At 67.3% G+C, this 56,378-nt stretch carries 52 protein-coding genes (2 of these 52 only partly in view); 15 read left to right on the forward strand and 37 right to left on the reverse strand.

Annotation, left to right across the window (positions count from 1 at the left end; all coding sequences use genetic code 11):
• The 4 genes from G7045_RS09760 to G7045_RS09775 all read right to left on the reverse strand — a co-directional run.
• A protein-coding gene (locus G7045_RS09760) for an ABC transporter permease (protein WP_166159456.1) crosses the window boundary here: on the reverse strand, window positions 1-930 show its 5' portion. It extends 144 nt beyond the left edge of the window; 930 of the gene's 1,074 nt are visible here — the first part of the coding sequence; the start codon lies at window positions 928-930; its stop codon lies beyond the left edge, outside the window.
• The gene (locus tag G7045_RS09765; RefSeq protein WP_166159457.1) at window positions 917-2,527 is read right to left on the reverse strand and encodes an ABC transporter ATP-binding protein; all 1,611 of its coding nucleotides are present in this window, start codon (window positions 2,525-2,527) and stop codon (window positions 917-919) included. The genes G7045_RS09760 and G7045_RS09765 overlap by 14 nt, the downstream gene beginning before the upstream one ends.
• A gap of 119 nt (window positions 2,528-2,646) precedes the next feature.
• Entirely contained in the window at window positions 2,647-4,653 is a 2,007-nt protein-coding gene (locus G7045_RS09770) for a diguanylate cyclase domain-containing protein (RefSeq protein ID WP_240919203.1), read from the reverse strand.
• 150 nt (window positions 4,654-4,803) lie between these two features.
• On the reverse strand, window positions 4,804-5,427 hold the full coding sequence (locus G7045_RS09775; protein ID WP_166159458.1) for a Crp/Fnr family transcriptional regulator: 624 nt from the start codon (window positions 5,425-5,427) through the stop codon (window positions 4,804-4,806).
• A 134-nt stretch (window positions 5,428-5,561) separates the two neighbouring features.
• Between G7045_RS09775 and G7045_RS09780 the strand changes: the two genes are divergently transcribed.
• Window positions 5,562-6,038: a hypothetical protein gene (locus G7045_RS09780; protein WP_240919204.1), complete on the forward strand. Its 477-nt coding sequence runs from the start codon at window positions 5,562-5,564 to the stop codon at window positions 6,036-6,038.
• 5 nt (window positions 6,039-6,043) lie between these two features.
• Here G7045_RS09780 and G7045_RS09785 read toward each other — a convergent pair whose 3' ends face one another.
• The gene (locus G7045_RS09785) at window positions 6,044-6,595 is read right to left on the reverse strand and encodes a YggT family protein (RefSeq protein WP_166159459.1); all 552 of its coding nucleotides are present in this window, start codon (window positions 6,593-6,595) and stop codon (window positions 6,044-6,046) included.
• A 58-nt stretch (window positions 6,596-6,653) separates the two neighbouring features.
• On the opposite strand from G7045_RS09785, the gene G7045_RS09790 reads away from it, so the two are divergent.
• From G7045_RS09790 to G7045_RS09805, 4 genes are all read left to right on the forward strand, one after another.
• Window positions 6,654-7,286 carry an LON peptidase substrate-binding domain-containing protein gene (locus tag G7045_RS09790; protein WP_166159460.1) on the forward strand — a complete coding sequence of 211 codons (633 nt, stop codon included), beginning with the start codon at window positions 6,654-6,656 and terminating at the stop codon, window positions 7,284-7,286.
• Window positions 7,287-7,359: 73 nt separating this feature from the next.
• Window positions 7,360-8,895 carry a lysine--tRNA ligase gene (gene lysS / locus G7045_RS09795; protein WP_166159461.1) on the forward strand — a complete coding sequence of 512 codons (1,536 nt, stop codon included), beginning with the start codon at window positions 7,360-7,362 and terminating at the stop codon, window positions 8,893-8,895.
• A gap of 10 nt (window positions 8,896-8,905) precedes the next feature.
• Window positions 8,906-9,949: a diguanylate cyclase domain-containing protein gene (locus G7045_RS09800; RefSeq protein ID WP_166159462.1), complete on the forward strand. Its 1,044-nt coding sequence runs from the start codon at window positions 8,906-8,908 to the stop codon at window positions 9,947-9,949.
• Entirely contained in the window at window positions 9,949-10,608 is a 660-nt protein-coding gene (locus tag G7045_RS09805) for a mechanosensitive ion channel domain-containing protein (protein WP_166159463.1), read from the forward strand. Before G7045_RS09800 ends, G7045_RS09805 begins: the two co-directional genes overlap by 1 nt.
• Here G7045_RS09805 and nagZ read toward each other — a convergent pair.
• From nagZ to G7045_RS09910, 21 genes are all read right to left on the reverse strand, one after another.
• Complete coding sequence (gene nagZ / locus G7045_RS09810) at window positions 10,538-11,632, reverse strand: beta-N-acetylhexosaminidase (protein ID WP_166159464.1); 1,095 nt, start codon at window positions 11,630-11,632, stop codon at window positions 10,538-10,540. The genes G7045_RS09805 and nagZ overlap by 71 nt on opposite strands.
• 410 nt (window positions 11,633-12,042) lie before the next feature.
• Window positions 12,043-12,465: a holo-ACP synthase gene (acpS, locus tag G7045_RS09815; RefSeq protein ID WP_166159465.1), complete on the reverse strand. Its 423-nt coding sequence runs from the start codon at window positions 12,463-12,465 to the stop codon at window positions 12,043-12,045.
• Window positions 12,466-12,549: 84 nt separating this feature from the next.
• Window positions 12,550-13,323, reverse strand: coding sequence for a pyridoxine 5'-phosphate synthase (locus G7045_RS09820; protein ID WP_166159466.1), 774 nt, complete (start codon window positions 13,321-13,323; stop codon window positions 12,550-12,552).
• On the reverse strand, window positions 13,320-14,078 hold the full coding sequence (gene recO, locus G7045_RS09825; RefSeq protein WP_166159467.1) for a DNA repair protein RecO: 759 nt from the start codon (window positions 14,076-14,078) through the stop codon (window positions 13,320-13,322). The genes G7045_RS09820 and recO overlap by 4 nt, the downstream gene beginning before the upstream one ends.
• A 59-nt stretch (window positions 14,079-14,137) precedes the next feature.
• Entirely contained in the window at window positions 14,138-15,145 is a 1,008-nt protein-coding gene (gene era, locus G7045_RS09830) for a GTPase Era (protein ID WP_166159468.1), read from the reverse strand.
• Window positions 15,142-15,825 (reverse strand): ribonuclease III, encoded by a 684-nt coding sequence (rnc, locus tag G7045_RS09835; RefSeq protein ID WP_166159469.1) that lies wholly within the window; start codon window positions 15,823-15,825, stop codon window positions 15,142-15,144. The genes era and rnc overlap by 4 nt, the downstream gene beginning before the upstream one ends.
• Entirely contained in the window at window positions 15,826-16,197 is a 372-nt protein-coding gene (locus G7045_RS09840; protein ID WP_166159470.1) for a DUF4845 domain-containing protein, read from the reverse strand.
• A gap of 19 nt (window positions 16,198-16,216) precedes the next feature.
• A complete protein-coding gene (lepB, locus tag G7045_RS09845) occupies window positions 16,217-17,191 on the reverse strand; it encodes a signal peptidase I (protein WP_166160424.1) in 975 nt (324 codons plus the stop codon).
• A gap of 8 nt (window positions 17,192-17,199) precedes the next feature.
• A complete protein-coding gene (gene lepA, locus G7045_RS09850) occupies window positions 17,200-19,008 on the reverse strand; it encodes a translation elongation factor 4 (RefSeq protein ID WP_166159471.1) in 1,809 nt (602 codons plus the stop codon).
• A 132-nt stretch (window positions 19,009-19,140) separates the two neighbouring features.
• Window positions 19,141-20,592, reverse strand: a complete 1,452-nt coding sequence (locus G7045_RS09855) for a DegQ family serine endoprotease (protein ID WP_166159472.1) — start codon at window positions 20,590-20,592, stop codon at window positions 19,141-19,143.
• 77 nt (window positions 20,593-20,669) lie between these two features.
• Window positions 20,670-21,308: a sigma-E factor negative regulatory protein gene (locus G7045_RS09860; protein WP_166159473.1), complete on the reverse strand. Its 639-nt coding sequence runs from the start codon at window positions 21,306-21,308 to the stop codon at window positions 20,670-20,672.
• A 12-nt stretch (window positions 21,309-21,320) separates the two neighbouring features.
• Window positions 21,321-21,953: an RNA polymerase sigma factor RpoE gene (gene rpoE, locus G7045_RS09865; protein WP_166159474.1), complete on the reverse strand. Its 633-nt coding sequence runs from the start codon at window positions 21,951-21,953 to the stop codon at window positions 21,321-21,323.
• Window positions 21,954-21,965: 12 nt separating this feature from the next.
• The gene (locus G7045_RS09870) at window positions 21,966-22,454 is read right to left on the reverse strand and encodes a hypothetical protein (protein ID WP_166159475.1); all 489 of its coding nucleotides are present in this window, start codon (window positions 22,452-22,454) and stop codon (window positions 21,966-21,968) included.
• Window positions 22,455-22,469: 15 nt separating this feature from the next.
• Window positions 22,470-23,714, reverse strand: coding sequence for a beta-ketoacyl-ACP synthase II (fabF, locus tag G7045_RS09875; protein ID WP_166159476.1), 1,245 nt, complete (start codon window positions 23,712-23,714; stop codon window positions 22,470-22,472).
• A gap of 50 nt (window positions 23,715-23,764) precedes the next feature.
• Complete coding sequence (gene acpP, locus G7045_RS09880) at window positions 23,765-24,004, reverse strand: acyl carrier protein (RefSeq protein ID WP_166159477.1); 240 nt, start codon at window positions 24,002-24,004, stop codon at window positions 23,765-23,767.
• Window positions 24,005-24,110: 106 nt separating this feature from the next.
• Window positions 24,111-24,854: a 3-oxoacyl-ACP reductase FabG gene (gene fabG / locus G7045_RS09885; protein WP_166159478.1), complete on the reverse strand. Its 744-nt coding sequence runs from the start codon at window positions 24,852-24,854 to the stop codon at window positions 24,111-24,113.
• Window positions 24,851-25,801 carry an ACP S-malonyltransferase gene (fabD, locus tag G7045_RS09890; protein ID WP_166159479.1) on the reverse strand — a complete coding sequence of 317 codons (951 nt, stop codon included), beginning with the start codon at window positions 25,799-25,801 and terminating at the stop codon, window positions 24,851-24,853. The genes fabG and fabD overlap by 4 nt, the downstream gene beginning before the upstream one ends.
• Window positions 25,802-25,864: 63 nt before the next feature.
• Complete coding sequence (locus G7045_RS09895) at window positions 25,865-26,845, reverse strand: beta-ketoacyl-ACP synthase III (protein WP_166159480.1); 981 nt, start codon at window positions 26,843-26,845, stop codon at window positions 25,865-25,867.
• Window positions 26,842-27,894 (reverse strand): phosphate acyltransferase PlsX, encoded by a 1,053-nt coding sequence (gene plsX / locus G7045_RS09900; protein ID WP_166159481.1) that lies wholly within the window; start codon window positions 27,892-27,894, stop codon window positions 26,842-26,844. Before plsX ends, G7045_RS09895 begins: the two co-directional genes overlap by 4 nt.
• 93 nt (window positions 27,895-27,987) lie before the next feature.
• Window positions 27,988-28,170, reverse strand: coding sequence for a 50S ribosomal protein L32 (rpmF, locus tag G7045_RS09905; protein ID WP_011794326.1), 183 nt, complete (start codon window positions 28,168-28,170; stop codon window positions 27,988-27,990).
• A gap of 90 nt (window positions 28,171-28,260) precedes the next feature.
• Window positions 28,261-28,824, reverse strand: coding sequence for a DUF177 domain-containing protein (locus G7045_RS09910; protein ID WP_166159482.1), 564 nt, complete (start codon window positions 28,822-28,824; stop codon window positions 28,261-28,263).
• A gap of 26 nt (window positions 28,825-28,850) precedes the next feature.
• Between G7045_RS09910 and G7045_RS09915 the strand changes: the two genes are divergently transcribed.
• From G7045_RS09915 to G7045_RS09930, 4 genes are read left to right on the forward strand one after another with little or no spacing between them, the layout of a single operon-like run.
• Window positions 28,851-29,444, forward strand: coding sequence for a Maf family nucleotide pyrophosphatase (locus tag G7045_RS09915; protein WP_166159483.1), 594 nt, complete (start codon window positions 28,851-28,853; stop codon window positions 29,442-29,444).
• Window positions 29,441-30,220 (forward strand): SAM-dependent methyltransferase, encoded by a 780-nt coding sequence (locus tag G7045_RS09920; RefSeq protein WP_166159484.1) that lies wholly within the window; start codon window positions 29,441-29,443, stop codon window positions 30,218-30,220. Before G7045_RS09915 ends, G7045_RS09920 begins: the two co-directional genes overlap by 4 nt.
• Window positions 30,221-30,230: 10 nt before the next feature.
• The gene (pnuC, locus tag G7045_RS09925) at window positions 30,231-30,797 is read left to right on the forward strand and encodes a nicotinamide riboside transporter PnuC (protein WP_166159485.1); all 567 of its coding nucleotides are present in this window, start codon (window positions 30,231-30,233) and stop codon (window positions 30,795-30,797) included.
• Complete coding sequence (locus G7045_RS09930; RefSeq protein WP_166159486.1) at window positions 30,794-31,312, forward strand: AAA family ATPase; 519 nt, start codon at window positions 30,794-30,796, stop codon at window positions 31,310-31,312. The genes pnuC and G7045_RS09930 overlap by 4 nt, the downstream gene beginning before the upstream one ends.
• A gap of 63 nt (window positions 31,313-31,375) precedes the next feature.
• Here the strand turns inward: G7045_RS09930 and G7045_RS09935 are convergent, their stop codons facing one another.
• The 4 genes from G7045_RS09935 to G7045_RS09950 are packed head-to-tail and all read right to left on the reverse strand — an operon-like array spanning window position 31,376 to window position 34,377.
• Window positions 31,376-32,404 carry a S49 family peptidase gene (locus G7045_RS09935; RefSeq protein ID WP_166159487.1) on the reverse strand — a complete coding sequence of 343 codons (1,029 nt, stop codon included), beginning with the start codon at window positions 32,402-32,404 and terminating at the stop codon, window positions 31,376-31,378.
• 5 nt (window positions 32,405-32,409) lie between these two features.
• Window positions 32,410-32,790 carry a Rieske 2Fe-2S domain-containing protein gene (locus G7045_RS09940; RefSeq protein WP_240919205.1) on the reverse strand — a complete coding sequence of 127 codons (381 nt, stop codon included), beginning with the start codon at window positions 32,788-32,790 and terminating at the stop codon, window positions 32,410-32,412.
• Between the two features lie 22 nt (window positions 32,791-32,812).
• Window positions 32,813-33,475, reverse strand: coding sequence for an HAD-IA family hydrolase (locus tag G7045_RS09945; protein ID WP_166159489.1), 663 nt, complete (start codon window positions 33,473-33,475; stop codon window positions 32,813-32,815).
• 2 nt (window positions 33,476-33,477) lie between these two features.
• On the reverse strand, window positions 33,478-34,377 hold the full coding sequence (locus tag G7045_RS09950; protein WP_240919206.1) for an RluA family pseudouridine synthase: 900 nt from the start codon (window positions 34,375-34,377) through the stop codon (window positions 33,478-33,480).
• Here G7045_RS09950 and G7045_RS14780 point away from each other — a divergent pair.
• From G7045_RS14780 to queF, 6 genes are all read left to right on the forward strand, one after another.
• Complete coding sequence (locus G7045_RS14780) at window positions 34,369-34,503, forward strand: hypothetical protein (protein ID WP_255492036.1); 135 nt, start codon at window positions 34,369-34,371, stop codon at window positions 34,501-34,503. The two genes, G7045_RS09950 and G7045_RS14780, sit on opposite strands and share 9 nt — an antisense overlap.
• Before the next feature lie 536 nt (window positions 34,504-35,039).
• Window positions 35,040-38,009, forward strand: a complete 2,970-nt coding sequence (locus tag G7045_RS09955; protein ID WP_166159491.1) for an Rne/Rng family ribonuclease — start codon at window positions 35,040-35,042, stop codon at window positions 38,007-38,009.
• A gap of 160 nt (window positions 38,010-38,169) precedes the next feature.
• Window positions 38,170-38,955, forward strand: coding sequence for a peroxide stress protein YaaA (yaaA, locus tag G7045_RS09960; protein WP_166159492.1), 786 nt, complete (start codon window positions 38,170-38,172; stop codon window positions 38,953-38,955).
• 6 nt (window positions 38,956-38,961) lie between these two features.
• Complete coding sequence (locus G7045_RS09965) at window positions 38,962-39,798, forward strand: 2OG-Fe(II) oxygenase (protein ID WP_166159493.1); 837 nt, start codon at window positions 38,962-38,964, stop codon at window positions 39,796-39,798.
• Between the two features lie 9 nt (window positions 39,799-39,807).
• The gene (locus G7045_RS09970; RefSeq protein ID WP_166159494.1) at window positions 39,808-41,799 is read left to right on the forward strand and encodes an OPT family oligopeptide transporter; all 1,992 of its coding nucleotides are present in this window, start codon (window positions 39,808-39,810) and stop codon (window positions 41,797-41,799) included.
• A gap of 62 nt (window positions 41,800-41,861) precedes the next feature.
• Entirely contained in the window at window positions 41,862-42,713 is an 852-nt protein-coding gene (gene queF / locus G7045_RS09975) for an NADPH-dependent 7-cyano-7-deazaguanine reductase QueF (protein ID WP_166159495.1), read from the forward strand.
• Window positions 42,714-42,732: 19 nt separating this feature from the next.
• Here queF and G7045_RS09980 read toward each other — a convergent pair whose 3' ends face one another.
• From G7045_RS09980 to G7045_RS10015, 7 genes are all read right to left on the reverse strand, one after another.
• The gene (locus G7045_RS09980) at window positions 42,733-44,292 is read right to left on the reverse strand and encodes a PAS domain-containing methyl-accepting chemotaxis protein (RefSeq protein ID WP_166159496.1); all 1,560 of its coding nucleotides are present in this window, start codon (window positions 44,290-44,292) and stop codon (window positions 42,733-42,735) included.
• Between the two features lie 183 nt (window positions 44,293-44,475).
• Window positions 44,476-45,657, reverse strand: a complete 1,182-nt coding sequence (dinB, locus tag G7045_RS09985) for a DNA polymerase IV (RefSeq protein ID WP_166159497.1) — start codon at window positions 45,655-45,657, stop codon at window positions 44,476-44,478.
• Entirely contained in the window at window positions 45,654-47,864 is a 2,211-nt protein-coding gene (pbpC, locus tag G7045_RS09990; protein ID WP_166160425.1) for a penicillin-binding protein 1C, read from the reverse strand. Before pbpC ends, dinB begins: the two co-directional genes overlap by 4 nt.
• A complete protein-coding gene (locus G7045_RS09995) occupies window positions 47,864-48,739 on the reverse strand; it encodes a methylglyoxal synthase (RefSeq protein WP_166159498.1) in 876 nt (291 codons plus the stop codon). The genes pbpC and G7045_RS09995 overlap by 1 nt, the downstream gene beginning before the upstream one ends.
• A 323-nt stretch (window positions 48,740-49,062) precedes the next feature.
• Window positions 49,063-49,752, reverse strand: a complete 690-nt coding sequence (locus tag G7045_RS10005; protein ID WP_166160426.1) for a glutathione S-transferase family protein — start codon at window positions 49,750-49,752, stop codon at window positions 49,063-49,065.
• 40 nt (window positions 49,753-49,792) lie between these two features.
• Window positions 49,793-55,756, reverse strand: a complete 5,964-nt coding sequence (locus G7045_RS10010) for an alpha-2-macroglobulin (RefSeq protein WP_370521620.1) — start codon at window positions 55,754-55,756, stop codon at window positions 49,793-49,795.
• Between the two features lie 64 nt (window positions 55,757-55,820).
• Window positions 55,821-56,378, reverse strand: the 3' portion of a protein-coding gene (locus tag G7045_RS10015; protein ID WP_166159500.1) for a tripartite tricarboxylate transporter substrate-binding protein. Its footprint extends 402 nt past the window's final position; only the last 558 of its 960 coding nucleotides appear in the window; its start codon lies beyond the right edge, outside the window; it ends in the stop codon at window positions 55,821-55,823.

Genomic DNA, 56,378 nt, shown 5'->3' on the forward strand with positions numbered 1-56,378 from the left:
GCCGATATAAAACATGCTCATCAAGAGCGCCGACAGCACCATGCCCACCGGGTGCAGGCGCCCGACGAAGGCAACGATGATGGCGGCAAAACCGTAGCCCGCCGGCACGTAGGGCGTGAGCTGGCCAATGGGCCCGGCCACCTCCAGCGCCCCGGCCAGACCGGCGGCGCCGCCCGAGATCAAGAGCGCCACCCAGAGCGCGCGGCGCGAGGAAAAACCGGCGTAGCGCGCCGCTGCCGGCGCCAGCCCCCCGACCTGCAGCGCAAAGCCGGCACGGGTGCGGAACAGGAACACCCACAGCGCCGCCGCTGCCGCCAGCGCCAGCGGCAGGCCGATGGTGACGCGCGAGCCGGCAAACAACTTGGGCATCTGCGTCACGCGCTCGAACATCTTGGTCTGCGGAAAGTTGTAGCCCATCGGGTCCTTCCAGGGCCCGTACACCAGGTAGCTCAGCAGCAGCGTGGCCACGTACACCAGCATCAGACTGACCAAAATTTCGTTGGCGTTGAAACGGTCGCGCAGCAGCGCCGTGATGCCCGCCCAGGCCATGCCGCCGAGCACCCCAGCGCACAAAATTGCCGGCACGATCCAGGGCCCGGTGCCCTTGTCTGCCAGCAGGGCGACGCCGCCGGCGGCAATGGCGCCGAGGACGAACTGGCCCTCGGCGCCAATGTTCCAGACGTTGGAGCGAAAGCACACCGCCAGCCCCAGGGCGATGAGCAGCAGCGGCGTCGCCTTGACGGCCAGCTCCCCCAGGGCGTAAGGGGTTTTGATGGGTTCCCAGAAAAACACCTGCAGGCCGCGCAGCGGGTCTTTGCCCAGGGCCATGAACAACGCCACACCAATGACCACCGTGATCGCCAGCGCCAGCACTGGCGCGCCGTAGGACCACAGGCGCGAGGGCGCGGGCCGCGCTTCAAGCTTGAACATCGGCCGCCTCCTGCGCTTGCAGGGCGCCCAGGTGCGCCTGCACGTCGGCGTGCCACAGGCCGCTCATCCATTCGCCAATGCGCTCGACGCTGGCGTCGGCACGGGGTACGGAGGGCGAGAGGTGGCCCTTGGCCAGCACATACAGGCGGTCACTCATTTCAAACAATTCGTCCAATTCTTCACTGAGCACCAGCACCGCGCAGCCCTGGTCGCGCAGGGCCAGGATGGCGCCACGGATTTGTGCTGCCGCGCCCACGTCCACGCCCCAGGTCGGCTGGCTGACGATGAGCAGTTTCGGGCCGGCGTCGATTTCGCGGCCCATGATGAATTTCTGCAAGTTGCCGCCCGAGAGCGACTGCGCCGGCGCATCCGGCCCACCGGCCTTGACGCCAAAGCGCTCGATGATGCTGCGCGCCTGCGCCCGCAGCGCGCCCAGGCGAATCCAGCCGCCGGCGCCAAGCGCATCCTCGCGCGTGAGCAGCAGGTTGTGCGCCAGCCCCAGGCTGGGCACAGCGCCGCGCCCGAGGCGCTCCTCGGGCACGAAGTGCAGCCCCAGCGCACGCCGCTGGCCCGCACCCAGGCGCCCGGCAGCAACCATGCCCTGGGGGCCGCGAATTTGGACCATGGCGGGCGCCGCACGCCGGTCCTCGCCCGAGAGGGCGTACAGCAGCTCTTTTTGCCCATTGCCCGAGACACCGGCAATGCCCACCACCTCGCCGGCGCAGACCTGCAGCTGCAAATCGACCAGATCGACGCCAAAGGCATCGCCGCGCGCCAGGCTCAGGCCCTGCACGCTGAGCACGGGCGCGCCCGCCTGCGCTGCACGCGGCACATGCACCGGCGGCTCGGCACCGATCATCAGGCGCGAGAGCGAGGCGTTGCTCTCCTGGCGCGGGTCGCACACGCCCGTCACCTGGCCCGCGCGCACCACGGTGCAGGCGCTGCACAGGGTGCGGATTTCGTGCAGCTTGTGGCTGATGTAGAGAATGGAGCAGCCCTCGCGCGCGAGCTGCTGCAGCACGACAAAGAGCTTTTCCACCGCCTGCGGCGTGAGCACCGAGGTCGGCTCGTCCAGAATCAAAAGGCGCGGGTTGGTCAGCAAGGCGCGAATGATCTCCACGCGCTGCATCTCGCCCACCGAGAGTGTGTGCACCGGGCGCAGGGGGTCGATGTCCAGGCCGTATTCGCTGGCCTTGTCGGCAATGCGGCGCGTGACCTCGGGCAGGCTGTGCGTGCGGTCGAGCCCGAGCCAGACGTTCTCGGCCACGGTCAGGGTGTCAAACAGGCTGAAATGCTGAAACACCATGGCGATGCCCAGCGAGCGCGCCTCCTGCGGGTTGCGAATGTGCACCACGCGGCCATCAATGCGCACCTGGCCTTCATCGGGCTTGACGGCGCCGTAGATGATTTTCATCAGCGTCGATTTACCGGCCCCGTTCTCGCCCAGCACGGCGTGAATCTCCCCGGCGCGCACGGCCAGGTCGATGCCGTCGTTGGCCACCACGGCGGGGTAGCGCTTGGTAATGCCCGTCAACTGCAAGCGCAGCGCCGCTGGGGCTACGGCAGCGCCAGCGGCAGGGTGGTCAGAAAAATGCATGGCGCGGATTGTCTCTCAAAATCGCCAATCCCCAGGATTAAAAAGGGTGCTAGGGCTTATTCCACGCGCGCTAGCAGCTATTGTTTTAATAGCTGCAGAGGCACGCCTCTCCATCCTGTTCAGCCCTGCACGACACCGTTGCGCCCCGCACGCTTGGCGCTGTAGCAGGCCATGTCGGCTGCGTGCAACAGTTCGGCCACACTGGCAAAGCCAGCGTCCAGGCGCACCAGGCCAATGCTGGCGCTCAGCGTAAAGCTGCGCCCCTGGTAGCGCGGCTCCCAAGCCTGCAGCGCAGCGCACAGCTCCTCGGCCAGGGCCAGGCCGCGTGCGACCGTGCAGCCGGGCAGCACCAGGGCAAATTCGTCGCCTCCCAGGCGCGCTGCCCAGCCCAGGGCGCGCACCTGGGTTTGCAAAAAATGGGCCACCTGGCGCAGCAGGTCGTTGCCGGCCTCGTGCCCGGCTTCGTCGTTGATGACGGCAAAGTGATCCAGGTCGAGAAACAGCAACACCCCGCCCTCATCCTGCGGCCCGGGCTGGGCCTGGTACTGCGTCTGGTACGGCGCCAGCAAGGGCTGCAGGCGCTGCTCCAGCAGCTGGCGGTTGGGCAGCTGCGTCAGCGCGTCGTGCCCGGCCTGCCAGTCCTGCTGGCGCTGCGCCTGGCGCTCGGCCGTCAGGTCTTCGAGCAGCCACAACGAGCCTGCGCCCTCGTGCAGCGCCCCCAGCACATAAGCCTGCACCCGCACCCAGACGGCGCCGCCATCGCGGCGCAGCAGGCACATCTCCCCATGAAAAGCGCCATGGGCACGAAACGCCTGCCCCACCTGGCGCGTGATGCGTTCGTAATCGGTCACTGCCGCGTGCAGCACGCCCACATGCAAGCCCTGCAGCGCTTCACGCCGCGCCCCCAGCATCTGGCAGGCTTGGCGGTTGAGCAGCGCCAGCCGCCCGGCCCGGGTGATGATGATGCCCAGCGGCGCATGTTCGAGCACCGCCTGGAACTGGCCTTGCTGCTGCACCAGTTCAGCGCGCAAAACCGCCCGCTGCTCCCCCAGCTGCTGCAGCACCTGGGCCAGCACCCGCACCTCACCGCGCGCCTGGGGCCAAGGTGTCAGGGGCTCGGCATCGGCCTGCAAAAGCTGCGGTGCCCGCTGGCGCAGCAGCGCCAGCGGCTGCGCCAGCCAAGTCAGCAGCAACACCAAACCCAGGGCCAGCAACAACAGCCAGGCGGCCACCTGCCCCAACCCATCGCCTTGCTGCCACGCCAGCGGCGCGGGGCTCACGCGCGCCACCCACCATTGCGGCAAAGGCATTCCCGCAAGGCTGACGAGCAGACCCGACGCGCGCCAATGCCGCACGCCCTCGGTCACGGCTTGTGCAGACGCCATCTGCGCGCCCAGGCCAGGTTCATCGCGCGCGTCACCCAGCAGGCGCGCCGGATCGGGGTGGGTCAACAAAATGCCTTCGCGGGTGAACACCAGCAAGCGGGCATCGGTTTGCTGCGCCAGCGGTGGCGGCAGCAGGGCCGACAGGCGCAGGCTGGCGCCGAACACGGCGAACAAGCTGCCGTCTTCGCGCCGCAGCGGCATGGTCAGCAACAGGCGGGGCTCACCGCCGCTGCTGCCAGCGAGCGGGCCGCTGAGCAGGGGTTTGCCGTCGGCCAGGGCCTGACGCAGGCCGTCGCGCTCCGCCGGCTCCAGGCTGCCTGCCGGCTGCGGGCGGCCATGGCGCAGGTACAGGCTGACATCACCGTGGCTGCGCGCCAGCAGCAAACTGTCGAACCAACGCGCCGCCGGCACACCCTGCTCAAGCCAATGCTGCAGCTGGGCTGGGGATTCGAGCAAGGCCGGCGTGATGCCGCTGGCAGCCAAAGTCAGCAGGCGCTGGTTTTGCTCGATCTTGCCCGCCAACAGGCGCGCGAGCATTTCCACCTCGGCATCTTGCTGCGCCGCTTGGCGCTGCTCCTGCCCTGGCCCGAGGGCACGCGCCATCAGCCAAGCCGCGCCGGCGCCACCGAGCAACAGCGCCAGCACCGCCACCACCATCAGCGCCGCCACCAGCGGGCCAGGAGCCCACCAAAAGCCGCTATCACCAGCGGCTGCGGCAGCGCGCAAAGAGGGGCGCTTCACAGCAGCCCCTCGCAAATGGCGCAAAAACAAAAGGGAGACAACATGGCGGCGCGGCAAGCCTGAACGACGATGCCGGCCAATATACGCAGCGCCCGCGCGCCAGCCATTGGGGCGCACCCCTGCCACAGGAGGCAGGAAAACCCTAGCGACTTAACCGCCGGCGACGAGCTGCAGCGCGCGCGGTTGGGGCAGATTCAGTACGTTGCCGGTGCCGGCGATCAAGCCATGCTCGCGCAGCTGGCGCAGCACGCGCGAGAAGGTTTCGGGCGCAATGCCCAGCTGCGCGGCGATCATGCGCTTGCGCTGGTGCAAGGTGACGCGCAGCGCACCACTGCCGTCGTTTTGCGCGTGGCGCAGCAGCCACTGGGCGCAACGCGCTTCGGCGTCTTGTGCCAGGCGGCTCACGGCCAGCTCGGTCTGCTGGCAGTAACCAGCGGCCATGTCGCGCAACAGGCTCTGCACCGAATCGGGCAATACGGCAAAACCGCGCAGAAAAGTCTCGCGCGGCACGCGGCGAAAGTGCACCACGCCGTCGGCCACCATGTCCACGGCACAGGGCAGATCGAGCAGCGCCGGCGCCGCATCGAGCCAGGCCGGGCCTTCGACCACACCCAACTGGTGGCGCAGTTGCTCACCCTCGCGCACCCCCAGCAGCACACGGCCGCTGTCGAGATGCAGCACGGTGCTCGGGCGCTCGTTGCGGGCACGCAGCAGCCCGCCAGGCGCCAGCACTTCAGCCTGGGCAGAGGGATCGAAAGTCGGAGTCAAAAACATAGACTGCACTGTGCCGGCCTCTGGGCGGCACGGTTTTGAGGCATATCAATAAAATCCCTGCGCCGCCATCAAGAATAAAAAAGCGTTAGGAACACCGCTTTCCGCCATCCCCCCGCACCTGCCCTGCTTGCGCCATGCCATCCACCCGCCAATTTTTTCCCGTCCCCATTCGCACCCTGTTGGTCAGCCTGGGCTGCGCCTTGGCGCTGAGCGCCTGCCAGAGTGTGCCGCCAGCAACGCCTGCTGCCAGCGCCAGCACCCCGGCCCCGGCCCCGGCAAGCAAAACTTACCGCCAGGCAGCGGCGCAGCACCTGTACCAACGCTACCCCCAGCGCATCTACCACGGGCCGCTGCCGCCCACGCTCTACGCCGTGGGCGTGCTGGCGCTGGACATCGACCGCCAAGGCCAGGTGCAGCAGCTGCAGTGGCTGCGGGCACCAGAGCACGCGCCCGAGGTCGTGGCCGAGATAGAAACCCTGGCACGCGCCGCCGCGCCCTACCCGGCAGCGCCCGCTGGCGCCCGCTATACCGAGGTCTGGCTTTGGGACAAATCCGGGCACTTTCAGCTCGACACCCTGACCGAAGGCCAGCTGCCGGCGTCAGCGCAGTAGGGAATTTAAAAAGTCAGCAGCCCGGCCTGCACATGGCCGAGCACGATCATCGCCACCTGCAGCAGCACCAGCGCCAGCAGTGGCGACAGGTCTATGCCCCCTATGCGCGGCAGCAGACGGCGCAGCGGGCGCAGCAGCGGCTCGGCCAGGCGGGCGATGACATCGCTCAGCGGTGAACGCGCCGGCACCCAGGACAGCAGCGCATAAACCAGGAACAGCCCGGTCAGACCCGTCAAGGTCACGCGCACCAGGCCCAGCAGCGCCAGCAGCGGCACCCACAGCAGGGGCACGGCGCCCCCCAGCAACAGCCATAGCAGCAGGTATTGGAGCAGCTGCAGCAGCAGCGCGGCCACCAGGCTGGAGGTATCGAGCCGCCCCAGCGGCACGATCACGCGGCGCAGCGGCAGCACCAGCCAGTCCGACAGGGCAAACACCAGCTGCCCCAGCGGGTTGGCAAAGCCAATGCGCTGCTGCTGCATGTACAGACGCAACAGGCAGGCGCCGGTGAACAAGCCGCCGACCACGTCGAGCAAAAAGGTAAGGATTTGATAGAGCATGGACAAACGGCGCAAGGGGCAAATACAGCCGTGGGATGATAGCGGCCAGGTACTCTCCATGGCATTTCCTCTGACTCTCTCCTCCCTGCCGCTGTTTCCACTGCAGACGGTGCTCTTTCCTGGTGGCGTTTTGGCGCTGCGCGTGTTTGAGGTGCGCTACCTCGATATGGTGCGCAAATGCCAGCTGGCGGGCGCCCCCTTTGGCGTCGTCACCCTCACCAGCGGGCAAGAGGTGCGCCAGGCCGGCGCAGCCCCCGAGCAATTCGCCAGCACCGGCACGCTGGCGGGCATAGAGCAGCTGCAAGCGCCCCAGCCCGGCCTGCTGACGCTGCAGGTGCGCGGCGCCGAGCGCTTTCACATCCGCCAGCAAAGCCGCCTGGCGCATGGCCTGTGGATTGCCGACGTTGAGCAAATCGACGCCGACCTGCCCGTTGCCATTCCGGCATCGCTGCGCGCCATTGCCCTGGCGCTGGCCCAGGTGCTCGCTCGCCTGCACGACCAGGGCCGCACCCCGGGCCAGAACGCGCCCACGCCCGAGCAACTGGGCGACTGCGGCTGGGTGGCCAACCGCTGGTGCGAGCTGCTGCCCGCGCCGCTGACGCTCAAGCAGCAGCTCATGGCGCTGCAAAACCCGCTGCAGCGCCTGGAGCTGGTGGGCGACGTGCTCGATCGCACCGGCATTGCCACCTAAGGCAACGCCCTCATCCTTAAAATAGGCGGTTTTTCTGCCCCCAACCGGCCCGCACCCTGGGCCCCAAGCCTTTATGTCCGACCTCCAAAACGCCAGCCCCGCCCCCGCGCAAGACGACAACCAACTCATCGCCGAGCGCCGCGAGAAACTCAAGGCGTTGCGCGAGCAACAGGCACAAAGCGGGGGCGTGACCTTCCCCAACGACTTCAAGCCCGCGCACCGCGCTGCTGCCCTGCAGGCGCAGCACGAGGCGAGCAGCGCCGAAGCCCTCGAAACCACGCCCGTGCCGGTCAGCGTTGCCGGGCGCATGATGCTCAAGCGCGTCATGGGCAAGGCCAGCTTTGCCACGCTGCAAGACGCCACGGGCCGCATCCAGCTCTACGTCACGCGCGACGCGCTGGGCGAGGAGCTGTACGGCGCCTTCAAGCACTGGGACCTGGGCGACATCCTGGGCGCCGAAGGCACGCTGATGAAGACCAAGACCGGCGAGCTCTCCATCAAGGTGACCGCACTGCGCCTCTTGACCAAGAGCCTGCGCCCCATGCCCGACAAGTTCCACGGCATGGCGGACCAGGAGATGAAGTACCGCCAGCGCTACGTTGACTTGATGACCGACGACAGCACGCGCCAGCGCTTCGTGGCGCGCAGCAAGGCCGTCTCCAGCATCCGCGCCTTCATGGTCGAGCATGGCTTCTTGGAGGTGGAAACGCCCATGCTGCACCCCATTCCCGGCGGTGCCAACGCACGCCCGTTCATCACGCACCACAACGCGCTCGAACAAGACATGTACCTGCGCATTGCGCCCGAGCTGTACTTGAAGCGCCTCCTGGTGGGCGGCTTTGAGCGCGTGTTCGAGATCAACCGCAACTTCCGCAACGAAGGCATCTCGGTGCGCCACAACCCCGAGTTCACCATGATGGAGTTCTACGCCGCGTACTGGAACTACCAGGACTTGATGGGCTTTACCGAGCAGCTCATCCGCGACACCGCCATGAAGGCCGTGGGCACGCTGCAACTGAGCTACCAGGGCCGCGCCGTCGATCTGAGCCAGCCCTTTGCCCGCCTGACCATCCGCGAAGCCATCTACCAGTACACCGAGGCGGGCGCCCATGTGGACGACGCCGCCTGGCTCATCAGCGCACTGAAAAAGCTCGGCCTGAGCGAAGAAAAAGACCGCCTGTCCACGCGCAGCCTGGCCAGCCTGCAGGTGCTGTACTTTGAAGAAACGGTGGAAGACAAGCTCTGGCAGCCGACCTTCATCATGGAGCACCCGACCGAGATCAGCCCGCTCGCTCGCGCCAACGACAGCCGCCCCGAAGTGACCGAGCGCTTTGAGCTCTACATCACCGGGCGCGAATTTGGCAACGGCTTTAGCGAATTGAACGACGCCGAAGACCAGGCCGCACGCTTTCAGGCCCAGGTCAACGCCAAAGACAGCGGCGACGACGAAGCCATGTACTTCGACCAGGACTTTGTGCGCGCGCTCGAACACGGGATGCCACCGGCGGGCGGCTGCGGCATCGGCATCGACCGCTTCATGATGCTGCTGACCGACAGCCAGAGCATCCGCGACGTCATCCTGTTCCCCGCGCTGCGCCGCGAGAGTTGAGCCCCACACCATGACCGTGAATGCACCACCCGCCATTGAGCTGCCGTCCGTGCGCGCGCCCACGCCGGTGGTGCACTACCACTTCACGGTCCTGGTGGTGGACGACCAACGCTCGGTGCGCGCAGCCCTGGCAGCCGAGCTGCAGCACGCAGGCGTCTCGCGCATCCTCGAAGCTGCGAGCGCCGAAGAAGCCCTGGCGCAATTCAAGGCCCACCGCCCAGACCTGGTGCTGCTCGACATCCGCCTGCCCGGCCACGACGGCTACTGGGCGGCGCAGCAAATGCGCGAGGCCGAACCGGGCGAATGGACGCCCATCATCTTCCTCTCGGGCCTGGACAACGAGCTTGACGTCTGGCGCGGCATCGAAGTTGGCGGCGACGACTACCTGGTCAAACCCGTCAAACCCATCGTACTCACCGCCAAGCTGCGCGCCATGCGCCGCCTGCTGGACATGCGCCGGCGCCTGGTGCAACTGAGCGACGACCTGCACCAAGCCAACGAACGCCTGAACGCCCTGGTCGAAAGCGACAGCCTCACCGGGCTGGTGAACCGGCGCGGGCTCGACCGCATCTTGCACAACGAAATCCTCTCGGCCCGCCGCGAAGGCCAGCCGCTGACGCTGATGCTGTGCGACATCGACCACTTCAAACCCTACAACGACCACTGCGGCCACCTGCAGGGCGACGCCTGCCTGCGCGAAGTCGCCCAGCTGCTGCAGCGGGTATGTATGCGCCCGCGCGACGTCGCCACGCGCTACGGCGGCGAGGAATTTGCCCTCATCCTGCCCAACACCCCGCGCTCGGGCGCCATGACGTTTGCGCGCGCCCTGGGCCAGATGCTCAAGACGCAGGCCATTGCGCACCCGGCCTCGCCGCTGGGGCCGCATCTGACGATCTCGGGCGGCATCACCACCTGTCTGCCCGACGACAGCAGCAACGCCGAAAGTATGCTCATGCGCGCTGACCAGGCGCTGTACGCCGCCAAGGCGCAGGGGCGCAACCGTTTCTTCAGCTTCGAGATGCAGATGGACACCATCGAGCAGCGCCAGCCCTGATGAGCCGCCTCGACAAATGGAAAGGCCACCTGCCCGACTGGGCGCAGGACTGGCTCGACGTCATCATCCCCGGCGCGCAAATCCTGCTCATCCTGGCCATCGCCTGGCTGCTGCAGCGCCTGCTGCGCAAGCTCGTGGCGCGCGCGGCGGCGCGCTACGGCCTGCCGCACGCCATGTTGATGCCGATCAATGGCGCCATCCGCTGGATCATCTTCTCCAGCGCCCTGCTCCTGAGCCTGGAACGCCTGGGCGTCTCGGCCTCGGTGCTGTGGACGGCGTTCACCGGCTTTGCCACCGTCGGTGCAGTCGCCTTCTTTGCCGCCTGGAGCGTGCTCTCGAACCTGTTTTGCGCCCTGCTCATCCTCACCGTCGGCCCCTTTCGCCTGGGTGACACGATAGAGCTGCTCGACACCGCCGAAAAACCCGGCGCCAAGGGCCGTGTGGTGGACATCAACATGCTCTACACCACGCTCGAAGACAGCAGCGCACCCGAAGGGCCGCCGGTGCTGCTGCAAATCCCCAACGCCTTGATTTTCCAGCGCGTGCTGCGGCGCTGGCGCGCAGGAAACCCGCCCCCGGAAAGCGCCCTCAAAGACGCGCCAGCTGCTGACGCGCCCACTGGTACGCCCGCTGCTGCGGCAACGCCGCCCACGGCGTAGCCGGGCTGCGCGGCAGCAGTGCCTGGCGCCGCTCCTCGCTCGCGGCGCTCGGTTGCCAGCGCGCCTGCGCCTGCGCCTGCGCCAGGCCGTCGAGCAGACCGTCGAGCGCCTGGCCGTCGCCCAGGCTCTGGTTGCACAGCAGTGCCAGGTCGCAACCCGCCTGCAGCGCCGCCAGGGCGGCGTCGGTGTAGCTGATGCTCTGACCATCGAGGCGGCGCGCGCCCTCCATGCTCAGGTCGTCGCTGAAGATGGCGCCGTCAAAACCGAGCTGAGCGCGCAAAACATCTTGCAGCCAGATGCGGCTGAAGCCCGCCGGGCGGCTATCGACCTCGGGGTAGATGACGTGCGCCGGCATGACGCTCGCGAGCTGCGGCGCCAGCCAGCCGTAGGGCGCAGCGTCGTCCTGCAAGATGGCTGCCAGCGGGCGCGGATCGACCGGAATGTCGGTATGCGAATCGGCCTGCACAAAGCCATGGCCGGGAAAATGTTTGCCGCAATGCGCCATGCCCGCCTGCTGCAGCCCCTGCGCCAGGCTTTTGGCCAGGAGGGCGACCACGCCCGGGTCGCGCCCCAAAGAGCGATCCCCAATCACGCTGCTGCGCGAAGCGTCGTCCTGCGTCCAATCCAGATCGAGCACCGGGGTAAACGAAAAATCCACGCCACAGGCGCGCAGCTCGCTGCCGAGCACATAGCCGGCAGCGCTGGCCAGCTCCAGCGCCTGCAGCGCCTGGCGGCCATTGCCGTCTTGCGGCCAGCGCTGGCCCAGGGCGCGCATGGGCGGCAGGTGCGTGAAGCCATCGGTCTGAAAGCGCTGCACGCGCCCGCCTTCGTGATCGACGCAGATCAGCAGGTCGGCACGCACGGCCTTGATGGCGGCGCACAGCTGCTGCAGCTGCGCCCTGTCCTGCCAGTTGCGCTTGAACAAAATCATGCCGCCGACCAGCGGGTGCGCCAGGCGGCGGCGGTCAGCGGCCGTGAGTTCAAGGCCGGCAACGTCGATGATGAGGGGGCGGTGCAAGGTCATAACATGGTTCATTACACTATTATTTTGATAACTACTCACGCTGATTGGGGGCCGGTTTGCACTCCCTCCCCCACTGGGGGAGGGCGGGGGTGGGGGCCAGCGGCGCTTGCTTCATCAGCCTCTGTGCCCAATGCCAGCGGGCCCCCATCCCAGCCTTCCCCCAAAGGGGCTTGTGTATGCACACATCTTTTGACGGCTCCCATCCGCCTGGTCAAAGGGCGGTTTGTGCTCCCCTCCCCCCGCGCGGGGGAGGGGCCGGGGGAGAGGGGGCGCTGGCAGCACCTTGCCTATTCACCCCTCTCCCCAGCCTTCTCCCGCAAGGGGAGAGGGAGTGCAAACCAGCGCCAAACAAGCGTTGTGCGCTATCAAAAAAAGATGTGTGCATACATAAGCCCAGAGGGGGAAGGAGTCTAAGACATACCACTCATCAGGGAATTTTGTTCAAAAGTCTCGACGACGCAAAAACTCGCCGCGTAGTCGCTCTCGTCGCTCATGCTCAGGTGGCAGCGCAGGCCGCGCGCGGCAAACCAATCGCGCAACGCACCGTGCAGCACCACTGTCGGCTGGCCGCTTTCGAGGTTGGCAATCTCGCAGGCGCGCCAGGTCATGGGCATCACCATGCCCAGGCCAATGGCCTTGGAAAATGCCTCCTTGGCCGAAAAGCGCGTCGCCAGGTAGCGCACACCGCGCTCGGGCCAGCGTGCGCTGCGCGCCTGCCAGGTGGCCAGCTCTGGCGCGCACAGCACTTTTTCAGCAAAGCGCGGGCCGTGGCGCTCCAGGCTGGCGCGGATGCGGCGCACGTCGCAAATATCGGTGCCGATACCGTAGATCATGGTTTATGGGTCAAATCGGCCTCGAACCCTTACAGGGCAAGCGCGAGCAGCTATCAATTAATGAGTAAATTAATGAGTGATGCGCTACGCGTCGCGTTCGAGCATCCCCTGGTCGATGCAGCGCTGGTAGGCGCGCACCGTATCGGCGTAGCCGAGTTCGAGCGCGTCGGCGATCAGGGCGTGGCCGATGGAGACTTCCTGCACGCCGGGCACCTGGGCCAGGAAGTCGGCCAGGTTGTCGCGGTTGAGGTCGTGGCCGGCGTTCACGCCCAGGCCGACGGCGAGCGCGGCCTGGGCGGCGGCGCGGTAGCGTTCGAGCTGGGTGGCCTGCGCCGGCTGGCCCCAGGCGGCGGCGTAGGGTTCGGTGTACAGCTCGACGCGGTCGGCGCCCAGGCTGCGCGCTGCGGCCATTTGCCCGGGGATGGGGTCCATGAACAGGCTCACGCGCACGCCCAGGCTGCGGCATTCGTCGATCAGGGGTTTGAGGCGCTCGCCGTCCTGCGCCAGGTTCCAGCCGTGGTCGCTGGTGAATTGCTCCTGGCTGTCGGGCACGAAGGTGGCCTGGTGCGGGCGCACGCGGCGGATGAATTCCATCAGGTTGTGCGTGGGGTTGCCCTCGATGTTGAATTCCGCCTGCGGCCACTCGCGCAAGAGTTCGGCGAGCTGGTACACGTCGTGCGCGCGGATGTGGCGCTCGTCCGGGCGCGGGTGCACGGTGATGCCCTGCGCGCCGGCCTCCAGGCACAGCTGCGCCGCGCGCGTGACGCTGGGGATGCCCAGGTGGCGGGTGTTCCTCACCAGGGCGACTTTGTTGACGTTGACGGACAGGGCGGTGCGGGGCAGGTGGTGGGTGGTCATAGCGTTTGCAGGTCCATCATCAGCTGGCGGGTGCGCAGCAGCGGGCTGCCGCAATGGTATTGCAGCAGGGCGCGCAGTTGGGGTTTGAGCTCGCCGGCCCAGGGGGCGGCGGCGCGCAAGGTGGCAGGATAGTCCTGGCGCACGGCCAGGGCCTGCTGCAGCGCCTGCCAGCTGCTGGCGGCCAGGGCGGCGCGCTCGCCGGCGGCGGCGCGGCACAGGCCGGCCTCGGGCGTGAGCTGGTAGCGGGCGCCGGGCTGCAGGGGCGATTGGGTCTGGGTTTCGCTGTCGAGTTCGGGCAGCAGGCCGAGGTGGCGCAGCAGCAGCAGCTCGAAGGCGCGCAGCACGGGCTCCAGGGCTTCGCCATGTTCGCCGGCGAGCACGCGTACCACGCCGGCGTAGGTGTCGAACAGCGCCGGGTGCTCGTCGTCGCGCGCCAGCAGGCGCAGCAGCAGCTCGTTGAGGTACAGGCCGGCGAGCAGCGCGTCGCCCATGGGCATGACGTGGCCGCCCACCCATTCCGCGCCCTTGAGGGTGTGGATCTCGCCCTGCCCCGCCGTCTGGCTGTAGCCCAGGCGCAGCGGCTGCAGCGGCAGCAGCACGGGGCGGAAGTTGGAGCTGGGCTTTTTCGCCCCCTTGGCCACCAGGGCAACGCGGCCATGGCGGCGCGTGAAGACTTCGAGGATCAGGCTCGATTCGCTCCAGGGGTAGCTGTGCAGAACAAAGGCCGGCTCGTCGGTGATGCGGCGCACAGCCATTGTTTTGCTATCCCTTTAATAGCTGCTCGCGCTTGCCTGGCAAGCGCTAGAGGCCAAAATCATTCGTAACCGAAGGAGCGTACCCGGGCTTCGTCGTCGGCCCAGCCGGAGCGCACCTTGACCCAGACTTCCAGGAACACCTTGGCGTCCATGAGTTTTTCCAGCTCCTGGCGTGCCTCGGTGCTGATGCGCTTGAGCTTTTCGCCCTTCTCGCCGATCACCATGGCCTTGTGGCCGTCGCGCTCGACGACGATGGTGGCCGCGATGCGGATGAAGCGCTTGTACTGCTTGCTCTTTTCCTCATCGAACTTGTCAATCACCACGGTGGAGGTGTAGGGCAGCTCGTCGCCGGTGAAGCGAAAGAGTTTTTCGCGCACCGTTTCGCTGGCAAGGAATTTCTCGCTGCGGTCGGTGAGCTCGTCCTCGGCGTACATCCAGGGCTGCTCGGGCAGGTATTTTTCGCAAATGCCGAACAGACGCTCGATGTTGCCCTTGTTCTTGGCCGACATGGGCACGAATTCGGTGAACGCGTGCCGGTGCTGCATCTCTTGCAACCAGGGCGCAATCTCGGCACGGCGGTGGATGGTGTCGAGCTTGTTGGCAATGAGCAGCGTCGGGATGCCAGGCTTGAACAGGGAGAGCACCTTGGCGTCCGCCGGGGTGAAGCTGCCGGCTTCGACCACGAACAGGATCAGATCGACGTCGCCAATGGCGCCCATCACGGTCTTGTTCAGCGATTTGTTCAGCGCCGTGCTGTGCCGGGTTTGAAAGCCCGGCGTATCGACGAAGATGAACTGCGTCGCCCCCTGGGTGCGGATGCCCGTGATGCGGTGGCGCGTGGTTTGCGCCTTGCGGCTGGTGATGGAGATTTTTTGCCCCACCAGCGCATTCATGAGCGTGGACTTGCCGACGTTGGGCTTGCCGACGATGGCAATCAGGCCGCAGCGCTGACCCTCGGCACCGGCGCCTGCGGGGCGCGCGGCGGCGAGCATGGATTCAAGGTCATTTTGGCCGCCAGCGCCCTGTTCATCAGCGCTGGCAGCTACGTTTTCTGTAGCATTGGTCATCGGTGTTTGGCTTTCAAAGTGGTCAGCATGGCGGCGGCAGCAGCTTGCTCGCCCGCGCGGCGCGAGGCGCCGCTGCCGCGCTCGGCCAGGCCCAGGGCGGCAATCGCGCATTGCACCTCGAAGGTCTGGCGGTGCGCCTCGCCGGCCACGGCCAGCACCTGGTACTGGGGCAGTTTCATTTTGCGGCCCTGCAGCCACTCCTGCAACGCGGTTTTGGCGTCCTTGGAGGCAGCCTGCATCTGCGGGTTGATCTCGACACGCTCGAACAGGCGGTGCACCAGGGCTTCGGCGCAGGTGTAGCCAGCGTCGAGGTAGACGGCGCCAATCAGCGCTTCGAGGGCGTCGGCCAGGATGGAGGGGCGCTGCTTGCCGCCGGACTTGGATTCGCCCTCGCCCAGGCGCAGCACCTCGGGCAGCTGCAGGCGCAGCGCCAGCTGGTGCAGCGTGTCTTGCTTGACGAGGTTGGCGCGCACGCGCGAGAGATCGCCCTCGGGCAGGCGCGCCAGGCGCGCGTACAGCAGGCTGGAGACGGCCAGGTTCAGCACCGAGTCGCCCAGGAATTCCAGGCGCTCGTTGTGGTCGGCACAAAAACTGCGGTGGGTGACGGCCCGCTGCAGGAGCGCGGGGTCGGAGAAATCATGCTGCAGGCGTTGCTGCAGCGCTAAAAGACTGGGGAGCACCTATTTGGTCTGTTCGTTGAAGCGGTACACGAGATACGCCGGCCCGGCCAGGGCGATCTCGCGCGAGTATTGATAAGAGACGACGATTTTGTCGTTGCGCTTGGTGACTTCAAGGTCTGCGCCCTTGATCGACTTGATGTCGTCAATTTGCGCTGCCTTGTCGAAAATGGTGCGCACATCGGGCACCGAGCTGCCTTCGCGCGCGGCCTTGGCGGCGGCTTTGCGGATTGCCTGGTTTTCCAAAAAGATAGGGATGGACTGGCCACCAATGGCAAAGGCAGCGACGGCAAAAACGCCAACAAATACCAGGCCGAAGAACGACAGACCGCGCTGGTGAAAGCGGCTGCGGCGGTTCAAGCGATGCTCAGTCATGTGATATCCCCTCTTTGGTTTAATGGAAAGCGCCAATGCGCTTGAAATTACCGAAGTTCATCCAGACAAAAAATGCCTTGCCGACGATGTTCTGGTCTGGCACAAAACCCCAGTAACGCGAATCGAGCGAATTATCGCGGTTGTCACCCATCATGAAATAGTGGCCCGCAGGTACTTTGCAGACTACGCCCTCGACGCTGTAGCGGCAATGGTCACGGTCGTCAAAATTGCTCGTGCCTTGCACAAAGGCTGGCACTTCGGTGTTGATGATGAGGCGGTGCGGCTGCGCGCCCAGCTGCTCGTCAAACTGCTTGAAGTAGCGCATGGCGTCCTGGTCGAAGAAATCGGGCAGGGCGTTGGTGGCCACGGGCTGGCCGTTGACGCTCAGGCGCTTGTTCAGGTACGCCACCTCATCGCCGGGCAGGCCAACCACGCGCTTGATGTAGTCCATGCTCGGCTGCGGCGGGTAGCGAAACACCATCACGTCGCCGCGCTGCACCGGGTTGCCTTCGGTGATTTTTTTGTTGATGACCGGCAGGCGGATGCCGTAGGTGAATTTGTTCACCAAAATCAGGTCGCCCACGAGCAGCGTCGGGATCATGGAGCCCGAGGGAATTTTGAACGGCTCGAACAAAAACGAGCGCAGGAAAAACACCGCCGCAATCACCGGAAACAGCCCCGCCGTCCAGTCCAGCCACCAGGGTTGGGCCAGGATGCGGCTGCGCGCTTCGCTCACGTCGCCATCGACCTTCTGGATGCCCATGCGGCCCAGCTCAGCGCGCCGCTGCGCGTCGGCCTGCTCCAGCGCAGCGGCGGCGCGGCGGCGCTCGGGCAGAAAGTAAAAGCGCTCGGCCAGCCAGTACAGGCCGGTGACGAAGGTGGCCAGGAACAGCAGCAGGGCGAAATTGCCTTCGATAGCGCCCAGATACCAGGCGCCGATATAGCCGCCAAAGGCGGCGAGCACGGCGGCGGTGATGAATTGCATGGCTTGCAGCATGGCGCTCAATCCTCCACCTGCAAGATGGCGAGGAAGGCTTCTTGCGGCACTTCCACGGCCCCAATCTGCTTCATGCGTTTTTTACCGGCCTTTTGCTTTTCCAGCAGCTTGCGCTTGCGCGAGATATCACCGCCGTAGCACTTGGCCAGCACGTTCTTGCGCAGCGCCTTGATGGTCTCGCGGGCGATGATGTTGGCGCCAATGGCGGCCTGAATCGCCACATCGAACATCTGGCGCGAGATGATTTCACGCATCTTGGCCGCCACCGCCCGCCCCCGGTATTGCGCCTGCGTGCGGTGCACGATGATGGACAGGGCATCGACCTTCTCGCCGTTGAGCAGGATATCGACCTTGACCACGTCGGAGGCGCGGTACTCCTTGAACTCGTAGTCCATGGAGGCGTAGCCCCGGCTGACGGATTTGAGCTTGTCGAAGAAGTCGAGCACGATCTCACCCAGCGGCAGCTCATAGGTCAGCATGACCTGGCGGCCGTGGTACTGCATGTTCAGCTGCACGCCGCGCTTCTGGTTGGCCAGCGTCATCACCGGGCCGACGTAGTCTTGCGGCATGTACAGGTGCACGGTGACGATGGGCTCGCGCACCTCCTGGATGCGGCCCTGGTCGGGCATCTTGGAGGGGTTCTCCACCATGATGATTTCGCCGTCGCCCTTGACCACCTCGTACACCACGCTGGGCGCGGTGGTGATGAGGTCCTGATCGAACTCGCGCTCCAGGCGCTCTTGCACGATCTCCATGTGCAACAGGCCGAGGAAGCCGCAGCGAAAGCCGAAGCCCAGCGCCTGCGAGACTTCGGGCTCGAAGTGCAGCGAGGCGTCGTTGAGCTGGAGCTTTTCCAGTGCGTCGCGCAGTGCGTCGTACTGGTTGGCCTCGGTGGGGTAGAGCCCGGCGAACACCTGGGGCTGGATTTCCTTGAAACCGGGCAGCGCCTCGGCGGCCGGGCCGGCGTTGTTCGGCAGCTTTTTTTCCAGCGTGATGGTGTCGCCCACCTTGGCGGCCTTCAATTCCTTGATGCCGGCAATGATGAAACCGACCTCGCCCGCACGCAGCGCATCGCGCTGCACGGTGGCGGGGGTAAAAACGCCGAGCTGGTTGGCCTCGTAGGCAGCGCCGCTGGCCATCATCTTGAAGCGCTCGCCCTTCTTCAATTCGCCATCGACCACGCGCACCAGCATGACGACGCCGACGTAGCTGTCGAACCAGCTGTCGATGATCATGGCGCGCAGCGGGCCGTCGGGCTTGCCCTTGGGCGCGGGCACCTTGGCGACGATGGCTTCCAGAATTTCATCAATGCCCATGCCGGTTTTGGCCGAGCAGGGAATGGCGTCCGAGGCGTCGATGCCGATCACGTCCTCGATCTCGGCCTTGGCGTTGTCGGGGTCGGCTTGCGGCAAATCCATCTTGTTGAGCACCGCCGTGACTTCCACCCCCAGATCGAGCGCGGTGTAGCAGTTGGCCACGGTCTGCGCCTCCACGCCCTGGCTGGCATCCACAACCAAGAGCGCGCCCTCGCAGGCCGAGAGCGAGCGCGAGACTTCGTAGGAAAAGTCCACGTGACCGGGTGTGTCGATCAGGTTGAGGTTGTAAACCTGGCCATCCTTGGCTTTGTACGACAGCGCCGCCGTCTGTGCCTTGATGGTGATGCCGCGCTCTTTCTCGATGTCCATCGAGTCGAGCACCTGGGCCTCCATCTCGCGCTCGGCCAGGCCGCCGCAGCGCTGGATCAGGCGGTCGGCCAGGGTGGACTTGCCGTGGTCGATGTGCGCAATGATGGAAAAGTTACGGATGTGGTTCATCAAACAATTTTTTCTGGGTTCAACCGCAGCAGGGCGGACAAGAAAAAGGGCGCGTCCAACGACGACGCGCCCCGTTTTGGTTCTGCCACCTGCGGCAAAGGCGTGATTTTATCTGCAGCGCGCTGCGCCGCCTCAGCGCCCCGGACGGATCAGCACATACTGCGCCCATTCGCCCCGGCGCACCAGGACGTTGATGGGCCGGCTCTTGTCCACCTTGGCCAGCGTGGCCTCAAAGTCCTTGAGGGTTGGCGTCTCCACATTGGCCAGCGCCAGGATCACGTCGCCCTCTTGCAGCCCGGCACGCGCAGCCGCATCGCTGGCGGCAAGCACGCGCACGCCGCCGCGCAGGTGCAGCTCTTTTTTCTGCGCCGGCGTCAGTTCTGCCAGCACCAGGCCCAGCTGCTTGGCCGCCGCCGAAGGCTTGGCCTTGCCCGCGCTGCCCAGGGCGGCTTGCTTCTCGTCGGGCTCAACCTCGGCAATGGTGAGGCTCAGTTCGCGCAGGCTGCCCCGGCGCAGCACCGTCAGCTGGCTCTTGTGGCCAGGCTTGGTGTTGCCCACCAGGCGCGGCAGGTCCGAGACTTTGTCGATCGCCTTGCCGTCGAACTTGGTGATGACGTCACCGGCCTCGACACCGGCCTTTTCCGCCGGCGAGCCCGGCTCCACCGCCGACACCAGCGCCCCCTGGGGCTTGCCCAGGCCAATGGATTCGGCAATGTCCTTGGTCACGGGAGCGATTTGCACGCCAATGCGCCCACGCGTCACGCGCCCACTGGCGCGCAGCTGCTCGCTCACGCGCATGGCCTCATCCATCGGAATGGCAAACGAAATGCCCATGAAGCCGCCCGAGCGCGAATAAATCTGGCTGTTGATGCCGACGACCTCACCGCGCATATTGATCAGCGGCCCGCCGGAGTTACCAGGGTTGATGGCGACATCGGTCTGGATGAACGGCAGGTAGTCGCCCGTGTCGCGCTGCTTGGCACTGACGATGCCCGCCGTCACGCTGTTCTCCAGGCCAAAGGGCGAACCAATCGCCATCACCCATTCGCCCACCTTGAGGCGGCTGACATCGCCCACCTTGACCGCCGGCAGGCCGGTGGCGTCGATCTTGACGACGGCAACGTCGGTGCGCTTGTCGCTGCCCACCACCTTGGCCTTGAACTCGCGCTTATCGGTCAGTGTGACGATGAGCTCATCGGCGCCTTCGACCACGTGGGCGTTGGTCATGACGTAGCCATCGGCCGAAAGAATAAAACCCGAGCCAACACCGCGCGGCTGCTCGTCGTCGGGCAGGGGGCGCTGCTGGCGGGGCATATTGGGCAGCGGCAGGCCAAAGCGCTTGAAGAACTCTTGCATGTCCTCGTCCATGCCGGCCCCTGCGCCTTGGCGGCCCGCCGTTTTTTCCAGGGTACGGATATTGACCACCGAGGGCCCGACCTGCTCGACCAGCTCGGTGAAATCAGGCAGGCCACGCACCACCGTTTGCGCCTGCACCTGGGGCGCCGCCCCCGCCAGGCCCAGGCCCAGCACCAGGGCCGCCGAGAGAATACAAGACTGCAACAGTTTGCCGTCGAACGCACGCATTCGGAAATCCTTTCGTCAGGAAAACAAAAACACAGCCTGGCAGAAGGCGCAGGCCGCACGGAAAAAATGGACAGGGGTCAGCGCTGCGGGGCCGTCACCGGCGCGGCGAAGGTGGCATTGCGCAAGAACTCTGCCGGCACCTGCAGGTTGTTGGCCCCGTGGTACTGGTTGTGGGTCGCCATCAGCTCATCGAGCCGGGCGTCGCGCAGCATGAGCTGCGGGCCGTTGGGCAAGTCCGCCACGGCCAGTACCTGGTTCGGCGCAGCCGGCACAGACGCTGGCGCTGCTGCAGCCGGGGCCGCTGGAACGGCTGCCGCCAGCTGCACCCCGGTTTCACTGCGCAGCCCCAGGGCCACGTTCCAGCCAATGGCCGAGACAGCGGCGAGCGATGCAAAGCCCGCCACCATCTTCCAGCGCAGCAGCGCCACGTTGGCTGCTGGCTTGCGCGCCAGCTGCAGCACCTGCGCCTGGGCGGTGAACTGCGGGCGCTGCGGCTCCTGCGCAATTTGCGTGCGCAAGGCGGCCAGTAAATCCTGCCGACCGTGGTGCGCCAGCTCGGGCGAGCGCAACACGTCGCCCACCAGGTGGTACATGGCCCAGGTGGCCTGGCCTTCGGCGGTGGCCACATGGCCCATGGCCTGGGCGAATTCGTCGCCGTGCAGCTCACCATCGGCCAGGGCCGAGAGTTGCTCGCAGGGGTTGTGCGTTTCGTTCATGGCTTTACCTCATCACCAGCGCTTGCCCGTCTGGCGCTCCAGCAGGGGTTTGACGCGCTGCGAAATGGCCTCGCGGGCCCGAAAAATCCGCGAACGCACGGTACCGATCGGGCAGCCCATGGTGGATGCGATGTCCTCGTAGCTCAGGCCCTCGATTTCGCGCAGCGTCACCGCTATGCGCAATTCTTCGGGCAAAGCCTCCATGGCAGCGTTCACGGCTGCCGCAATTTCCTGGGCCGCCAGCACGGTTTCCGGCGTTTCGTCGCTGGTTAGTTCGATCCCAGGGCCAGAAGTTTCATCGTCTTCATCACCGCCGCTGCGCAGCGCGCTTTCGGTCAGCACCGGGTTGCGCTTCATCTCCAGCAGCGCCTTCTTGGCGGTGTTGACGGCGATCCGGTAGAGCCAGGTGTAGAACTGGGCCTCACCCCGGAACTGGTGCAGCGCGCGGTAGGCACGGATAAAGGTTTCCTGGGCGATGTCAGGCACCAGATCGACGTCGCGCACCATGCGGCCAATAAGGCGTTCAATGCGGCGCTGGTATTTGAGCACCAGCAGCTCAAAGGCACGCTGGTCGCCCGCCACCGTGCGTTCGACCAATTGCAGGTCGCCATTGGGCGGGGCGGGCTGGGGGGGGGAAGCTGTCATGCAGGCAGTGGGTCAGAAAGAGTCGGCAGCAGGCGCGCTGCGGCCCGCACCGCCGCCCAGTCTGGGGCGCGAATATACCGCACGGCGCAGAGCCAGCCAGTCTGCGGGCTGCATCGCGCGTTCGAGCCACAACCAGCGCACGCCCTCCCCTTGCTGCAGCTGCAGCAGCAAGCCCCACTGCAGATCGCGGCAAAGGTGCAGCTGCACTGTCTGCTCGGGCGCTCCGCCCGCTGGCGCCCACATCCACTGCGCGCCATCCCAGCGCAGCAAACCGCCGGCTTGGGCATCGAGCTGACGCAAGCACCGCAGGGCCCACCCGGCGCACAGCAGCCACAGACTGACAGCGGCGAGCAGCAGCGCCGCTCCTTTGGCGCCGCCCTGCAAGGCCCAGGCCAGCAAGCCTATGCCCCCCAGGCCCAGCATCATGGCCGTGAGGGTGGCCCAAAAACGACTACGCCCCACGCAAAAGCGCAGGGCGGGGGCGTTGTAGCGGGAGGGCACCTTGCGCGCGCGGGCTCAGATGCGTTTGAAAACCAGCGAGCCGTTGGTGCCGCCAAAGCCAAAGTTGTTCTTCAGCGCGATGTCAATCTTCATATCTCGGGCGGTGTTGGCGCAGTAGTCCAGATCGCACTCGGGGTCTTGGTGATCGAGGTTGATCGTCGGCGGCACTTTTTGGTGGTGCAGGGCGAGAACGGTGAACACGCTCTCGATGCCGCCCGCGCCGCCGAGCAAGTGGCCGGTCATGGACTTGGTGGAACTGACCACAGTACGCCGCGCCGCGTCGCCGAGCGCGGCCTTGATGGCGTTGCTCTCGTTGATGTCACCCAGCGGCGTGGAGGTGCCGTGGGCGTTGAGGTAGTCAATCTGATCGGGGTTGACGCCGGCGTTGCGCATGGCGGCGAGCATGGCGCGACGCGGACCGTCCATGTTCGGGGCGGTCATGTGCCCCGCGTCGGCGCTCATGCCGTAGCCCAGCAGCTCGGCGTAAATTTTGGCGCCGCGCGCTTTGGCGTGTTCGTATTCTTCGAGTACCAGCACACCGGCGCCCTCGCCGAGGACGAAACCGTCGCGGTCTTTGTCCCAGGGGCGCGAGGCGGCCTTGGGGTCGTCGTTGCGCGTGGACAGGGCGCGCATGGCCGCAAAACCACCCACACCCAGGGGCGAGACGGTGGCTTCGGTGCCACCGGCGACGACGATGTCGGCATCGCCATACTCGATCATGCGCCCGGCCTCACCGATGCAGTGCAGGCCGGTGGTGCAGGCCGTGACGACCGACAGGTTCGGGCCCTTGAAGCCAAAGCGCATGGAAACATGCCCCGCCACCATGTTGATGATGGAGGCCGGGACGAAGAACGGCGTGATGCGGCGCGGGCCGCGCGACGCCAGTTCTGCATGGGTGTTCTCGATCAGGGGCAAGCCCCCGATGCCCGAGCCGATCACGCAGCCAATGCGCGTCGCCAGCTCATCCGTCAGAGCCTCCCCAGTGGGCAGCCCCGCATCCTGCACCGCCTGCGCGGCCGCCGCGATGCCGAAATGAATGAACGTATCCATCGCGCGCGCATCTTTGGCGCTGAGGTACGACTCCAGATCGAATCCCTTGACCTCGCCCGCGATCTTGCAGGCAAAGTTCGTCGTATCGAACTTGGTGATGAGGTCAATACCGGACTGGCCGGCAAGGAGATTGGCCCAGGCATCTTGCACCGTGTTGCCCACAGGGCTGATGCAACCCAGGCCGGTCACGACAACGCGACGACGGCTCATGCGTTAAAACCTTCTGCTGATCGCTCGGGACTTGATATGGCTATGCCAGCTCAGCCCTTGTGGTGGGCGTTGGCGTAGTCGATGGCGTTTTGCACCGTGGTGATCTTCTCGGCGTCTTCGTCGGGAATTTCGATGCCGAATTCGTCTTCCAGGGCCATCACCAGCTCCACGGTGTCGAGAGAGTCAGCGCCCAGGTCGGCGACGAACGCCTTCTCGTTGGTCACTTGGGACTCTTCCACACCGAGTTGCTCGGCAATGATCTTTTTGACACGTGCTTCGATATCGCTCATTGGGTTTCCCTCTGGGGGTTGTGAATGAATCCGCGATTCTAGCCGTTTAAGAAAGACTCTCTACAACGGCCTGCCGGGCGGACGATCCGGCGCGAACTGACGCTAATTACATGTACATGCCGCCATTGACGTGCAACTCCTGCCCCGTCACATAACCGGCGCCGGCGCTGGCCAGGTAGGCAACGGCGTGCGCCACGTCGCTCGGATGGCCCATGTGACCCAGCGGAATCTGGGCGTTGAGGGCTTTTTGCTGCTCCTCGGGCAGGGCGGCGGTCATGTCGGTCTGGATGAAGCCCGGCGCCACGCAGTTGACGGTGATATTGCGGCTGCCGAGTTCGCGCGCGAGCGCGCGCGTCATGCCGGCCACGCCGGCCTTGGCGGCAGCGTAGTTGGCCTGGCCCGGGTTACCGGAAGCACCCACGACGCTGGTGATGCTGATGATGCGGCCAAAGCGCTGCTTCATCATCGGGCGGATGGCGGCGCGGCTGGTGCGAAACACCGCCTTGAGGTTGGTGTCGAGCACCGCATCCCAATCCTCGTCCTTGAGGCGCATGGCCAGCATGTCGCGGGTGATGCCGGCGTTGTTCACCAGCACGTGCAGGCCGCCGTGGTGCTTGGCGAGGTCATCGACCAGCGCCTCGACGGCGGCACCATCGGTGACGTTGAGCACCACGCCCCGGCAATGCGGGTAGGCAGCGAGTGCAGCGCTGATGCCGGCGGCGCCGCTTTCAGTGGTGGCCGTGCCGACGACGTGGTAGCCACGCTGCGCCAGTTCCAGGGCAATGGCGGCGCCAATGCCGCGCGAGGCGCCCGTGACCAGGGCGACTTGGGGGGGAAGGGTCTGTGTCATGCCAGCAATTCCTTGGTTTGGGCGAGCGTCGCCGGATCGTAAACCGCCGCGCCCACCAGGTCGGCGTCGATGCGCTTGGTCAGGCCCATGAGCACCTTGCCCGGACCACATTCGACGATGTGGCGGCAGCCGCGCGCCTTGAGCGCCTGCACGCACTCGACCCAGCGCACCGGGCCAAAGGCCTGGCGGTACAGGGCGTCGCGGATGGCGTCGGCATCCTGCTGCACGGCGACATCGACGTTGTTGAGCACGGGAATGCGCGGCGCGGCCAGCACCGTATCGGCCAGGGCGGCACGCAGTTTTTCAGCCGCAGGCTTCATCAGGCTGGAGTGAAACGGCGCCGACACTGGCAGCGCCAGGGCGCGCTTGGCGCCAGCGGCCTTGAGCACTTCGCAGGCTTTTTCCACACCCGCCTTGGTACCGGCAATCACGGTTTGCGCCGGGTCGTTGAAGTTCACGGCTTCGGCCACTTCGGCAGAGCCCGCGCCAAAGCTGGCCACGGCCTCGGCGCAACCGGCGCGCACGGCGTTGGCGTCCAAGCCCAAAATGGCGGCCATGGCGCCGGCGCCAACGGGCACGGCCTCTTGCATGGCGGCGGCGCGCAGGCGCACCAGCGGCGCAGCCTGCGCCAGCGTCAGCACGCCAGAAGCGACCAGGGCCGAATATTCACCCAGCGAATGGCCGGCCACGCAGGCGGGCTGCGCGCCGCCCTCGGCCTGCCACACGCGCCAGGCGGCCACGCCGGCGACCAGCATCACGGGCTGGGTGTTGGTGGTCAGCGCCAGGGCCTCTTTGGGGCCTTCGTGGATCAGGCGGGCGACATCCTCGCCCAGCGCCTGGCTGGCTTCTTGCAGGGTTTGCGCCACGACGGGGTGATCGCCCCAAGCGTCGAGCATACCCACGGCCTGCGAGCCCTGGCCAGGAAAAACAAATGCAAAAGTGCCCATGGTGTCGTCTCTTGTTTTATGAACAAAATCGGCCTCTAGCGCTTATAAAACAAGCGCTAGCAGCTACATTTTTAATAGCACAGCACCCCAGGTGAAGCCACCGCCCACCCCTTCGAGCAGCACATGCTGGCCTTTTTGCACCTGGCCGGCGCGCACGGCGTTATCGAGCGCGAGCGGAATCGACGCCGCCGAGGTGTTGCCATGCTGATCGACGGTGACGACGAGCTTGTCCAGCGGCAGTTTGAGCTTCTTGGCCGTGCCCTGCATGATGCGGATGTTGGCCTGGTGCGGGATCAGCCAGTCGATATCGGCGTCTTGGAGGCCGGCCTTGTCGAGCGTCGCGCGGGCGGTTTTCTCCAGCACGCCGACGGCGAGCTTGAACACCGCCTGGCCATCCATCTGCAGCAGCGGGTTGCCCACCACCTCGCCGCCAGCAACGCCGCCGGGCACACACAGAATGTCCACGTACTTGCCATCGGCGTGCAGCTCGCTGGCGAGGATGCCGGGCTCGTCGCTGGCTTCAAGCACCACGGCGCCAGCGCCGTCGCCAAACAGCACGCAGGTGGTGCGGTCGTTGAAGTCGAGAATGCGGCTGAAAATCTCTGCCCCCACCACCAGCGCCCGGCGCGCCGAGCCCGAGCGGATCATGGCGTCGGCCACCGTCAGCGCATAGACGAAGCCGCTGCACACGGCCTGCACGTCAAACGCCGGGCAGCCATTGGCGCCGAGCTTGTCTTGCAGGATGCAGGCGGTGGAGGGAAACACCATGTCCGGCGTGGACGTGGCGAAGATGATCAGGTCGATCTCCTGCGCCTGGCGCCCGGCCATGGCCAGCGCCTGGCGCGCCGCGTGCAGGCCCAGGTCGCTGGTTTTTTCTTCCGGCGCAGCAAAGTGGCGCGCGTGGATGCCGGTGCGCTCGACGATCCACTGGTCGGACGTTGCCACGCCGCGCGCGGCCAGGTCGTCGGTCAGGTTCTGGTTCGTGACGCGGCGCTGCGGCAGGTAGCTGCCGGTGCCGGTGATGCGGGAGTAACGTGGGTTCAAGGCTGGGTGGCTGGCGCAACCGGGGCGGCCTGCACCAAGGCCGGCGCCAGCAGCGGCGCCGCGTGTGCAATGCGTGTCCGGACACGATCGAGCAGGTTGTTGCGGGCCGCATCATAAGCGCGGTTCAAAGCCTGTTCAAAGGCCAGCGCATCGGCCGAGCCGTGGCTCTTGAACACCAGACCGCGCAGGCCGAGCAGCGCGGCGCCGTTGTAGCGCCGGTAGTCCATGCGCTTCATCAGGGCCGATAGCACCGGATAGGCCACGATGGCCGCCAGTTTGGTGAAGATATTGCGTTTGAATTCTTGCTTGAGGCCGCCCACCACCATCGAGGCGACGCCTTCGCTGGCCTTGAGCGCCACGTTGCCGACGAAACCATCGCAGACCACGATATCGACCGTGCCCTTGAAAATATCGTTGCCTTCGACGTTGCCGTAGAAATTCAAATCCCCGGCTTCACCCGCCGAACGCAGCAGCTCACCGGCTTTTTTGATGACTTCGCTGCCCTTGATGACTTCCTCACCAATATTGAGCAGACCAACGCTGGCTGCGCTGCCTTCTTGCAGCACCGACACCAGGGCCGAACCCATAACGGCAAATTGCAGCAGGTGTTCAGCCGAGCAATCGACGTTGGCACCCAGATCGAGCACCGTGGTCGCGCCGCCCTTGTCGTTGGGCAGCTGGGTGGCGATGGCGGGGCGGTCGATACCGTCGAGCGTCTTGAGCAGGTAGCGCGCAATCGCCATCAGCGCGCCGGTGTTGCCGGCCGAGACGGCAGCCTGCGCGGCGCCATCCTTGACCTGGGCAATGGCCACGCGCATGGAGGAATCTTTTTTCTTGCGCAGCGCCACTTCCACCGGATCGTCCATGGCCACGACTTCGCTGGCGGCAACGATGCGGGCGCGCGGATGAGCAAAATCACCCAGGCTGGCGGGCAGGCCCACCAGCAGCAGCTGGGCATCGGAGTGTTTATCGAGAAACTGGCGGCACGCCGCGAGGGTGACGCGGGGGCCGTGGTCGCCCCCCATGCAGTCAACTGCCAATGTGATCATGGGTGGCGAAGGTCAAGGCCAAAAATAGCGGTCAAAACAAAGGCCCGCGCTACCCAGAAAGTAGCCACGGGCCTTGGACAGGCTCAAAGCAGGTTAGGCTTCAGACTTGTTCTTGAGCACCTGGCGGCCACGGTAGAAGCCGTTGGGGCTGATGTGGTGGCGCAGGTGGGTTTCGCCGGTGGTCGGCTCCACGGCAATGCCGGGCACCGTCAGGGCGTTGTGCGAACGGTGCATACCGCGCTTGGAAGGGGACTTTTTGTTTTGCTGAACAGCCATGGTGGCTCCTAGGGTCTTAAGGGTTGGTAAAAACGCGATTCAGCCCATTAAAGACACGAGGGGGATTCGCGCGAAGCCCGCAAGTATAACCTAATCGCTTTTGGGCTCTGCTGCCGGCTTTTGCTGCAACTGGGCCAAGGCGGCAAAAGGGTTGATTTTGGCGGTATTGGCCTGTGCAAACTCAGCCTCGCCTGCGCTCAGCTGCACCGGCGCCGGGCATTCGTCGTGCATGGGCACCATGGGCAGGGCCATGAGCAGCTCATCTTCAATCAGCGCGTGCAGATCGAAGTCGCGGCTGAGTACGAGCAAATCCTCCTCGCTCTCGTCGTCCTGCGCCTCGGCCGTGGCCTCGTCGGCGACGAAACGGAAATCGCGCTCGACCTGCAGCGGCACGTCCACCGACCCCATGCAGCGCTGGCAATGCATGGGAAAACTCGCCTGTGCCTGCAGCTGCAGCCACACCTGGGGCTCGCCCCCGGTGGCCGTACGCAGCGCGCCCTGGGCCTGCCAATCGACAAGCAAATCAGGGTGCAAGCCTTGCGCCTCTTGCGCCAGACGCTCGTAATTCAATAGCGATTCATGGCCACGCAGGGACGCGCCGGCCTGGGCAAAGGCCTTCACATCGAGGTGGCGGGGGGAGAACTCCTTGGTCATCGCGGCAGTGTAAGAGAATCGCGCCCATGCTTGAATCTCCCGCCCCGCAACGCCCACTGGTATTGGGCTCGACCTCGCGCTACCGCCGCGAGCTGCTCACCCGCTTGCACCTGCCGTTTACCGTCGCCGCCCCGGCGGTCGATGAAACCCCGCTGCCCGGCGAGACGCCGCGCACCCTCGCCCTGCGCCTGGCGCTGGCCAAGGCCCAGGCCGTGGCGGCGCTGCAGCCCAAGGCCATCGTCATCGGCTCCGACCAGGTGGCCGACCTGCACGGCCAGAGCCTGGGCAAGCCCGGCAACCACGAACGCGCCACCGCCCAGCTGCGCCAGATGCGCGGCCAGACGGTGGTCTTTCAAACCGCCGTCGCCGTGGTCGCCCCGGGCTTTTCCCAGGTGGAGCTGGCCCCGGTGCAGGTGCGCTTTCGTGACCTGAGCGACGCCGAGATCGAACGCTATCTGCGGGCCGAACAGCCCTACGACTGCGCCGGCAGCGCCAAGAGCGAGGGCCTGGGCATCACGCTGCTCGACGCCATCGACAGCGACGACCCCACCGCCCTCATTGGCCTGCCCCTGATCCGCACCAGCCGCCTGCTGCGCGCCGCTGGGCTGGTGCTGCCATGAGCGCCGCCGCCCTGGGTACGCTCTACCTGGTGCCCGCGCCGCTCGATTTCGGCTGCGCCAGCCAAGCCCCGCTGAGCGACGCACTGCCCGCCGGCACGCTGCAGCAGGCGGCGCAAATCACCCATTGGGTGTGTGAAAACGCCAAGAGCTGCCGCGCTTATTTGAAACGCATCGACGCCCTGCACCCCCTGGCTGCACCGCTGCAGGCGCAGCAAATTGCCGAGCTGCCGCGCGAGGTGCACAAAAAAGGCGACCACGGCAGCCAAGGCCAGGCCCGCCTGGACGCGCGCAGCCTGCTCGCACCCCTGCTCGCCGGCCACGACATGGGCTTGGTGAGCGAGGCCGGAATGCCCGCCGTGGCCGACCCCGGCAGCTCCGTGGTGCGCGCCGCGCACGACCTGGGCGCGCGCGTCGTGCCGCTGGTAGGGCCGGTATCGCTGCTGCTGGCACTCGCGGCCAGCGGCCTCAACGGCCAGAACTTCGCCTTCGTCGGCTACCTGCCGCAAGACGGTGCCGAGCGTGCGCAGCGCATCCGCGCTCTGGAGGCGCTGGCGCTCAAAACCGGGCAAACCCAGCTCTTTATCGAAACGCCCTACCGCAACGCCGCCCTGTGGCAAGCCCTGCTGCACACCCTGCAGCCGGGCACGCGCCTGGCCGTGGCCGCTGGCCTGACCCTGGCCAGCGCCCAGGTCCACAGCCGCAGCGTGCGCGATTGGCAGGGCCACGCCGTACCCGCCGACAAGCACACGCCCGCCGTCTGGGCACTGGGCCAGTAAGCACCGGCCCATGCCCTGGCTCGAACCCCTGGCCGCCTTGCTGGGCGTGGTCTCCGTGGCGCTGATGGTGCGCCAACGCCCCCTGGCCTGGCCGCTGGGGCTGGTGATGGTGCTGCTCTACGCCATCGTCTTTGCCCAGGCGCGACTGTATTCAGACATGCTGCTGCAGCTCGTGTACGCCGTGCTGCAGCTCTACGGCTGGCGGCAGTGGCGCCGGGGCGATGCGCCGGCGCTCGCCGTCTCGCGCCTGCCCTGGCCCCGGCTCGGGCGCGACCTGGCCGCCGGCCTGCTGCTGACCCTGGCGCTGGGCCTGGCGATGAGCCGCTACACCCACGCCCAGCAGCCCTGGCTGGACGCGGCGCTGACCGGCTTTAGCCTGGTGGCACAGTTCTGGATGGCACACAAGCGCCTGGCCTGCTGGCCGCTGTGGCTGCTGCTCGACGCCGTGTACGTGGGCCTGTTTGTGGCGCTGCAAATGCCGCTGACCGCCCTGCTCTACCTGGTGTTCATGGGGCTGGCACTGCAGGGTTGGCGCAGCTGGCGTGCCAGCCTGAACGCACCGGGCGCTGCACCATGAAGGCCGTGCTGCTCACCGGCCCCGAATCCGCCGGCAAAAGCAGCCTGTGCGCGGCGCTGGCGCAGCACTTTGGCGCGCCGGTGGTGGGCGAGTACGTGCGCGAGTACATCGTGCAGCAGCAGCGCAACACCTGCTACGCCGACATCACCCCCATCGCCCGGGGGCAGTGGCGGCGCGAGCAGGCGGCGCGTGCGCAGGCGCCGCCGCTGTTGCTGCTCGATACCAATTTGCTCAGCAACCGCCTGTGGAGCCAAACCCTGTTTGGCCGCAGCCCGGCATGGATCGACGCGGCGCTGGCGCGCACGCAGTACGACGCGGTATTCCTGCTCGCCCCCGAGGGCCTGCCCTGGCGGGCCGACGGCCAGCGCTGCCAGCCGGCGCTGGCGCAGCGCCAGCAGTTTGGCCAGCAGCTAGAACAAGCACTGCAGCAGCTGCAGCAGCCCTATACGCCGGTCACCGGCAGCTGGGCCCAGCGCTGCACGCACATCACGGCAGCGGTGCAGCAAATGCTATAAAAATAGTAGCTACTAACGCAGGTACAGCAAGCGCTACAGGCAGTTTTGATGCCTTTTTGATGCTTACCGCAACTGCAGGCCGCTGTGCTGCAGCGTCTGCACGGCGCCACCGCCGATGGCGGCGCCAAAGCGCTTGACCAGGCGTTCAGCGACGTTGTCGCGGCGCGTGTAGTCGATCACGTCCTCGGCCTTGACGACCTCGCGCGCCACGTAGTCCAGGCTGCCCAGATGGTCGGCCAGGCCCAGGTCGATGGCCTGCTGGCCGGTCCAGAACAGGCCGCTGAAGGTGTCCTCACCCACCTTCAGGCGCTCGCCCCGGCCTTTTTTCACCACCTCGATGAACTGCTGGTGGATCTGTTCGAGCATGGTCTGGGCGTAGGTGCGCTGCTTCTCGCTCATGGGGCTGAAGGGGTCGAGAAAACCCTTGTTCGCGCCCGCCGTGAGCAGGCGGCGCTCAACGCCGAGTTTTTCCATGGTGCCGGTAAAGCCAAAGCCGTCCATCAGCACGCCGATGCTGCCGACGATGCTGGCCTTATCGACGTAGATTTCATCCGCAGCGGCAGCAATGTAGTAGGCCGCCGAGGCGCAGCTTTCCTCGACCACGGCGTACACCGGCTTGTCGTACTTGGCGCGCAGGCGGGTGATTTCGTCGTTGATCATGCCCGCCTGCACCGGGCTGCCGCCGGGCGAGTTGATGAGCAGCACCACGGCCTGCGAGCCGCTGTCTTCAAAGGCGCTGCGCATGGCCGCGACGATGAGCTCGGCGCTGGCCTCGGCGCCGCTGGCGATTTCGCCCTTGATATCAACCACCGCCGTATGCGGCGTACTGCTGACGCTGGCGCCCTCGTAGTTGGCCACGCCCCAGGCGATGGCACCGGCCAGCGCCAGCCACAGCAGGCGCCAGAAAATGCGCCAGCGGCGCGCGGCGCGCTGCTCGCTCAGGGTGGCAAAAACGAGTTTTTCCAGCACCTCGCGCTCCCAGCCCTGGGTTGGCGGCGGCACGGCGGCGGCCGGCTTGGGCGCTGCGGCCTGGCCCCACAGGTCGGGGGCGGCGCCAGAGTCGGCATTGCCGGGGCGTTGGGGATCGGTCATGGTGGTCAGGGGAAAGCGGGTTGCAATGAGGGGGCAGTATGCCAGTGCACCTGGCCTGCGGTTTCGGTCAGCTCGATCTTCACCAGGCTGGCGCCGCAGCAGGGACCCTCGATGCAGCGGCCCGTGTCCGGCGCGTACACCGCGCCATGGGTGGCGCACAACAGCCACTGGCCGCTGTCGTCAAAAAACTGCCCCTCCTGGTAGTCCATCTCCATGGCCACGTGGGCGCAGCGGTTGAGGTAGGCGTGCACCTGGCCGGCGTAGCGAATGGCGAAAGCTCGGCAGGGCTGGCCGGCGTAGAGAACGTCAAACGCCACCGCCCGGCCACCGTCTTGCAGTGCGCTGCTGGCGCACAGGGGAATGCAGCGGGGATCGGCGGTAGTCACAAATAATTTCTTCTGCGTCGCCTCAGGCGTTGTTTTCAAGCCACGAATGCAGGGCCGCCACCGAATCGGCGACGAACAGCGGGCCATGGGCGGCAAAGCCTTCGGGCGCGTGCGCGCCGTAGCCCACACCGACACTGGCGCAGCCCGCCGCCTGCGCCATTTGCAGGTCATGCGTGGTGTCGCCAATCATCAGCGTACGCGCCGGCGGCACATCGAATTCGGCCATCAGCTCCTGCAGCATCAGCGGATGGGGCTTGCCCGCCGTCTCGTCGGCGGTGCGCGAGGCATGAAAGCGCCCGCGCAGCGCCGCCTGCTGCAGCGCCTCGTTCAAGCCACGCCGGCTCTTGCCGGTGGCCACGGTCAGCAGGTGGCCACGCGCCTGCAGGGCGTCGAGCAGGTCGAGCACGCCAGCGAACAGGCACAGGTCGTCCTGGCGCTGCAGGTAGTGGTAACGGTAGCGGTTGGACAGCTCGGGGTATTTGTCGGCGGGCACGTCGGGCGCGGCGTGCGCCAGCGCCGGCATGAGGGCCATGCCGATGACGTACGACGCCGCCGCATCGCTGGGTACGGCGCCGCCCACGTCGCGCACCGCCGCCTGGATGCTGCGCACGATGATGGCCGTGGAGTCGCACAGCGTGCCGTCCCAGTCGAAGGCAATGAGGTCAAAGCGGCGGGCACGGGTCATGGTCAAGTCACAGCAGGGGGAAGGATGAAAGCCGCCAGCTCGGGCGGCAGCTCGGCGCGCAGCTCCAGGCGCTCGCCGCTGGCCGGGTGCGTGAACTGCAGGCGCCAGGCGTGCAGGAACATGCGTTTCAAGCCCTGCTTGGGCAGGCGCCGGTTGAGGTCGAAGTCGCCGTATTTGTCGTCACCGGCAATGGGATGGCCCTGGCTGGCCAGGTGCACGCGGATCTGGTGCGTGCGCCCGGTTTTGATGGTCACCTCCAGCAGCGCCATCGCCGGCAGCCCCTGGGCCGGGCGCGCCGGCAGGTTCTGGCGCAGTTGCACCAGGGTGATGGCGCGCATGGCGTCGGGGTCGTCCGGCGTGGTCACGCGCACGCGGCGCTCGCCGTCGGCCTGCAGGTATTTGTGCAGCGGCAGGTCGATCACCTTGTGCTTGCCCATCCAGGCGCCCTGCACCAGTGCCAGGTAGGTCTTGCCGGTTTCGCGCTCGCGGAACTGGTCTTGCAGGTGCTTGAGCGCCGAGCGCTTCTTGGCCACCAGCAGGATGCCCGAGGTCTCGCGGTCCAGGCGGTGCACCAGCTCCAGCAGCGGCGCCTGCGGCCGGGCGCGGCGCAGCTGCTCGATCACGCCAAAGCTCACGCCGCTGCCGCCGTGCACGGCCACGCCAGCGGGTTTATCGATAGCAATGAGGTATTCATCCTCGAACAAGATCGGAAATTCGCGCCCCGGCACGGCCTGCTGCGCTTTTTCCTCGATTTTTTCCGACACGCGCAGCGGCGGCAGGCGCACCTGGTCACCCGCCTGCACCCGGGCGTCGGCGCTGGCGCGGCCCTTGTTCACGCGCACCTCGCCGCTGCGGATGATGCGGTAGACGTGGGTCTTGGGCACGCCCTTCAAATGGCGCATGAGGAAATTGTCCAGGCGCTGACCCGCCGATTCCTCATCGACAGTGATAAAGCGCGCCGCCAAAGCTGGGCTTGGTTTGCCCTCTATAATGTGATTCACCTGCGCGATTTTTATGTAAGTGGTTGATTTGTCTGGAGTTTAGTCCAGCCGCCATTTCCCCGGCGCAGGCAGGTCGATGCCAACGGGTGTCGTACACGCTTTTTTCATGCGGGAAGATGTGCCCGCCAGCCTGTACGCCGCCCGGCGGGCCGACGCATTGGAACACGGAATTTTTGGCCGGTGGCCGCACCCTACCCGGGCTTTGCGCACCATCGGCGGATCAAAGCGAAATATGTGGTTTGTCTGGTCATGGATGGTGTCGCTGTGGCGGTGGCTTGTGCCGCCGGCTACGCGCATTGCCCGCCCCCAGCCCACCCACCTGCCCACGCAGTGCGCCCTGCCGACAGCGGCCCGCCTGCGCACTGCGCGCCTCGCACCCATCCACGCACCACCGCCCCCGCTGCTGACCTAGTGCAGCGGGCGCGCGCCTGCGTCCTCTTTTCCCGCTTCCCGGCGTTGACCCCGGCATCCTGGGCCCGGCTTTGGCCTGGCCCACGAAAACGGTAGGACACCTACGGCATGCCGCCAGCGGCAGGCCGAGAACAACGCACAAAGGAACAACCATGAAGCGGATGCTCATCAACGCCACGCAGCCTGAAGAACGGCGCCTGGCCATCGTCGACGGCCAAAAACTCCTCGATTACGAACTCGAAGTCGAAGGCCGCGAGCAGCGCAAGGGCAACATCTACAAGGCCGTGGTGACGCGCGTCGAGCCCAGCCTGGAGGCCTGCTTTGTCGATTACGGCGAAGACCGCCACGGCTTCCTGCCATTTAAGGAAATCTCCAAGCAATACTTTGCCGAAGGCGTCTCGCCCAGCCAGGCACGCATCAACGACGTCATCCGCGAAGGCCAGGAACTGCTGGTGCAGGTGGAAAAGGAAGAACGCGGCAACAAGGGCGCAGCGCTGACCACCTTCATCTCGCTGGCAGGCCGCTACGTCGTGCTCATGCCCAACAACCCGCGCGGCGGCGGCGTCTCGCGCCGCATCGAGGGCGAAGACCGCGCCGAGCTCAAAGAGGCGATGGATCAGCTCGACTACCCCAAGGGCATGAGCATCATCGCGCGCACCGCCGGCATTGGCCGCAGCGCGCCCGAGCTGCAGTGGGACCTGAACTACCTGCTGAAATTGTGGAGCGCCATCGACGGCGCGGCCAAGGCCGGCAAGGGCGCCTTCCTGATCTACCAGGAGTCGAGCCTGGTGATCCGCGCCATCCGCGACTACTTCAACAACGACATCGGTGACATCCTGATCGACACCGACGACATCTACGAGCAGGCGCAGCAGTTCATGGCGCACGTGATGCCCGAGCAGGCATCGCGCGTCAAGCGCTACCGCGACGACGCGCCGCTGTTCTCGCGCTTTCAGATCGAGCACCAGATCGAGTCGGCCTACGCCCGCACCGTGCAGCTGCCCTCGGGCGGCGCCATCGTCATCGACCACACCGAAGCCCTGGTTTCCGTGGACGTGAACTCCGCGCGCGCCATCAAGGGCGGCGACATCGAGGAAACCGCCACGCGCACCAACCTCGAAGCCGCCGACGAAGTGGCGCGCCAGATGCGCCTGCGCGACCTGGGCGGCCTGATCGTGATCGACTTCATCGACATGGAGGAGAGCAAGAACCGCCGCGAGGTGGAAAACCGCCTGCGCGACGCGCTGCGCCAGGACCGTGCGCGCGTGCAGTTCGGCACCATCAGCAAGTTCGGCCTGATGGAGATGAGCCGCCAGCGCCTCAAGCCCGCCCTGTCGGAGGGCGCGCACATCAACTGCCCGCGCTGCGGCGGCTCGGGCCACATCCGCGACACCGAATCCTCGGCGCTGCAGATCCTGCGCATCATTCAAGAAGAATCGATGAAGGACAGCACCGCCGCCGTGCACGTGCAGGTGCCGGTGGAGGTGGCGAGCTTCCTGCTCAACGAAAAGCGCACCGAAATCACCAAGATCGAGCTCAAGCAGCGCGTTTCCGTGCTCATGGTGCCCAACAAGTCGATGGAGACGCCGCACTACAAACTCGAACGCTTGAAGCACGACGACCCGCGCCTGGAAAACATCGAGGCCAGCTACCAGCTCGCCGACGAGCTCGAAGAGCGCACCCAGGTCACGCGCCGCTCGCAAGAGCCCACCAACAAGCAAACGCCCATCATCAAGGGCGTGCTGCCCGACGCCCCGGCCCCCGTGGCCGAGCCGCGCGCCCCGCGCCCCGCACCAGCAGCCCAGCGCCCCGCCGCATCGGCCATGGCGCCCGCAGCCGCACCGGCCGTGCCAGAGCAGGGCTTCTTCTCCTGGGTCAAGAGCCTGTTTGGCTTCGCCCCCAAGGCAGCGCCTGCCCCGATCCCGGTCGCGCCCGCACCTGCAGCCACCCCCGAGGCACGCCGCAACGAGCGTGGCGACGGCCGCAACCGCCGCAACGGCGAGCGCCAAGAGCGCGGCGAGCGCAATGAACGCAACGACCGCAACGGCGAGCGCACACGCAGCGAAGGCAGCAATGGCCGGCGCAACGGCGAACGCAGCAATGGCCGCAACCGCCGCGATGCCGAACCGCGCAACGACGCCGAACTCAACCCCAACGCCGCCCCCGAGGCCGTGCAGGAAGGGCGCAACGACCGCGCCCCGCGCCGTGAACGCACCGAGCGCCAGGAACGCCCAGAGCGCCAGCAAGAACGCACCGAGCGCAGCGACCGCCAGGAGCGCGGCGAAGCTCGCCCGCGCCGCGAACGCACCGAGGCCCAGCCCGACTTTGCCGACACCGCACCGCTCGAAGCCCTGGTGCCACCCACGCAAGTGCCGGACGTCGATCTGAGCGAGCAAACCGGCAGCGAAGCCCCCGCCGCGCCGGCCGAGGAACGCCGCGAACGCCGCTCGCGCGACCGCTATGGCCGCGACCGCCGCAACCGCGAACGCCCGGCACGCGATGACGCCAGCGCCGAGCACGCCGCCCCCGCCCAGCCCGAGGCCGCCCCTGCCCCGGACGAAGCCCCGGCCAGCGAGCAAGCACCACGGCGCAGCTACTTCAACGCTGGCACTGCCCCTGCCACCCCTGCCGCCCAACCTCCGGTAACGGCAGAGGCTGCACCGGCAGCACAGCCCGCCAGCGCACCAGAGGCAGCAGCAGCAGCAGCAGCGACACCGGCAGCAGCCGAAGCCGCCGCTGCACCCGCCGCTGCCGCACCCATCGAGGCCATTGCCACTGCCGCCCCGGTGGCAGCACCGGCTGCGGTAGCCCCGGCGGCTCCCGCTGCGGCGCCAGCGCCTGCCGCCAGCGCGGCCAGCGCCCCCGCCGCTCTGCCCAAGGTGCAAGCCTTCACCCTGCCGCTGGCACAGCTGCACGAGGTGGCCAGCGCCAGCGGCCTGCAGTGGGTCAACTCCGACGCCGACAAAGTCGCCGCCGTGCAGGCCGCCATTGCCGCCGAGCCACGCCCGGTGCATGTGCCGCGCGAGCGCCTGCCGCTGGTGGTGAAAGATGAGGGCCCCCTCATCCTGGTGGAAACCCGCACTGACCTGCGCGCGCTGACCCTGCCCTTCGACGCGGCGTAAACTGCCGCCGCGTTCGCCAGCCCCTCCGCATCCCCCCGGAGGGGCTTTCGTTTATCAAAAACAATAGCTGCTAGCGCTTATCCCATAAGGGTTGGAGGCCAAAAAGGTTCATAAACCATGGCTTTTGCGCTGGCTCCATGCATTGCCCAGAAAGCCCGCCATGTTGTTTTTGCTCTCCCCCGCCAAGGCGCTGGACTACGAGCGCCCCCTGCCCGCCGGCCTGGCGCACAGCCTGCCTGTCTTTGTCGAGCAAGCGCAGCAGCTCATCGCCCTGCTGCGGCAAAAATCCCCCGCCGAAATCGCTGCGCTGATGAAGCTCAGCGACCCGCTGGCCGCGCTCAACGTGGCGCGCTACGCCGCCTGGTCGCCCGAGTTTCATGCCGGCAACGCGCGCCAGGCCCTGCTGGCCTTCAACGGCGACGTGTACGAGGGGCTGAACGCCGCCAGCCTGGGCGCTGCCGACCTCGATTGGGCGCAGGCGCACCTGGCCATCCTCTCGGGCCTGTACGGCGTGCTGCGCCCGCTCGACTGGATGCAGCCCTACCGCCTGGAAATGGGCACCGCCCTGGCCTGGCCAGGTGGCCGCAACCTGTACCAGTTCTGGGGCCCGCGCATTGCCCAGCACCTGAACACGCTGCTGGCCGACACGCCGGCGCCGGTGGTGGTCAACCTGGCATCGCAGGAATACTTCAAGGCCGTTGACCAGCACACGCTGCGCGCGCGCGTGGTCGAATGCGTGTTCCAGGACAGCAAGGCCGGCGGCCCGTACAAGATCGTCAGCTTCTACGCCAAACGCGCACGCGGCCTGATGGCGCGCTGGGCCATCTTGGCGCGCGCCAGCACCCCCGAACAGCTGCAGGGCTTTGACCTGGAGGGCTACGCCTACTGCGCCAGCGCCTCCAGCCCCGAGCGCCTGGTATTTCGCCGCCACAGCCCCCAAGCCTGACCTGCCATGGCCACCCACGCCCTCACCGCCGAGCTGCAAGACTGGATCGTGCAGCACGCCCAGGCCGGCGCCAGTGCGCCCACCATCACCGGCTACCTGCGCCACGCCGGCTGGCCGCAGGCGCGCGCTGCCACCGTGGTGGCGCAGGTGCTCGCCAGCCAGCCCGGGGGCAGCCTGCCACCGCCCGTCATGCTGCCCGAACCCGACATTGCCGACTCGCCCACGCGGCTCGACCTGGGCGCGCACCAGGTGCAGCTGCTGCTGCAGATGCAGCAGCCGCGCGTGGCAGTGCTCGGCGGTTTTCTCACGCCCGAGGAATGCACGCAGCTGATCGCCGCCGCGCGCCCGCGCATGGCGCGCTCGCTCACCGTCGCCAACGACACCGGCGCCGACGAGCTCAACCAGGACCGCACCAGCGACGGCATGTTCTTCCAGCGCGGCGAGAACGCCCTGGTGCAGCGCATCGAGGAGCGCATCGCCCGCCTGCTGCGCTGGCCGCTGGAGAACGGCGAGGGCCTGCAGGTGCTGCACTACCGCCCGGGCGCCGAGTACAAACCGCACTACGACTACTTCGACCCCGCGCAGCGCGGCTCCAGCACCTTGCTGCGCCGGGGCGGCCAGCGCGTGGCCACGCTGGTGATGTACCTCAACACCCCCGAGCAGGGCGGCGGCACGCGCTTTCCCGAGGCGCAACTCGAAGTCGCGCCGCAGCAGGGCAACGCCGTGTTCTTCAGCTACGCCCGCCCCGACCCCAGCACACGCAGCCTGCACGCGGGCGCGCCGGTGCTCGCGGGCGAGAAATGGATCGCCACCAAATGGCTGCGCGAACGTGAGTTTCACTGAGTTTTGTCTATGAACCCCCCCTCCCCCGTGCGCGAATTCACCCTGCGCGGCGTGCTGCTCGGCGCGCTCATCACCCTGGCCTTCACCGCCGCCAACGTCTACCTCGGGCTCAAGGTCGGGCTCACCTTTGCCTCGGCCATTCCCGCCGCCGTCATCTCCATGGCGCTGCTCTACCGCTTCAAGGACTCCAACATCCTGGAGAACAACCTGGTGCAGACCCAGGCGTCGGCGGCGGGCACGCTGTCGTCCGTCATCTTCGTGCTGCCGGCGCTGCTCATGCTCGGGCTGTGGAGCGGCTTTCCGTTCTGGCAGACGGCCCTGGTGTGCGCCGCCGGCGGCACGCTGGGCGTGCTCTACACCGTGCCGCTGCGCCGTGTGATGGTGGTGCAGTCCACCCTGCCCTACCCCGAGGGCGTGGCCGCCGCCGAGGTGCTGCGCGTGGGCGAGGCCCAGCGCCACAAAACCGACGGCGCCCGCACCGGCGACGGCCTGCGCAGCCTCGGCTGGGGCGCGGGCATTGCTGCGCTGTTTGGCTTTCTGAGCGGCGGCCTGCGCCTGCTGGCTGACGCGTTCAACGTCTGGATCAACGCCGGCAGCGTCGCCTTTCGCATTGCGGCGGGCTTTTCGCCGGCGCTGCTGGCCGCCGGCTACTTGATGGGCGCAGCCGCCGGCGTCGCCGTGCTGCTGGGCCTGGTGCTGTGCTGGGGCCTGGTCGTGCCCTGGCTGACGGCGCAGGCCACGCTGGCCGAAGGCCAGGCGCTCAGCGCCCTGGCCACGCAGATGTGGGCCACCAAGGCGCGCTTTCTGGGGGCGGGGGTGATTGGCATCTCGGCGCTGTGGACGGTGGCCTCGCTGATCCGCCCCATCATCAAGGCCATTGCCAGCGAGCCGGCGCGCAGCGGGCCGGCAGCGCAGGCGCACGACGAGCGCGAGCGCGACATGCCGCGCAGCTGGATGCTGGCCATCGGCCTGGCAGCGCTGGCCGTGCTCTGGGGCGTGGCCGGCGACTTCATCGGCGAGCACATGCCCGAGCTCGCCAGCGGCGCGCGCTGGGGCCTGGCGCTGCTGTGCGTGCTGTTTGCGGCGCTGTTTGGCTTTTTGGTGGCGGCCGCCTGCGGCTACATGGCGGGCCTGGTGGGCTCGTCGGCCAGCCCCATTTCTGGCATCGGCATCATCGCCACCATCCTCATGGGTGTCTCGCTGCTGCTGCTGGGCCAGCTCTTTCCGGCCTTTGCCACCAGCGTGGCGGGCAAGATGGGCGTGGCCCTGGTGCTGTTCATGGTGGCCGTCATCCTGGCCATGGCCGCCATCTCCAACGACAACCTGCAAGACCTCAAAACCGGCTACCTGGTGGGCGCCACGCCCTGGCGCCAGCAGGTGGTGCTGATCATCGGCTGCCTGGTGGGCGCGTTGGTGATTCCGCCGGTGCTCGACCTGCTCTACAACGCCTACGGCTTTGCCGGCGCCCTGCCGCGCGCGGGCATGGACCCCAACCAGGCACTGGCCGCGCCGCAGGCAACGCTGATGCAGCAAATTGCCAACGGCATTTTCAACGGCTCGCTCGACTGGACCATGCTCGGCCTGGGCGTGGCCGTGGGCGTGGCCGCCATCGCTGCCGATCTGCTGCTGCGCCGCAGCGGCGCCGGCGCGCTGCCGCCGCTGGCCGTGGGCCTGGGCATTTACCTGCCGCCCACGATTGGCCTGACGCTGGCCGTGGGCGCCGCCCTGGGCTGGCTGCTGCAGCGCGGCATTCGCGCCCACGCCGCCGACAAGGCCTGGGTGGCCGCCGCCGAAGAACGCGGCCTGCTGCTGGCCTCGGGCCTGATCGTGGGCGAGAGCCTGATGGGCCTGCTGCTGGCCGCCCTCATTGGCTTTAGCGGCAAGGACGCCCCGCTGGCCCTGGTGGGCGAGGGCTTTGCCCCGGCCATGTGGCTGGGCCTGCTGTACTTTGTGGGTTTGTTCCTGTTCTTCTACAAGACCGTGCTGCGCCGTTCAATTTGAATAAAACAAGGCTCCAGCGCTTGCCAGGCAAGCGCTAGCAGCTATCAAAAGTATAGTAAATCATGAGCACCCCCGAACAATCGCAGCTCGGCCGCGCCAGCGAGTACGCCGACCAGTACGACCCCAGCCTGCTCTTTCCCCTGCCGCGTGCGCCCAAGCGCAGCGAGATCGGCATTGGCAGCGCCCTGCCCTTTCTGGGTGCCGACTTGTGGACGGCCTACGAGCTGTCGTGGCTGAACCCGCGCGGCAAGCCGCAGGTGGCGCTGGCGCACATCACCGTGCCGTGCGAGTCGCCCAACATCATCGAGAGCAAGTCCTTCAAGCTCTACCTCAACAGCTTCAACGGCACGCGCTTTGCCGACAGCGAGGCCGTGCGCGAACGCCTGCGCGCCGATCTGGGCGAAGCCGCCTGGCGCGGCGCCAAAGCGGGCAGCGGGGGCGGCGTGGGCGTGCAGCTGGTGCTGCCCGAGCAGTTTGACCAGCAGCCGATCGAGCAACTCTCGGGCCTGCGTCTTGACCGCCTGGATGTGGAATGCACGCACTACCAGCCCGCACCCGAGCTGCTGCAGGCCGACCACAGCCAGGCCCCCGTGACCGAGACGCTGACCAGCGACCTGCTCAAGAGCAACTGCCTGGTAACGGGCCAGCCCGACTGGGGCAGCGTGCAGATCAGCTACACCGGCGCGCCCATAGCCCAGGCGGGGCTGCTGCAGTACATCGTGAGCTTTCGCAACCACAACGAATTTCACGAGCAGTGCGTCGAGCGCATCTTCCACGACCTCTGGCAGCGCTGCCGCCCGCTCAAGCTGGCGGTGTACGCGCGCTACACGCGCCGGGGCGGCCTGGACATCAACCCGCTGCGCAGCAGCCACCCGCAGGCGCTGGCGCGCAACGTGCGCACGGCGCGGCAGTAAGCCGCCCTGCGCGCCAGCCCTACAGGCGAAACACCGCCAGCGTGCGCCCGAGCAGCCCGGCATTGCCGCTCATGGCGCGTGCCGAGCCTGCCGACTCCTCGGCCAGGGCGGCGTTTTGCTGCGTGACTTGATCGAGATCCGTCACCGCCTCATTCACCTGGGCGATGCCCTGCGTCTGCTCATGCGCAGCCACCCCCATCTGGCCCATCAGGGCGTTGACGTGGCTGACCGACTGCACCACCTGCTCAATGGTCTGGCCTGCCGATTGCATCAGCAACGCGCCGCGCGCAATGCTGGCGTTGGAGCCACCGATGAGGGCATGGATCTCCTTGGCCGCCTCCGACGAGCGCTGCGCCAATGCCCGCACCTCACCGGCCACCACGGCAAAGCCCCGGCCCTGCTCCCCGGCACGGGCGGCCTCCACGGCAGCGTTGAGCGCCAAAATATTGGTCTGAAACGCGATGCCCTCAATCGTCGCAATGATCTGGCCCATTTTTGTGCCGGACTGCTCGATCTCGCGCACCACGGCCCCCACCTCGGTCACGGCCTGCCCCCCCTGGCGCGCCAAGGCGGCGCTGTGCTCACTCTCTTGCAGTACCTTGCGCACGGAATCACCCGTCTGGGTCACGGTGCTGGCCAGCTCCTCCATGGCTGCGGCCGTCTCCTGCAGGCTGCTCGCTTGCGATTCAGTACGGGCCGAGAGGTTTTCCGACCCCTGGGCAATATCGGACGAAATACCGCCAAAGGCATTGATTTCAGCGCGCGCATCGCCCACGACCGCACGCATATTGAGCTGCACACGCTGCAAACGCCCCATCACCGGGCCCAAGGGGTGTTTGGGCGGCAGCCCCGGCTCCTGATGGCTCAGCTCACCACTGGCCATGCTGCCCAGGAGCCGTTCGATACGCCGCAGTGGCCGCCCCATGCGCTGGTAGTAGCGCGCCAAAATGGCCCAGGCCAGCAGCACCCACAGCAGCGTCTGCACCGCCAGGGTGCTGCTGTCGTGCCATCCCATCCAGCCCGGCAGCAGCGACACCAGCAGCAGCGGCAGCATCATGCCCCCCAGACGCACCGTGTAACCCACGCGGTGGCGCTTTTCCCAAATATTGCGCCAGCCCTGGTGGCGCACGCCGCCAGCGTGCAAGATAAAAGTCTGGCGCCCGCTATCGCGCTCTTTCTTGATCTCGGCGTACAGGGTCTGGGCCGCTGCCACCTCTTCACGCGTCGGCTTGGTGCGCACCGACAAATAACCACGGGGCTTACCGCCCTCCATGATGGGGGTGACATGGGCATGAACCCAGTAGTGATCGCCGTTCTTACGCCGGTTCTTCACAATGCCCGACCAGCTGCGGCCATGGCCAATCGTTGACCACATGTCTTTGAACGCCTCTGGCGGCATGTCCGGATGGCGAATCAGGTTGTGGGGCTGGCCCATCAACTCATCCATGCTGTAGCCACTGACACGCGCAAACGGCGCATTGCAGTGCGTCATCAGGCCCTTGGTATCGGTGGTGGACATGAGCAACTCATCGTCCGGGAAGGCGTATTCGTTCTGGGTAACAGGCAAGTTCAGACGCATGGCAACCATCAACCTATCCGATGCACCATCCTGGTGCGTTGGCACAAAATAAGCTGCCATGATCCACGGCCCTTGCCCAACGTCAACGCAGCCGCCAGGCGTTCAGCGCCCCGATTGATCCATATCTAGAAAAAAACACTTTCTGTCGCACGTATGCACAGTATTTGCTACGGGTGCATGGCCTCAAAACAACGGCTGCGTATGCCCAGACATTGACCCCCATGGGCTCAGCCCGCCCACGCGCACGCCCAGCAGGCGCAGTGGCTGCTCCAGCGGCACGCGCTTGAGGCACTGGCCGGCAATGCGGCGAATCTGCACCGCATCCTGCGTCGCGCCGTCAATGGTCTGGTCGCGCGTGGCGGTTTTGAAATCGGCGTAGCGCAGCTTGATGCCTATGGTGCGCCCGGCGTAGCCCGCGCGCTGCAGGTCTTGGGCCACGCGCTGGCACAGGTCGGTAAAAATTTCGCCCAGCAGCGCCTTGTCGCGTACGGCGTGCAGGTTGCGCTCAAACGTGGTTTCGCGGCTCATGGAGACGGGCTCGCTCTCGGTCACCACCGCGCGCGCGTCGCGGCCCCAGGCGGCGTCGTGCAGCCAGGCGCCGGTGGCGCGGCCAAAGTGCTGCACCAGCCAGGCTGGCGCGCAGGCGGCCAATTCGCCAATGGTGTGCACGCCCAGCTGCTGCAGCCGGGCGTCGGCCTTGGGGCCTATGCCGTTGATCTTGCGGCACGGCAGCGGCCAGATGCGGCTTTGCAAGTCCTCGGGCTGCACAATGGCGATGCCGTTGGGCTTGTCGAACTCGCTCGCCATCTTGGCCAGCAGCTTGTTCGGCGCCACGCCGATGGAGCAGGTGAGGCCCGTGGCGTCAAAAATACTTTTTTGAATCAGCCGCGCCAGCACCCGCCCACCCTCGCGCTGGCCGCCGGGCACGTCGGTGAAGTCGATGTAGACCTCATCGACGCCCCGGTCCTCCATCTGCGGCGCAATCTCGGTGACGATGGCCTTGAAGCGCTGCGAATAGCGCCGGTACTGGGCAAAGTCCACCGGCAGCAAGATGGCCTGCGGGCACAGGCGCGCCGCCTTCATCAGCCCCATGGCCGAGCCGACGCCAAAGGCGCGCGCCGCATAGGTGGCGGTGGTGATGACGCCGCGCCCGGCGTAACTGGCCAGGCGCGGGAAAGCGTCCAGCGGTATATCGGCCAGCCGCCCCTGCCAGGCCCGGGCCAGGGCATCGTCCTCGTGCCGGCGCCCGCCGCCAATCACCACCGGCAGGCCGGCGAGCTGCGGGTAGCGCAGCAGCTCCACGCTGGCGTAGAAGGCATCCATGTCCAGATGGGCGATGCGCCGGGGCAAGGCGGCAGCGGTCATGGCCGGGCCTTGGCTGCGGCCACGCCCGCACCGCGCACCTCCAGGCGCAGGCTGTCTTGCACCTGGCCGCTGGCGTCGAGCAGCTCGATGTGGTGGCGCCCCGGCCAGGGCAGCCAGGCCCAGCGCGCACCCTGGCCGACGATGCGCCCATCGATGCGCCAGCGCAGGGCGGCGCCGCCGCTGCCCTGGGCCTCGAACCACAGGCGCTGGTGGGCGGGCGGAATGTCGGGGTCGAGCGCAATGATGCTGCCCGCCGTCGGCGCGGCAATGCTGGGTTTGGCATCATTTTTGCCTCTAGCGCTTGCTGGATAAGCGCTACCAGCTATTGAATCAATAGCAAAAACAGCCTGCTCCGTGCCAGCAAGAAACCACTCGCTGCGCGGCGCCTCCAGCGCCATGCCCTGGGCATCGGCGCCAAAGCGCAGCGCCTGCCGCACCACGCCCTGGGGCGGGCGCGGCGCGGCGCTGGGCTCGTGCCGGTGCAAGAACTGCATCAGCGCGGCCCAGATGGGCGCCGCGCCGCTGGTGCCGCTGACGTCGTGCATGGCCGCGCCGCTGGCGTTGCCGACCCAGACGCCGACGGTGTAGCGCGCCGACCAGCCCAGCGCCCAGTTGTCGCGCATGTCCTTGCTGGTGCCGGTTTTCACTGCCGTCCAGAAGCGCGTGGCGAGCACGCTGTCGGTGCCAAAGGTACGCGCGCGCGCCAGCGGGTCGGACAGGATGTCGCCGACGATGAAGGCCGCGCGCGCATCGAGCGCCGGCGTGAACTGTGGCCGCTGCCCGCGCTGCCAGGCCGGCGCACTGGCGCGCCCGCCGTTGGCCAGGGCGCGGTAGGCGTTGGCCAGGTGCAGCAGATCGACCTCGCTGCTGCCCAGCGCCAGGCTGTAGCCGTAGTAGCCGCCCGTCTGCGCCAGCGGCACGCCCAGGGCCTGCAGCTGGGTGGCAAACGCTTCGGGAGTGACCATGACCAGGGTGCGCACCGCCGGCACGTTGAGCGAGGCCGCCAACGCCGTGCGCGCCGAGACCCAGCCCTTGAACTGGCGGTCGTAGTTCTGCGGGATGTACAGGCCGCTGGCGGTGGCGATCTGCGCCGGCGCGTCGTGCAGCAGCGAGGCCGCCGTCAACCGCCGCTCGGCCAGCGCCTGGGCGTACAAGAACGGCTTGAGCGTCGAGCCCGGCTGGCGCCGCGCGAGCACGGCATCGACCTGCGCCGCCTGGCTGAGTGCGCCCGAGGAGCCGACCCAGGCCAGCAACTCGCCGCTGGCGTTGTCAAGAATGACGATGGCGCCATCCTCCACGCCGCGCCCGCGCAGCTCGCGCAGCTGCTGCGCCAGCGTCTGCACGGCAAAGCGCTGCAGCGGCGCGCGCAGGGTGGACGCCAGGCGCGGCGCCAGCGCCTGGCCGGGCGCCAGCGCCGCCTGCGCGCGCGCCAGCTGCTGGCGCGCAAAGTGCGGCGCCACGCCTTCGCTGGCGGCCCAGGCGCGCCGCTGCAGGGCGGCGCTGGCGAACATGTCGAGCGCCAGGCAATCGGGCGCCGGCGTGGGCTGCAGGGCGCGCAGCACGCCACAGGCGCGCTGGGCCACCTGCGCCGCGCGTGCGTTGGGCGCGCGCACCAGGGCGGCGGCCACGGCGGCCTCTTGCGCGTCCAGCCCATGGGCGGCCTTGCCAAACAGGGTGCGCGCCAGGGCCTCGATGCCCACCACCTCGCCCCGAAACGGCACCAGGTTCAGGTACGCCTCCAGGATTTGGTCTTTGCGCCACTGGCGTTCGAGCTGCTGCGCCGCCAGCGCCTGGCCCACTTTCTGCACCGCCGAGCGCCCGCCGCTGCCCCGGCGCAAATCCTCATCGAGCAAACCGGCCAGCTGCATGGTGATGGTGGAGGCGCCGCGCGTGCGCTGGTGCCACAACCGCCCCCAGGCCGCCGCCGACACGGCCGTCCAATCCACGCCGCTGTGGGCGTAAAAGCGCTGGTCTTCACTCAGCAGCAGCGCCTGGCGCAGCGCCGGCGAGACATCGGCCAGCGCCTGCCAGGTGCCCCGGCGCACGCTGGCATCCACGCGCAGGCGCTGCAGCACCTCGCCCTCGCGCGAGAGCAGCTCGACCTCTGACGGGCGGTAGTCGGCGCGCACCTGCTCAAAGCTGGGCAGGGCCCAGGCCGGCAGCGCCGCGCAGGCCCAGACGAGAGTCGCCGCCCACCCGCAGCGCATCACGCCCCCGGCGTGCGCAGGCGCACCGCCGCACACCAGCGCTGCGCCACGGCGGGCGTGGTGGTGCACACCGCATCGTGCTGGCGCGAGGCCACGGCGCGTTCGAGCAGCTGGATGTCGGCCTCGTGCTGGCGCGCCACGTGCGGGTCCTCGAAAAAAATCACGCGCTGGCAGCGCCGCTGCAGCACCAGGTCGGCGATCTGCGCGTCGCCCCCCAGCGGGCCGCTGTGAAACGGCTGCACCCAGTAGCGGTCCGGCGGCCAGCCCCGGCCCCAGGCGAGGTCGTTCAGGCGCTGGCCGGTGGTACCGGTGGCGACGCGGCGCGCAAAGCGCGAGAGCACGTCGAAATGGCGGTCGGCAAAGGCCAGCATCTCGGCCTTGAGCGCGTCGTGGGCGATCAGCGCCAGCGTCTGGGCGCCGTAGGCGTGCAGGTCGTCGGCCCCCGGGTCGGGCGCCAGGCCGGCGTGCAGGCGCTCCATCTCGATCCAGTCGCGCGCACTGGCGACGGTGGACAAGAACGGCTTGCCATGGATCACGCACTGGCGCTTGAGCGCCAGCGCCTCGGGAAAGATGGAGGACGGATCGACCGGATCGATCAGGTAGATGGCGCCGTCGAGCTGGCGCCCCTCGCCCTCCATGCCCACGACCTCGGCCACCAGCTGCATCAGCCCACCATCGCGCCCATAGGGGTAGCGCTGCAGCGGTGCGTAGCCAGCGAGCAACCCCGTGCCAGCGATGGCGTCGTGCGTACGCCCGACGGCGTGCAACCCCAGGCCAAGCGCCCGGATGCCCGGCGCGCAGGCGCGCAGCCAGGTGAACAGGGCCGCATCCGGGGTGTGGTGGTGCAGGCGGTTGGCGGCAAGACCGAGGCGCATGGCGAACATTCTTTCGGGGGCAACAACAAGCTTTTGATCGTAATCAGATTGCGGCGGGGACAGCGGCTTCTTGCAGCGTCTGAGCCAGGGTCGATGCAGGCGGTTGCGCAGATGAAGGGGTTTTCGCTGCGCAATCTGAAATACATCCGGCAGTGGCACGTTTTTTGGCAGGCTGCGCCAATTGGGCAACAGGCTGTTGCCCAATTGGTCGCCATCCCTTGGAGGGACAAAATACAGCACAGCTTCAAAATTGATAGCTGTTCGCGCTTGTTTTACAAGGGCTAGCGCCGCATAACGCCTGTATTTCGCAGGCTTCCCCCCGCTCACGCCGACATGATGACCGGCCCCCCTTTGGCCAAAGCCCGTTGGTAGGCGGGGCGGGCGCACATGCGGGCGTGGTAGGCCCGCAGGGCGGGCCAGGCGGCGGCGTCGCTGCCGCGTGCCAACAGGGCTTCGACGACAAAGCTCATTTGAAAATCCGCCATGCTCAGCTGCTCGCCGGCAAACCACGTGTGCTGAGCCAGGTGCGCGTCGATAAAGGCCAGGGCTGATTGGATGTTGGGGGCGATCAGCTGGCGCTGCACCGTGGCGCACAGCTGGCGCACGATGGGGCGGGCAAAAAACGGCATTTTTTGCTGCGCAATGCTCTCAAACACCAGCTTCATCAGCAGCCAGTTCATCAGCGAGCCCTCGGCGTAGTGCATCCAGAAGCGGCACTGCCGGTGCGCGGGCGTGCCGCGTTCTGGCTCCAGGGCGGCCAGCTCTGCCGGCGCCTGGGGGCCGTAGCATTCCGCCAGGTATTCGATGATGGCCCCGGACTCGGCGATGACGGCAGCGCCGTCGGTCAGTACCGGCGACTTGCCCAGGGGGTGGATTTTTTTCAGCTCCGGCGGCGCCAGGCGGGTGCGCGGGTCGCGCGCGTAGCGGCGGATTTCATACGGCAGGCCCAATTCTTCGAGCAGCCAGGCGATGCGCTGCGAGCGCGAGGTTTCCAGGTGGTGCAAGGTCAGCATGGGCGCCATGGTAACGGCGACGCCCATGCCGGCCCGCAGCTCAGGGTGTGCCCTGCACCACCCGCACCCGCGCGTTGGGCAGCTCGCCAAACATCTCGGGCGCGTACAGCGCCTCGGCGCGGGTGGGGGGCAGTTGGAAGTCGCCCGCGTTGTTCAGGCGCAGCGTGTATTGCAGCGTGGTTTTGCCCTTGGGCAGGTACTCGTAGTAGCTGCGGTAGGACTCAAAGCTGCGCTCCTCGAACGCGGGCCAGCCTGCGCCGCCCACTTTTTCGCCCTGGGTGGCGATTTCTGAATCGCGCCCCAGGCCGCTGCCGAGGATGGTGGCGCCCGCCGGGATGGGGTCGGTAATAGCGACCCAGGTCATGTCGGCGCTGGCGTCGAGTTCGAGCGTCACGCGCAGCACGTCGCCGCGCTGGTACTGGCCGGGCGGCAGGTTTTTGTCGCCCTGCTCCACGGGGGTGATGGTTTTGCGCAGGCTGTAGCCCGCGTTCACCGGCGCGGTGCGCGGCACGGCAGCGAGCGATTGCAGCGTGAGCCAGGGCTTGCCGCTGCCTTGCTGGCTCACTTCCAGGCGGGCCTCTTTGCCGGCCTCTTTGCCGGCGGCTGCATCCCAGGGCAGGAACAGGGTGTTGCCCTGCCACATGCCCGGCGCGGCGGGTGCGCCAAAGGTTTTGCCCTGGTGGGGCGTGCCGCTGGCGTCGTTGGCGGGCACGCGCCGCACCTTGGCCCAATCGACGCTGGCCTGGGCGCTGCCCAAGCTGGCGCGGGTTTGGCCGGTGACGGGGGTGGCTTCGAGTGCGGCACTCAAGCGTTCGAGCGCCAGCGCGCCCCAGAAGTTGGCGGTGGTGGTCTGCCAGGCGCCGCCTTGCTGGCGGGCGATGAAGCCGCTGGCGATGCGCCCAATCTCGTCCTTCCAGCCGGGCTGGTCGAGCACAGCGAGCAGCAGGCGGGCGCTGTTGGCGTCGCCGCTTTGCATCAGCCACCACCACTGGTCGTCAGATTCGGTGCTGAACACCAGCTTGCTGCCCTGGTAGCTCAGGCGGGCGTGCAAGATGCTCTCGGCCTCGGCCAGGCGCTGGGCCTGCTGGGGCAACTGGGGCATACGGCGCAGGATGTTGAGCCAGTCAATGACGGCGTGCGTGGGCCATTGGTTGGGGGCGATGGTGATGCTCGATAGCATCCGCGCCTGCGCCCGGCCGCTGCGCGAGAGTGCCTCGATGGCGGCGAGTTTGCGCAGCTCCAGGTCTTTGCGAGGGCTCCAGAAGTTGCGCTCGATGCGGCCCTCTACAAAAGCGATCAGGCCGTTTTCCATGGCGGCGCGGGCGGCGTCGGGCAGGGCAAAAGCGGGGTTGAGCTGCGCCGCCTCGTGCGTGGCCGCCAGCAGGTAGGCGGTCAGGGTGTCGCTGCCCCGGTTGGCCTGGCCGTCGCGCGGCGGAAAGTAGTGGGCCAGGCCGTCGCCGTCGAGGTAGGTGGGCAACTGCGCCGCCACCTGCTGCCACAACTGCGGGTCGCGCAGGCCAATGGCTTTGCTGGTTTTTTGCTCCAGGCAGGCAAACGGGTAGTTGGCCCACCAGTCGCGCACGCCGGGCAGGCCCTCGGCCAGCGTGGGCTGCAGCGCCAGTTGCAGGCCGCCGCGCCCTGGCAAAGCGCCCGCAGGCGGGGCCACGGCCAGGCTCAGGGGCGCATCGAGCTGCACCAGCGTGGCCTGCTGCACGGCCAACGGTACGGCGGGGATGATGCGCTGGCTGATCTTGAGCGCGTCTTGCGCGCCCGAGCGGCTGTCGCGCGCCGCCACCTCCCACAGCAGCGCCTGGGCGCGGGTTTGGCCCAGTTGCTGTGGCGCCGTCACGTCCCAGGCCAGCTCGCGGGCCTCGCCCGCCGGGATGTCCACGCTTTGCGCTGCCAGCTCCAGCAGGCTGGCGCGGGGCGTGACTTGCACCTGCATGGCGGCCTTGGTGGTGTTGCGCAGCGTGATTTGGGCGCGGAACTGGTCGCCCTCGCGCACCAGGGGCGGCAGGCCGCTGATGATTTGCAGGTCTTGCGTGGCGCGGATATGGGTGCGGCCCGTGCCAAACAGGCCGGTGCCGGCGTCGGCCACGGCGACGATTTCAAAGCCCGTGAGCGCGTCGTTGAGCGGCACGGTCACCTGCGCCTGGCCCTGGGCGTCCAGGCGGATGGCGGGCTGCCACAGCAGCAGGGTGTCGAGCAGCTCGCGCGTGGGCGCGCGGCCGCCGCCGCCGCCTGCGGGCACGGCTTTTTTGCCGTAGTGGCGCCGGCCAATGATTTCCATCTGCGCGGTCGATGTCTCTACGCCCCAACTGCGGCGCACCAGCATGGCGTCCAGCACATCCCAACTGGTGTTGGGCATGAGTTCGAGCAGCGCCTGATCGACGGCGGCCAGCGCCACCTCGGCGTTGGCCGCCGGCTGGCCGTTGGGCAGCTTGGCGCGTATGGTCACCTGCGCTCTTCCGCGCACGCTGTAGCTTTCCTTGTCGGTCTGCACCTGCACCTGCAACTGGTGGGCCTGGGTGCCGACGCGGATTTCTGCCAGCCCCAGGCGGTAGGCGGGCTTGGCCAGATCGACCAGCGCGGTCGGGGCGACGTATTCCTTGCCCTCGTACCAAAACGCGGTCCACCATTCACGCGGCGCTTTGTAGCCCCAGGTGAAGAAGCTGTACCAAGGCACTTCGCGCAGGCGCCCGCGCAGGGCGAGCACGCTCACGTACACGTTGGGGCCCCAGCCTTCTTCCACCTTGAGCTGCACGGTGGGGTCTTTGCCGTTGAGCTGCACCACCTGCTGGCTCAGGATGCCTTCGCGCTCGACGCTCACCAGCGCCGTGGCGTAGCGAAACGGCATACGCACCTGAAAGCGCGCCACCTCGCCGGGTTGGTAGCTTTTTTTCTCGGGCAGCAGGTCGATGCGGTCGTGGTCTTCGCCGCCAAACCACAGTTCGCCCCGGCGCGTGACCCAGACGGAGGCGGCGGCCTGGGCCTCGTTGCCGTCCTTGTCGCGGGCGGTAGCGACGAGTTCGACCTCGCCGGCTTCGTCCATCTTGGCCTCGCACAGCAGCAGGCCCCGGCTGTCGCTCTGGCCGGTGCAAATAGTGCCCAGGTCTTTGGTCTGCTCCTGGTTGTCGTAGCTGTAAAAGCCCCCCACCATGCGCTTGCGCGTGCTGGTGGTGCTGCGGGCAATGGCCTGCACGGCCAGGGGCACACCGGCCTGGGGTTTGCCGTCAAGCCCCAGGGCCAGGGCTTGAAAGCGCACGCGAGCGCCGTTGGCGGCCCAGCCTTCGGTTTTGATGCCGGCGACCACCGCTGCGGGCCACAGGGTCTGGGTGTTGCGCAGGGTTTGCACCTCGCCGTTGGGGTCGGCGTAGCTCGCTTCGAGCAGCAGCTCGCGCGCCGCCGGGGCGGGCGCCAGGGCCTCGATGGTGACTTGGCCGCCGCCGTTCTTGTCCAGCGTCAGGGGCAGTTTGTCGGCCACCACGCGGCTGTCGGCACTCGCGCTGCCCTCCTCGTCGTCGCTGCGCGTGGCGCGTTCGTGGCGCTGGCGCGGTGGCTGGAAAGAGAAGGCGTCAAAGTCGGAAAAATCCAGGGTTTTATGGCGGATCAGGGCCGAGACACGCACCGGCAGCTGCGCCGCGCCGCCGCCGGCCACATAGCCCACCTGCACCGCAACAGGCAGGCTGCGCGGGCGCACCAAGGGGCCCTGGGTGGCCGCGCTGATGCGCCCTTGCAGCACGGGCAGGCGAAACTCCTCCACGCGAAAGCTCCCCGATTCGAGCGTCTCGTCGCCGCGCTGCAGCGCCACCTGGTACTGCCCAAGCTTGGCGGCGGGTGGAATTTGCCATTGGCTCTGGGCGCTGCGCCCGCCCGTGGGCGTGGCGCGCCAGGCCAGGGGCTGGCGGTATTCCTGACCGCTGCCGATGTGGGTGATGAGCAGGGTTTCGGGGTTGCCCTGGGGCAGGCCCAGGCCCTGGCCGGTTTGCGTGCGCAGCAGGTGCTTCATCGACACCGTCTCGCCCGCACGCAGCAAGGTGCGGTCAAAAATGGTGTGCGCCACCTGGTCGGGCTGGCGGCTGTTGCTGGTGGGCACATGAAAGCGCCAGGGCTCGATGCCGCGCTGCCAGTCGCTCCAGGTAAAGGCCATGTCGGGCGCACCCTCGTTCTCGGCGCGGGCGCTGATGAAGTAGGCGCTGCGCCAGCCATCGTCGCCATCGACGCCCTGGCAATGGGGCGGCTCGGGCGAGAGGCCGTCCAGGCGCGCCAGGCCCTGGGCGTCGGTCTGGGCCTTGAGCAGCAGCTTGCCCTGGCAGTCTGAGACTTGCACCTGCGCCCCGGCCACGGGCTGGCCCTTGTCGAGCGTGGTCACCCAGGCGGCGGAATTTTCACGCCCAAGCTTGAAATGCACGGCCAGGTTGGTGACCAAGGCGGAGCTGCGCACGTACATGGTGCGCTGCGCGCCGTGGCGCGCATCGAGCAGCGATTGCCCCAGCAGCGGCGAGGCGATCTCCACCACCGAAAAGCCCACCGGCAGCGGGATGCCCACGACCTCGAACGGGCGCGGGTCGGCCTTGTCCGGGCGCGGCAACTGCAGTTTTTTGACCCCACCCTGGCCGGCGAGCAGCGCCACCATGCGCGTTTGTACCCAGTCTTTATCTTCATCGTGCAGTACGGCGGGCAGCGGGGTTTTGCTGTCTTTGCGCGCCTGGCTGCGTTCGATCTGCGCGTTGTTGTAGCGCACGAGCTTGCGTTGCCAGGCGATGATGTCGGCGTCGCTTTGCGGCTGCAGGGTTTGCAGCGCCAGCGCCTGCAGCGGCAAATCGGCCTCGACCTTGCGCAGCGTCACCGGCAGCAGCGCCGGCGGGTTCTCGGCGGGTGCGCCTTCGGCAAAGCGCTCGACGATGCCAAATGGCGCGGCGGCAAATTTGGCCAGCGGCGGCAGCGCCCCCGTGGCCACGGGCAGCGGAAAGCTGGCGGCGTTGGCCAGGCTGCGGCCAGCGGCGTCTTTCATGCCAGCGGGCAGCTGCAGCTCAAAGCGTGTTTGCGCCGGCAGGGGGGCGGGGAACTCCAGCGCCGTCACCAGGGCGTCTGCCGCCTCGTCGCTGGGCAGCTGGGGGCTGAGCGTCTCTTGCGCCGACTTCAGGCGCACGCCCTGCGCCAGCTTGCGCGCCACCGGGGCGCTGAACGTCAGGCGCAGTGGCCGGATCGGCAGGCAGGCGGCCTGGGCGTTTTCGCGCTCGCAGGAAAATTCGGCGGTGAACGGCGCGCGCACGTGGTATGCAAAGCGCTTTTCCACCCGGTTGAGCACGCCGCTGGGCGTGGCCACGCCGGCGCCAAAGACCAGCGCCATGCGCGTGCCCGCCGTCAGGCGGCGCTGGCAGGCCAGGGTGGCGTATTGCAGCGGCGCTTTGTCAGCGCGTGCGGCCAAGCCTTGTTCTTGCAGCAAGGCAGCGCGCTCCTTGCCCTCGATCAGGCGCACCGGCACACGCTCGCCCACGCCGTCGAGCTGGCACCAGACGTTGCTTTGCACGCTGGCGCTGCTGGCCGGGCCGTTGAGCTGCAAGATGAAGTACTGCTCCTCATCAATGCTCTCGTACATGCTTGGGAGCAGCTGCTTGACGAAGGGGCCACCGCTATTAAATTTATAGCTGCTCGCGCGCTCCCAGAGCGCGCCAGAGGGCGATTTGAAGCTTGTCGTTGGTTGCGCCGTGCAGCGCGTGCCGGGCGGCAGGTCGGCAGCGAACTGGAACACCCATTCGCGCTCGCTGTTCCAGCGCCCCTGGCCCTGGCTGGCCTGGGCATCGTCGCAGCGGATGGCAAAGGGCGCGGGCGCCAGCGGGTCGCCCAGGCGCACGGCCGGGGCGTCAAACTGGGCCACCACCTGGCGGATTTGCGCCACCTCGCCCTGGGGCGAGAACTGCTGCAGCGTCAAGCCCTGGGCCGCGCCCCCCATCCACAGGGCCAGCAGGCCCAGCGCCCCACGGGCAAACGTCATCCGCATGGTTTCTCCTCCGGTGGGGGTTGTTAGAACGACACCAGTGCCCGCCGCCCACGCGCTCCCCCGCTCAAGCGCGCTGCAGGTCGATGATTGTGCGCCAGGCTTTGCGGTGCGCTTTTTCGTGCGCCTGCAGCTGCGCCGCCAACATGAAATCCACATTCAGCCCGCTGGCCTGCAAGCGCGTGCGGCTGGCACTGTCTTGGAGCAAAGCGGCCAGTGCCTTGCTCAGTGGTGCCAACGCCGCTGCCGGCGTGCCCGGCGGCGCGTACAGGCCGTAAAACGGCAGGCTGGCGACGGTGGGCAGACCCCATTCGGAGAACGAGGGCACCTCGGGCAACACCGCTTGGCGCGGGCCACCCTGCACGGCAATGCAGCGGATTTTGCCGGCACGGTGGCTGTCGATGAAGTCGGGCAGCGCCCCCAGGCCAGCGACGATCTGGTGGCTGCGCAGGTCCGACAAGAGCGGCGCACCGCCCCGGTAGGGCACGATCTCGATCTCCAGGCCGGCCTGCTGGCCTATCCACTGCGCCAAAAAATAAGGGGCCGAAGGCGCTGCCGGCACTCCGATCACGCCATGGCCGTCGTGCTCGCGGCGCAGCCAGTGCACGTATTCCAGCCACGAATG

Origin of the sequence: Acidovorax sp. HDW3 (assembly GCF_011303755.1) — a bacterium.
GTDB lineage: Bacteria > Pseudomonadota > Gammaproteobacteria > Burkholderiales > Burkholderiaceae_C > Paenacidovorax.

Bases quoted from the DNA above. Each gene is read 5' to 3' on its own strand.
- G7045_RS09765 (WP_166159457.1), bottom strand. From the start codon at position 2,527: ATGCATTTTTCTGACCACCCTGCCGCTGGCGCTGCCGTAGCCCCAGCG.
- G7045_RS09775 (WP_166159458.1), bottom strand. From the start codon at position 5,427: ATGTTTTTGACTCCGACTTTCGATCCCTCTGCCCAGGCTGAAGTGCTG.
- G7045_RS09780 (WP_240919204.1), top strand. From the start codon at position 5,562: ATGCCATCCACCCGCCAATTTTTTCCCGTCCCCATTCGCACCCTGTTG.
- G7045_RS09785 (WP_166159459.1), bottom strand. From the start codon at position 6,595: ATGCTCTATCAAATCCTTACCTTTTTGCTCGACGTGGTCGGCGGCTTG.
- G7045_RS09790 (WP_166159460.1), top strand. From the start codon at position 6,654: ATGGCATTTCCTCTGACTCTCTCCTCCCTGCCGCTGTTTCCACTGCAG.
- lysS (WP_166159461.1), top strand. From the start codon at position 7,360: ATGTCCGACCTCCAAAACGCCAGCCCCGCCCCCGCGCAAGACGACAAC.
- G7045_RS09800 (WP_166159462.1), top strand. From the start codon at position 8,906: ATGACCGTGAATGCACCACCCGCCATTGAGCTGCCGTCCGTGCGCGCG.
- G7045_RS09805 (WP_166159463.1), top strand. From the start codon at position 9,949: ATGAGCCGCCTCGACAAATGGAAAGGCCACCTGCCCGACTGGGCGCAG.
- nagZ (WP_166159464.1), bottom strand. From the start codon at position 11,632: ATGACCTTGCACCGCCCCCTCATCATCGACGTTGCCGGCCTTGAACTC.
- acpS (WP_166159465.1), bottom strand. From the start codon at position 12,465: ATGATCTACGGTATCGGCACCGATATTTGCGACGTGCGCCGCATCCGC.
- G7045_RS09820 (WP_166159466.1), bottom strand. From the start codon at position 13,323: ATGACCACCCACCACCTGCCCCGCACCGCCCTGTCCGTCAACGTCAAC.
- recO (WP_166159467.1), bottom strand. From the start codon at position 14,078: ATGGCTGTGCGCCGCATCACCGACGAGCCGGCCTTTGTTCTGCACAGC.
- era (WP_166159468.1), bottom strand. From the start codon at position 15,145: ATGACCAATGCTACAGAAAACGTAGCTGCCAGCGCTGATGAACAGGGC.
- G7045_RS09840 (WP_166159470.1), bottom strand. From the start codon at position 16,197: ATGACTGAGCATCGCTTGAACCGCCGCAGCCGCTTTCACCAGCGCGGT.
- lepA (WP_166159471.1), bottom strand. From the start codon at position 19,008: ATGAACCACATCCGTAACTTTTCCATCATTGCGCACATCGACCACGGC.
- G7045_RS09855 (WP_166159472.1), bottom strand. From the start codon at position 20,592: ATGCGTGCGTTCGACGGCAAACTGTTGCAGTCTTGTATTCTCTCGGCG.
- G7045_RS09860 (WP_166159473.1), bottom strand. From the start codon at position 21,308: ATGAACGAAACGCACAACCCCTGCGAGCAACTCTCGGCCCTGGCCGAT.
- rpoE (WP_166159474.1), bottom strand. From the start codon at position 21,953: ATGACAGCTTCCCCCCCCCAGCCCGCCCCGCCCAATGGCGACCTGCAA.
- fabF (WP_166159476.1), bottom strand. From the start codon at position 23,714: ATGAGCCGTCGTCGCGTTGTCGTGACCGGCCTGGGTTGCATCAGCCCT.
- acpP (WP_166159477.1), bottom strand. From the start codon at position 24,004: ATGAGCGATATCGAAGCACGTGTCAAAAAGATCATTGCCGAGCAACTC.
- fabG (WP_166159478.1), bottom strand. From the start codon at position 24,854: ATGACACAGACCCTTCCCCCCCAAGTCGCCCTGGTCACGGGCGCCTCG.
- fabD (WP_166159479.1), bottom strand. From the start codon at position 25,801: ATGGGCACTTTTGCATTTGTTTTTCCTGGCCAGGGCTCGCAGGCCGTG.
- plsX (WP_166159481.1), bottom strand. From the start codon at position 27,894: ATGATCACATTGGCAGTTGACTGCATGGGGGGCGACCACGGCCCCCGC.
- rpmF (WP_011794326.1), bottom strand. From the start codon at position 28,170: ATGGCTGTTCAGCAAAACAAAAAGTCCCCTTCCAAGCGCGGTATGCAC.
- G7045_RS09910 (WP_166159482.1), bottom strand. From the start codon at position 28,824: ATGACCAAGGAGTTCTCCCCCCGCCACCTCGATGTGAAGGCCTTTGCC.
- G7045_RS09915 (WP_166159483.1), top strand. From the start codon at position 28,851: ATGCTTGAATCTCCCGCCCCGCAACGCCCACTGGTATTGGGCTCGACC.
- G7045_RS09920 (WP_166159484.1), top strand. From the start codon at position 29,441: ATGAGCGCCGCCGCCCTGGGTACGCTCTACCTGGTGCCCGCGCCGCTC.
- pnuC (WP_166159485.1), top strand. From the start codon at position 30,231: ATGCCCTGGCTCGAACCCCTGGCCGCCTTGCTGGGCGTGGTCTCCGTG.
- G7045_RS09930 (WP_166159486.1), top strand. From the start codon at position 30,794: ATGAAGGCCGTGCTGCTCACCGGCCCCGAATCCGCCGGCAAAAGCAGC.
- G7045_RS09935 (WP_166159487.1), bottom strand. From the start codon at position 32,404: ATGACCGATCCCCAACGCCCCGGCAATGCCGACTCTGGCGCCGCCCCC.
- G7045_RS09945 (WP_166159489.1), bottom strand. From the start codon at position 33,475: ATGACCCGTGCCCGCCGCTTTGACCTCATTGCCTTCGACTGGGACGGC.
- G7045_RS14780 (WP_255492036.1), top strand. From the start codon at position 34,369: ATGGCGCATGAGGAAATTGTCCAGGCGCTGACCCGCCGATTCCTCATC.
- G7045_RS09950 (WP_240919206.1), bottom strand. From the start codon at position 34,377: ATGCGCCATTTGAAGGGCGTGCCCAAGACCCACGTCTACCGCATCATC.
- G7045_RS09955 (WP_166159491.1), top strand. From the start codon at position 35,040: ATGAAGCGGATGCTCATCAACGCCACGCAGCCTGAAGAACGGCGCCTG.
- yaaA (WP_166159492.1), top strand. From the start codon at position 38,170: ATGTTGTTTTTGCTCTCCCCCGCCAAGGCGCTGGACTACGAGCGCCCC.
- G7045_RS09965 (WP_166159493.1), top strand. From the start codon at position 38,962: ATGGCCACCCACGCCCTCACCGCCGAGCTGCAAGACTGGATCGTGCAG.
- G7045_RS09970 (WP_166159494.1), top strand. From the start codon at position 39,808: ATGAACCCCCCCTCCCCCGTGCGCGAATTCACCCTGCGCGGCGTGCTG.
- queF (WP_166159495.1), top strand. From the start codon at position 41,862: ATGAGCACCCCCGAACAATCGCAGCTCGGCCGCGCCAGCGAGTACGCC.
- G7045_RS09980 (WP_166159496.1), bottom strand. From the start codon at position 44,292: ATGCGTCTGAACTTGCCTGTTACCCAGAACGAATACGCCTTCCCGGAC.
- dinB (WP_166159497.1), bottom strand. From the start codon at position 45,657: ATGACCGCTGCCGCCTTGCCCCGGCGCATCGCCCATCTGGACATGGAT.
- pbpC (WP_166160425.1), bottom strand. From the start codon at position 47,864: ATGCGCTGCGGGTGGGCGGCGACTCTCGTCTGGGCCTGCGCGGCGCTG.
- G7045_RS09995 (WP_166159498.1), bottom strand. From the start codon at position 48,739: ATGCGCCTCGGTCTTGCCGCCAACCGCCTGCACCACCACACCCCGGAT.
- G7045_RS10005 (WP_166160426.1), bottom strand. From the start codon at position 49,752: ATGCTGACCTTGCACCACCTGGAAACCTCGCGCTCGCAGCGCATCGCC.
- G7045_RS10010 (WP_370521620.1), bottom strand. From the start codon at position 55,756: ATGCGGATGACGTTTGCCCGTGGGGCGCTGGGCCTGCTGGCCCTGTGG.